Origin of the sequence: Paraburkholderia ribeironis (genome assembly GCF_900019265.1) — a bacterium.
GTDB lineage: Bacteria > Pseudomonadota > Gammaproteobacteria > Burkholderiales > Burkholderiaceae > Paraburkholderia > Paraburkholderia ribeironis.
The window spans coordinates 1-52,569 of the sequence record NZ_CYGX02000021.1 but is presented as its reverse complement, the minus strand read 5'-3'; the positions used below and the strand labels follow the sequence as shown (position 1 = coordinate 52,569).

Sequence of the window (52,569 nt, the reverse complement as noted above, 5' to 3'; positions counted from 1 at the left end):
GGAACGAAATGATCGCCGATCCGGAACAGAAGATCGGCCGTCCGCGTCAGCTGTTCATCGGCGACACGCCGCGTGAAGCGAAGCCGCTCGCGCAACGTTGATCGGGTTTGACTCTGGCTGGTTCGTCGCGGTCGGTTTGCGGCGAACGAACTCAGGGTCCAACTGAGTGAAAAACGCCCCAACGGGTTCACCGTTGGGGCGTTTGCTTTTTGGTGCCTGGCATCGTGCGTTTCGAACAAGCTCCGCACCAGCACCATTGCACGGCTGCCCTCATGCCGCGCGCTGAGCATGCGAGCGCGCAATGGCGCATGCGGCGCATCCCGTCGCCCCGGCACCCGCGCACTTGCCGGGTAACGTCGATACAGGTATCGGCACTACCACCCAACTCCATGTTTTTTATCGGTTTTTTCGCTGATTGAAAGACCCACGGCGGGGCGCTGCGTGGCATAATCGACCGACACAGTCAGCCCGCAGTCATTACTACCCCGCATACCATGGCACAGACTCTCTACGACAAATTGTGGAACACGCACGTGGTCCACACGGAAGAAGACGGCACGACGATTCTCTATATCGACCGTCACCTGCTGCACGAAGTGACCAGCCCGCAGGCGTTCGAAGGCCTGAAGCTGGCTGAGCGTCCGGTGTGGCGCATCAGCGCGAACCTGGCGGTGTCGGACCACAACGTCCCGACCACGGATCGCAGCCATGGCATCGCCGATCCGGTCTCCAGACTGCAGGTCGACACGCTCGATTCGAACTGCGACGCCTACGGCATCACGCAGTTCAAGATGAACGACCTGCGTCAGGGCATCGTGCACATCATCGGGCCGGAGCAGGGCGCCACGCTGCCGGGCATGACGATCGTCTGCGGCGACTCGCACACGTCCACGCATGGCGCGTTCGGCGCGCTGGCGCATGGCATCGGCACGTCGGAAGTGGAGCATGTGCTGGCCACGCAAACGCTCTTGCAGAAGAAGAGCAAGAACATGCTGGTGAAGGTCGAAGGCCAGCTGCCGCGCGGCTGCACCGCGAAAGACATCGTGCTCGCGATCATCGGCAAGATCGGCACGGCGGGCGGCACCGGTTATGCGATCGAATTCGGCGGCTCGACGATCCGCTCGCTGTCCATGGAAGGCCGCATGACGGTCTGCAACATGGCGATCGAAGCAGGCGCGCGTGCCGGCATGGTCGCGGTCGACGACACCACCCTCGACTACCTGAAGGGTCGTCCGTTCTCGCCGACAGGCGTCGAGTGGGATCACGCGGTCGATTACTGGAAGCAGTTCAAGTCGGACGACGGCGCGCAATTCGATCGCGTGGTCGAACTGAACGCCGCGGAAATCGTGCCGCAAGTCACGTGGGGCACGTCGCCGGAAATGGTCACGGCCGTGGACGGCCGCGTGCCAGATCCGGAACGCGAAAAGGACCCGGTCAAGCGCGACGCGATGGAACGCGCGCTGAAGTACATGGCGCTCGAGCCGAATGCGCCGATCGAGTCGATCAAGCCGGATAAGATCTTCATCGGGTCGTGCACCAATGCGCGTATTGAAGACATTCGCGCCGCGGCTTATGTCGTGAAGAAGCTGGGCCGCCGCATCGCGCCGAGCATCCGTTTGGCGATGGTCGTACCGGGTTCGGGGCTCGTGAAGGCGCAGGCGGAACGCGAAGGCCTCGACAAGGTCTTTACCGAAGCCGGTTTCGAATGGCGCGAGCCGGGATGCTCGATGTGTCTCGCGATGAACGCCGATCGGCTGGATCCGGGCGAGCGCTGCGCGTCCACGTCGAATCGTAATTTTGAAGGTCGTCAGGGCGCGGGTGGCCGTACCCACCTCGTGAGCCCCGCGATGGCTGCGGCTGCGGCCATCGAAGGGCATTTCGTCGACATTCGCAAGCTTGGGTAAATCGAATGATGAAGAACATGAATCGCACCACTCTATTGCGCCGCTTGGCACTCGGTACGCTGGCCGGCCTATTGCTCGGTTTGGCCGGCTGCAACACCGTGCACGGATTCGGCCAGGACATGTCGCACCTTGGCAATTCGATCAGCAATCACGCCGAGAAATAAGCGGTTTTTGATTTTTGCCGGCGATGCGGCGAACGGCTTTCCGGCCGTCAGCCGCGTCGTCCGGTCTTGAAACAGGCGCAAGCGTCATGGATAAATTCATCGTACACACCGGCGTCGTGGCGCCGCTCGATCGCGAGAACGTCGACACGGACGCGATCATTCCGAAGCAATTCCTGAAGTCGATCAAGCGCACGGGTTTCGGCCCGAACGCGTTCGACGAATGGCGTTACCTCGACCACGGCGAACCGGGTCAGGACAACTCGAAGCGTCCGCTGAATCCGGACTTCGTGCTGAACCAGCCGCGTTATCAGGGTGCTTCGGTGCTGCTGGCGCGTAAAAATTTCGGCTGCGGCAGCTCGCGTGAGCACGCACCGTGGGCGTTGCAGCAATACGGGTTTCGTGCGCTGATCGCGCCGAGCTTCGCCGACATTTTTTACAACAACTGCTTCAAGAACGGCCTGCTGCCGATCGTGCTCACCGAACAGCAGGTCGATCATCTGTTCAACGAAACGTACGCGTTCAACGGCTTCAAGCTGACCGTCGACCTGGAAGCGCAAGTCGTGCGCACGGCCGACGGCGGTGTCGAATATCCGTTCGACGTTGCGGCGTTCCGCAAGTACTGCCTGCTGAACGGTTTCGACGACATCGGACTCACGCTGCGTCACGCGGACAAGATTCGCCAGTTCGAAGCAGAGCGCATCGCGAAGCAGCCGTGGCTGAATCATCGCCTCGTCCGTTGAACGCTTGAGGGCCTGCGGCCCGCTCGCTGAGTCAAGCTCAACCGTCTCGCAGAAAAACATCAAGGAATTCGCATGAAGATCGCAGTGTTGCCGGGCGACGGCATCGGTCCCGAAATCGTCAAGGAGGCCGTCAAGGTCCTGAACGTACTCGGCGAAAAGTTCGAACTCGAAGAAGCGCCGGTCGGCGGCGCGGGCTATGAAGCGAAGGGCCATCCGCTGCCCGATTCGACGCTGGCGCTGGCGAAGAAAGCCGACGCGATCCTGTTCGGTGCCGTCGGCGACTGGAAATACGACAAGCTCGAACGCGCGCTGCGCCCTGAGCAGGCGATTCTGGGCCTGCGCAAGCATCTGCAGTTGTTCGCGAACTTCCGTCCGGCGATCTGCTATCCGCAGCTCACCGGCGCGTCGTCGTTGAAGGAAGAGATCGTGTCGGGGCTCGACATCCTGATCGTGCGCGAACTGAACGGCGACATCTACTTCGGCGCGCCGCGCGGCCTGCGTGAAGCGCCGGACGGCCCGTTTGCCGGCGCGAAGGAAGGTTTCGACACGATGCGTTATTCGGAACCCGAAGTGCGCCGCATTGCGCACGTTGCGTTTCAGGCGGCGCAAAAGCGCGGCAAGAAGCTGACTTCGGTGGACAAGGCCAATGTGCTCGAAACGTCGCAGTTCTGGAAAGACGTGATGATCGACGTGTCGAAGGAGTACGCGGACGTCGAGCTCTCGCATATGTACGTCGACAATGCCGCGATGCAGCTGGTGAAGGCGCCGAAGTCCTTCGACGTGATCGTCACCGGCAACATGTTCGGCGACATCCTGTCCGACGAGGCGGCCATGCTGACGGGTTCGATCGGCATGCTGCCGTCGGCGTCGCTCGACAAGAACAACAAGGGGCTGTACGAGCCGTCGCACGGTTCCGCACCGGACATCGCCGGCAAGGGCGTGGCCAATCCGCTCGCCACCATCCTGTCGGCTGCGATGATGCTGCGCTATTCGCTGAACAAGGCTGAGCAGGCGGATCGTATTGAAAGCGCGGTGAAGAAGGTGCTCGAGCAGGGCTATCGCACGGGCGATATTCTCACGCCGGGCTGCAAGCAGGTCGGCACGGTCGCGATGGGCGACGCCGTCGTCGCAGCGCTGTAAGGCGAGCGACGCTGGCAAGCGGTAACCAGGCCGTCAACGGCCATTAAATCGCGAATCGGCCTCGAAACAGGCCGATTCGCGCGCAATGCGGGCGATAGCGGCGACAGACGTCGCCGGATTTCGGTTTTCGTGTATATTGTGGCGATGGCGCAGATCTCTCAAATCTCCTCGATTTCCAAACTACACGGCACAACGGCCCGTGTGGTTGAGTTCGCCATCATCACCAAAACACTCATTAAAGCGATTACCCCGAAAACGATCACGAAACGCTGATCGTCCGTCGTGCCCGCTCATCTTCCCCGCGCGGTCACTGCGGGCAAAGATGCGGGGAAGTTTCCATTCGAAGGGTATGAAGTCATGAACGTAGGTCTCGTAGGTTGGCGCGGCATGGTCGGCAGCGTCCTGATGCAGCGCATGCAGCAGGAAGGCGATTTCGACTTGATCGAACCGGTGTTTTTCAGCACCAGCAACGCGGGCGGCAACGCGCCGTCGTTCGCCAAGAACGAGACCAAGCTCAAAGATGCGACAAGCATCGAAGACCTGAAGAAGTGCGAAGCAATCATCTCGTGTCAGGGCGGTGACTACACGAACGAAGTATTCCCGAAGCTGCGCGCGGCGGGCTGGAACGGCTACTGGATCGACGCGGCTTCGTCGCTGCGCATGAAGGACGACGCGGTCATCATTCTCGATCCGGTCAACCTCGACGTGATCAAGAACGCGCTGGTCAAGGGCCAGAAGAATTTCATCGGCGGCAATTGCACGGTCAGCCTCATGCTGATGGCGCTCGGTGGCCTGTTCCGCGAAAACCTCGTCGACTGGATGACGGCCATGACGTATCAGGCCGCGTCGGGCGCGGGCGCGCAGAACATGCGCGAACTGCTGTCGCAGATGGGCACGCTGCATGGCGCGGTGAAGGACGAACTCGCGAATCCGGCTTCGGCGATTCTCGACATCGACCGCCGCGTGCTGAACGCGATGAACAGCGACAGCATGCCGACCGACAACTTCGGCGTGCCGCTCGCCGGCTCGCTGATCCCGTGGATCGACAAGGATCTTGGCAACGGCATGTCGAAGGAAGAGTGGAAGGGCGGCGCCGAAACCAACAAGATTCTCGGCAAGCCGGCCACGGGCACGCCGGGTTCGATTCCGGTCGACGGCTTGTGCGTGCGGATCGGCGCGATGCGCTGCCACTCGCAGGCGCTGACCATCAAGCTGAACAAGGACGTGCCGCTGGACGAGGTGAACAGCATCCTCGCGTCGGGCAACGACTGGGTCAAGGTCGTGCCGAACGAACGCGAAGCGTCGATGCGCGATCTGTCCCCGGCGGTGGTCACGGGCACGTTGACGGTGCCGGTCGGCCGGGTGCGCAAGCTCGCGATGGGCGGCGAATATCTGTCGGCCTTCACGGTTGGCGACCAGCTGCTGTGGGGCGCTGCCGAACCGCTGCGTCGCATGCTTCGCATTGTGCTCGACAAGTAAAGTAAACTACGCGCTCACGACGCGTAGAAAACTCAAGAAGCGTCGCGCTTGCGCGGCGCTTTTTTCATTGTGTGCTCCGATTATCTTGTCTCTTTACAACCGCAAAAAAGGGCCGCGCGCTGACGCGCCAGGAGTCCCGATGAACCTTCGACTCTCATCCCTTCGGGCCATGTTCAATCACCAGCATCATGGCCGGCTGACGGCCGCGGCCGCTTTGGCCTTTGCGCTGGCAGGCGCAGGCGTGGGCAGCGCGGTGGCCGCGCCCGGCAATGGCGCGAGCGCGCCGGATGCGGCCTCGGTCTCGTACACGGCCGGTAGTCAATATACGGTGCGGGCCGGGCAGTCGCTGAACGACGTGGCGATTGCCGTCACTCAGTCGCACGACCGGGTGACGCTTGCACGTGCGACCCGCGCGTTGTTCGATACGAACCCGAGCGCCTTCATGAACCATGACCCGAGCCGGGTGCGCGTGGGAGCGGTATTGATTGTGCCGGCGCTGGACGCGTCCGGCGGTCTGGCGGCTTCGTCGGCGGGTGTTGCAGCGTCCGTCCAGGCGGCGGTGCCTGCTTCCGCGCCGGATTCGGCAGCGGCGCCGGCCGCGTCGGCGGTGTCCGGGACGGCCAGCGTGGTGACTGACGCCAATCCGGCGGCGTCCAGTGGCGCAGCCGTGGGCGGCGCGGGTTCGTCGGCGCCGGTGGCGGGCTCGCAAACGGCGGCGTCGCCGACGAGCGGTGCGCAGGAATGGGTCGGATCGGTTCAACCATCGGCGAGCGAGGCCGCCGCCGAAGGCGCTCCGGCGTCGGCGGCTGTGACTGGGGCCGCACGATCGGCCTCGCAACCGCGTGCGCAGGTGTCCAGCCTGCAGCAATTGCTCGCGCTGAAAAACCGGGTGCTGATGGAGTTGCAGAAACACGGGATTGGCGGTTCGCCGGCGGCGAGCAGCACGGTATCGACAGGCGCACCGCAGCCGGCGGCGGCTGCGTCGTCAGTGGCGAAGGCCGTGTCTGGTCAAGGGGTGTCGGCGGTTTCCGCGTCGAATAACGGTGGCTTCTCACAAACGGAACTGAGCGCCGCGGCGGCGGTTGGTGCGGCGCTGGTCGTGCTGCTGGCGGCTTTGCGCATGCGCCGGCGTAAGCGCGAGAGTGTTGACGCTGAGAAGGCCGCGTCGGCGCAGGCGAACGAGTCACAAGACGTCGTTGCGGCATCAGAGCAGGCTTCCGTGCACGAAGTATCGGGTGCGGACGACGGCGAAGCAGCGCGGCAGGCAGCCGCGGTCGCTGCGGCGCAAAGTGTGGAGGCTGAACGTGCGGCCGCCGAGCGCGTGGCGGCGGAACAGGCAGCGGCAGAGCGTGCGGCAGTGGATCGCGCTGAAGCGGAGCGTGCGGCCGTGGATCGCGCAGAAGCAGAGCGTGCGGCAGCGGAACGCGCAGAAGCAGAACGTGCGGCAGCGGAACGCGCAGAAGCAGAACGTGCGGCGGCGGAACGCGCAAAGGCAGAAACTGCAGAAGTAGAGCGTGCCACGGCAGAACGCGCAGCGGCGGAGCGCGTAGAAGTGGAACACGCAGCACCAGCGCGGGCAGCAGCAGAACACGCAGCCGAAGATCACGCTAGGGCAGAACCCACAGCAGCCAACCCCATTGAGGACCGAGCCACAGCAGAACTCTCCCACGTCGCGCCCTTGGAACCGGCGCAACCGAACGCGAACATTCTCCCGCCCACCGGCAGCGATTTCCCGGTCGAAGCACTGCCGGCAACCCATCGGGAAAACCTGGAAGGCGCGACCACGGCCGCGAGCCTTGCCGCCGCCGCGGAACTCGGCGCTGAAGCCTTGCCGCTTAAGCCGCTCGAGCCGGTCGATGAAACCTCGCAGCAAGATGAAACCGATCACCGTCTGCAATCGCCTGACGAACCCGCGCGAGTGGAGTCGGCAGCAGCGCTGGAAGCATCGGCCGAACTGCCACAGAACCATCCGAATGCACCACAGCCTGTGATCGATTTTCCGCAACAACACGTCGAACCGCACACGACATTGCCGTTCGGTCAGCCGCACGACGACATACCGACGCATCCGCTCTCCGGAGCGCCGGCGCAGCCGGTCGCGCCGACTGAATTCCCGCGCGACGCCGTCGATGCGTTCGGCAGCCTCGACATGCCGCTGCCGCCGCGCATCGAGTCCGCCGCCGACAGCGTGCGGCCTCCCGCATCGTTGACGACGCAGCCGGTTGCCTCGCCGGAAACGACCGCGCAGAAAGCCTTCGCGGCGCACGGAATCGAGGAACCCCCGCATATCGCCGACGAAATCGCCGCCGGCACGGCCGGCCACGCGGCCGTCGCAGGCCTCGGCGCGGCCGGCTTCGGTGCGCTGAAGCTCGACTTCGACCTCGAGTTGCCGCCGAGCCCGGCTCAGCCTTTGCCGGCATTCACGCAGACCGATCTCATTCGCATCGCCCGCAACAAACTCGATCTGGCTTCCGAATACATCGAACTGGGAGATCTGTCCGGCGCGCGCACGCTCATCAACGAAGTGATCGAGGCGAACGATCCGGCCACGCGCAACGAGGCCCGCGCGTTGCTTTCGACCCTCGCGCCGCTGTCGTGAGGCGGATTGCACTAGGCGTCCAGTACGACGGCGCGCCATTTTGCGGTTGGCAGGCGCAACCGCACGGCAATACCGTGCAGAACGAACTCGAACGGGCGCTGCGTGAATTCGCGCGCACGCCGCTGCACACCGTGGTGGCGGGCCGCACGGATACGGGTGTGCATGGACTCGGGCAAGTCGTGCATTTCGACACCGAACTCGAGCGAGCGGACATTTCCTGGGTGCGCGGCACCAATTCGTTCCTGCCGAAAACAATCGCCGTGCAATGGGCCAAGCCGATGCCCGACGACTTTCATGCGCGCTTTTCGGCGTTCGAGCGCACCTATTACTACGTCCTCTACATCAGCGCCGAGCGTTCGCCGATGATGAGGACACAGGCCGGCTGGGTGCACACGCCGCTCGACATCACCGCGATGCGGGCCGCCGCAGCGCATCTGATCGGCGAGCACGATTTCTCGGCGTTCCGCTCGTCGCAATGTCAGTCGAAGACGCCGATCAAGCATCTGTATCAGATCGACGTTCAACAGCAGGGTAACTTCGTCCATTTCCGCTTCCGGGCGAACGCGTTCCTGCATAACATGGTGCGCAATATGATGGGCTGCCTGGTCTCCATCGGCAGCGGCCGTCGCCCGGCCGAGTGGATGATCGATGTGCTCGCGAGCCGCAACCGTGACTGCGCCGCGCCGACCTTTATGCCGGACGGCTTGTATCTGGCGCAAGTGGGCTATCCTGAGCAATTCGCCGTGCCCGCGCCGCAGACGGGCGCCGTCCCATGGAGCACCTTATGGACCGAGCAACCGGAAACATGAAAGCAAGCGAAAATCTGCCGAGCCCCGCCGATGCCGCTGCGCAGCAGCAGCGCGTGCCGCATCGCACGCGTATCAAACTGTGCGGGCTGTCGAAACCGGAAGACGTCGCCCATGCAATCGAGCTCGGCGCCGACGCGATTGGCCTCGTGTTCTATCCGCCGAGCCCGCGCTCGGTGAGCGTTGCGCAAGCGGTCGAATTAGTGCATGACTTGCCGCCGTTCGTATCGGCGGTTGGCCTGTTCGTCAATGCGACGCAGGACTGGGTCCGCGAAGTCGTGAGCAGTGTCGGGCTCACGCTGCTGCAGTTTCACGGCGACGAAACCGCGGAGCAGTGCGAATCGCTCGCCGGCGTTGCGGGTTTGCCTTGGTTGCGCGCGTTGCGCGTTGCCGCGGATACTGAGCCGGCCGATTTGGTAGAATCAGCTCTCAACTATTCAGCAGCCAGTGGTCTTCTGTTCGACACGCATGTCGAAGGCTATGGCGGCGGCGGAAAGGCTTTCGATTGGTCACTTATTCCAGCAGAGCTCGCGCGTCGGGCCGTTTTGAGTGGTGGGTTGAACGCGCAAAACGTCAGTGATGCGATCCATCGCGTGCGCCCGTACGCGGTCGATGTCTCGAGCGGCATCGAAGTAGCGGGCGCCAAGGGCGTGAAAGATCATGCCCGGATGGCGGCGTTCGTACGCGCGGTACGCGCAGCGGATGCCGAATGAATTAAGGCCAGCGGCTTTTTCATGCGAAAGCCGCTAGCCATACTGCGAAGAGTGATCACTATGTATAACCTGCCTGACGAAAGGGGCCATTTCGGCCAATTTGGCGGCGTGTTCGTCGCTGAAACGCTGGTCCACGCACTCGACGAGTTGCGTGAAGCATACGAGAAATATCAGAAAGATCCGGACTTCGTCGCCGAATACGAGCGCGAGTTGAAGCACTTCGTCGGTCGTCCATCGCCGATTTATCATGCCCAGCGCTGGAGCGACATGCTCGGCGGCGCGCAGGTTTTCTTCAAACGCGAGGACCTGAATCATACTGGCGCCCACAAGGTCAACAACGTGATCGGCCAGGCGTTGCTCGCGAAGCGCATGGGCAAACCGCGCGTGATCGCAGAAACCGGCGCGGGTCAGCACGGCGTGGCCACGGCGACCATTGCGGCGCGTTTCGGGATGGAATGCGTCGTCTACATGGGTGCCGAAGATGTGCGCCGCCAGGCGGCCAACGTGTATCGCATGAAGCTGCTCGGCGCGACTGTTGTGCCGGTCGAGTCTGGCTCACGCACGCTGAAGGATGCGCTGAACGAGGCCATGCGGGATTGGGTCACCAATGTCGAAAATACGTTCTATATCATCGGCACGGTCGCCGGACCGCATCCGTATCCGATGATGGTGCGCGACTTCCAGCGGGTGATCGGCGACGAATGCAAAGTGCAGATGCCGGAAATGGTGGGTCGCCAGCCGGATGCCGTGATTGCGTGCGTGGGCGGCGGTTCGAACGCGATGGGGATCTTTTACCCGTACATTGACGACAGTTCGGTGCAGTTGATCGGCGTCGAAGCAGCCGGTGATGGCATCGAAACCGGCCGTCATGCGGCTTCGCTGATCGGCGGAAGCCCTGGTGTTCTGCATGGCAACCGCACGTATCTGTTGCAGGACGAAAATGGCCAGATCATCGAGACCCACTCGGTGTCGGCGGGCCTGGATTATCCGGGCGTCGGACCTGAGCACGCGTGGCTAAAAGAAAGCAATCGGGCGCAATATGTCGGCATCACCGACGAAGAAGCACTGAAGGCGTTCCACGATTGCTGCCGCATCGAAGGCATCATTCCGGCTCTGGAGTCCAGCCATGCGCTGGCCTATGCCGCGAAGCTCGCGCCGACGTTGGCCAGGGACAAGATCCTGCTGGTCAATCTGTCGGGCCGCGGCGACAAGGACATGCACACGGTCGCTGAGCGATCGGGCATCAAGTTCTGAGCGCCGCGACGATGCGCGACGAGTTCGACGAGCCGCAACCGGCGATTGAAACTCCGAATCCGGCCGCCGAGGTAGCGACGGCCGCGGCACTTGCACCATTACTGGCGCAGGTGCCGGCCGGCATCCAGCTGTTGAACCGCGATTTTCTGACCGATGTAGCGAACATTCCTGACGCGTCGATCGACCTGATCCTGTGCGATCCCCCGTACGGGCTCGGCAAGGATTATGGCAACGACTCCGACATGCGCGCAGGCGAGGAATTTCTCGTCTGGACGCGTGGCTGGCTCGAGCAGGCAATTCCGAAGCTCAAGCCGTCCGGTTCGCTCTACATATTCTGCACATGGCAGTACGCGCCGGAAATCTTCAGCTTCCTGAAGACAAAGCTCACGATGATCAATGAAATCATCTGGGACCGGCGTGTGCCCAGCATGGGCGGCACGGTGCGCCGATTCACCTCGGTGCACGACAACATCGGCTTTTTCGCGGTGTCGAAGGATTACTACTTCGATCTCGATCCCGTCCGTATCCCGTACGATGCAGTGACGAAGAAGGCGCGTTCGCGTAAGTTGTTCGAGGGCAGCAAGTGGTTGGAGCTTGGCTATAATCCGAAGGATGTCTGGTCGGTGTCGCGGCTGCATCGGCAGCACGCCGAGCGCGTCGCGCACCCGACTCAGAAACCGCTGGAAATCGTCGAGCGGATGGTGCTGGCCAGTTGTCCGAAAGGCGGCCGCGTGCTCGACCCGTTCATGGGCAGCGGCACGACCGCTGTCGCTTGCGCGCGTCAGCAGCGCGAATTCGTCGGCTATGAAATCAATGAAAGTTACTGCGCGATTGCGCGCGAGCGCGTCAGCGCCGCTGCCGCTTCGCCTGTGTCTCGTCGGGCCAAAACCAAGGCCCAACGCCAGGCCGAGGTGCAATAAGCAAAGTGCAATGAGCGAAGTCCGATCGGCGCAGTAGCCCAATCCGAGAATATTCCATGTCCCGTATCAAGAACACGTTTGCCGCCCTGTCCGCCCAAGGTAAGAAAGGCCTGATTCCGTTCATGACGGCTGGCGATCCGGACCCCGCCCGCACGGTCGAATTTATGCACGCGCTCGCCGCCGGCGGCGCGGATGTGATCGAACTCGGCGTGCCGTTTTCAGACCCGATGGCCGACGGGCCGGTGATCCAGCAATCGTCCGAGCGCGCGTTGGCGCAGGGTGTGTCGCTTCGTCATGTGCTCGCCGATGTCAAACGCTTCCGCGAAACCGACGACAAAACGCCGGTGGTGCTGATGGGCTATGCCAATCCGATCGAACGGATGGGTACTGAAGCTTTCGCGAAGGCCGCGCGGGAAGCCGGAGTCGACGGTGTGCTGGTTGTCGATTACCCGCCGGAAGAGTGTGCTAACTTCGCGCAACAGATGCGATCCGCCGGCATTGATCCGATTTTTCTGCTCGCACCCACGTCCACCGACGAGCGTATTGCGGAAGTCGGCAAGATTGCCAGCGGCTACGTCTACTATGTCTCGTTGAAAGGGGTGACTGGCGCGGCAAATCTGGACGTTTCCAGCATCGCGAGTAAAATCCCGGCCATCAAGTCGCGCGTACTCCTGCCGGTAGGCGTCGGTTTCGGTATCCGCGACGCGCAAACCGCGCGTGCGGTGGCCGAGGTGTCCGACGCCGTCGTAATCGGTAGCCGTATCGTCCAATTGCTCGAACAGGCAGCGCCTGATACCGCTGCCGAAACGCTCACGCGTTTCGTCGCTGAAGTCCGCGAGGCGCTCGATAGCATCGCGACTGCCCGATAACAGTTATTTTTGTCGCTGTAGTGCGAACGGCGGGCTTGGCCCGCCGTTCGCACAACTGTAGACCCCAGAAGGATTCAATATGAGCTGGCTCGATAAGCTGCTGCCGCCGAAAATCAAACAAACCGACCCGAAGAGCCGCAAGGGGATTCCGGAAGGCCTGTGGATCAAGTGTCCGTCGTGCGAAGCCGTGCTGTACCGCAACGACGTCGAGGCCAATCTGCATGTTTGCCCGAAGTGCGACCACCATATGCGCATCGGCGCGCGTGAGCGGCTCGACGGCCTGCTCGACCCGGAAGGCCGTTATGAAATCGGTCAGGAAATCGTGCCGGTCGACGCGCTTAAGTTCAAGGACAGCCGTAAGTATCCGGATCGCCTGAAGGAGGCGATGGACGACACCGACGAAACCGACGCAATGGTCGTGATGGGCGGCGCAATCCACACGCTGCCGGTGGTGGTCGCCTGTTTCGAGTTCTCGTTCATGGGCGGCTCGATGGGTTCGGTGGTCGGCGAGCGCTTCGCACGCGGCGCACAGAACGCACTCGAACAGAAAGTGCCGTTTATCTGCGTCACCGCTTCGGGCGGCGCACGCATGCAGGAAAGCCTGTTGTCGCTGATGCAAATGGCGAAAACCACAGCCATGCTGACCAAGCTTGCCGAAGCCAAGCTGCCGTTCATCTCCGTGCTGACGGATCCGACCATGGGTGGCGTGTCCGCGAGTTTTGCGTTTCTCGGCGACGTGGTGATCGCCGAGCCGAAGGCGCTGATCGGCTTTGCCGGCCCGCGCGTGATCGAACAAACCGTGCGCGAGAAGTTGCCGGAAGGCTTCCAGCGCGCCGAATTCCTGCTGACGAAGGGCGCGATCGACATGATCGTCGACCGTCGCAAGCTGCGCGAGGAACTCGCTCAATTGATGGCGCTGCTGAGCCATCAGCCGGCGGACGCGGTCGCGTAAGCGTCGGCAGGAAAGTCGTTGCCGCCGTGCCGTCGCGTAAAAGCGCGCGGCGACGGTCAGGCTAGCAGTCAAAAACAGGCAGTCGAAAAATAGCGCGCCGCTTGAGTCATCAAGCGGCGCGCTGTCATTTCCGCGATAATCACGTTCTCGCAACGCAGCGGCGGTTGCCCGAGCTGCTCCGCGCGGCTTTCTGCGCATAAAGTGCCCGGCGCGCTACGCTCTGACAGCCGCAGCCGCAGCCGCAGCCGCAGCCGCAGCCGCAGCCGCAGCCGCAGCCGCCCGGCGCGTGCATATTCGTCACACTGCCTAACCGATTCACTCGCGATTCACTCGATGACCACATTCCCCACCCTCGACGCGTGGCTCACGCACCTTGAATCCGCGCATCCGGTCGGCATCGACATGGGACTCGGGCGCATCTCCCAGGTACGCGACGCAATGCAACTGCCGTTTGCCTGCCCGGTGATTACGGTCGGCGGCACGAACGGCAAGGGCTCGACGTGTGCGATCCTCGAATCCATTCTGTTGCGCGCCGGGTTCACGGTGGGCTGCCACACGTCGCCGCACCTGCTGTCGTTCAACGAGCGCGCGAGGATCAACGGCGAAATGGCCAGTGACGCCGATCTGCTGTCGCACTTCGAAGTGGTCGAAGCCGCGCGGCTGAGCCTCGCCGAACCGGTCTCGCTGACTTACTTCGAATTCACGACGCTGGCGATCATGAGCCTGTTCGCGTCGCGTGGACTGGACGCGGTGATTTTCGAAGTGGGCCTGGGCGGCCGCCTCGACGCGGTCAACATCCTCGATACCGACTGCGCGATCATCACCAGCATCGATATCGATCACACGCATTATCTCGGCGACACGCGCGAGAAGATTGCCTTTGAAAAAGCCGGCATTTTCCGCCCGGGCAAGCCAGCGATCTGCGCGGACCCGGTGCCGCCGCAATCGTTGATCGAGCACGCGGAGAAGATCGGCGCCGAATTGTGGCTATTCGGCCGCGATTTCCGCTATGAAGGCCAGGCGGGCAGCGAGCGCCAGCAATGGAGTTACGTCGGTCCGACCATGCGGCGTTCGGCGCTCGCGTATCCCGCGTTGCGTGGGGCGAATCAGTTGATCAACACGTCGGCGGCGTTGGCCGCACTTGAAGCGCTGCGCGACCGGTTGCCGGTCTCGGCACAGGACATCCGGCTCGGTCTCGCCAACGTCGAGCTGCCGGGGCGTTTCCAGGTGCTGCCCGGCAAGCCGGCCATCGTGCTGGATGTCGGTCATAATCCGCATGCAGCCGCGGTGCTGACGCAAAACCTCGGCAACATGGGCTTTTTTCCCTACACCTACGCGGTGTTCGGTGCGATGCGCGACAAGGACATTGCCGGTCTTCTGACGCACCTGAAAGGCGAGATCGATCATTGGTGCGTGACCGATTTGCCGACCCCGCGGGCGGCGTCGGCGCAAGAACTTGAAACGGCATTGCGCGAGCAGGGCGTGATCGACAGTGCCGACAGCAGCGTGACGCGCTACGCGACGCCTGCAGAGGCTTTCCAAGACGCGCTAAAACGAGCGTCAGAGAATGATAGAATCGTCGTTTTCGGCAGCTTCTACACGGTAGCCGGCGTCATGGCCTACCGCAAATCGCAGCAACACTGAACGGGCGCCAGGCTCGAACCAAGCGATTCATGGGAATTTTCTCGTTCGGCAAGAAAGACGACGCGCCCACCCGGCGTGGCGCAAACACCAGTTCCAATCGAGCTGCCAGTGGCGAGCGCGTGGAGCGGCGGAGCCGCCGCACAGAGCGCACCGTCGATGCCGATGCGATGCTGCTCGACCCCACGCTGCCGGAAAAGCAGCGTGCGCGGCGCCGGCTGGTCGGCGCCATCGCGTTGGTCGTGGCGGCCGTGATCATCCTGCCGATGGTGTTGGACTCGCATCCCAAGCCCGTCACCGACGACATCTCCATCGACATTCCGAACCGTCCCGCGCCGCGGGTCGTCGCCAGGACCCACGAAGACACGCAGGCCGGCGTCGCGCCCGATAACCCGACGCCCGACGCAGGTCTCGCCGCTTCGGGCCTTGCGCCGGCAACGGCAGCCAAAGCCAGCGAGCCCGGCGCGACCAGGCAGACCACCGACAGCAACGCTGCGCCCGCTGCCAAGCCGGCGGCGAAGCCGCAAGCGCCGGCTGTCGCCAACACCGCACCCGCAGCGCCCACAACCCCTGCCAAGTCGGCCCGAACGCAGCCCACGCGCAGCGCCGAGAGCGCGCCGGCCCCAGGCGAGAGCGACACCAGTACCGCCGCCAGCGCGGACGCGAATTCCGGCACGCCAGCATCGCCGCCGGGCAGCCGTTTCGCGGTTCAGCTCGGCGCGTTCGCCAACGATGCCAACGCGCGTAACTGGGCAACCAAGTTGAAAGCGGCGGGCGTGCCCGCATATACCGAACATCGCAAGCAGGCAGACGGCTCGACGCTTACGCTGTTGCGCGCCGGCCCGTTCGCCGACCGTGCCGCGGCCAGCGCCGCAATCGCGAAGGTTCGCGAGGCCGGCTTGACGTCGGGCGCGCACAACGGCGCCGCACAGTAAGCGAGCGATGTTCACTGCCTTCGACTACGCTGTAATGGCGGTGATCGGTCTGTCGGCGTTGCGCGGCACGTGGCGTGGCTTTCTGTCGGAGATATTCGGGCTGATCGGCTGGATTGCGGCGTTTTTCATTGCCTGCGAATTTGTCGGTTACGTCGTGCCATATATCCCGTCCCATTGGCCGGGCGGAGCGTTGACCCAGTGGCTGCTGGCGTTCGCGCTGGTGGTGATCGGCGTGGTGCTGGTGGCGAGCGTGGTGAGTGCGCTGCTGAGCCGCATCGTGCAGGCAACCGGCCTGGGCGGCGTGGACCGCTCGCTTGGTTTGATGTTCGGCCTCGTCCGCGGGGTCATTCTGGTGCTGGTTCTGGTCGCCCTCGCAGGCTTGACCGAACTGCCCCAACAGGAATTCTGGCGCAACGCCTTGCTTCTGCCCTATGCGGTCGAGGGCGTGCACGTAATGAAACCGCTGCTTCCCGAGACGCTCGCTGCCTACGTCCACGTATGACGATCAGGCGAGCGGTCAGAGGAACCGAGCAGGACTCCGGCGCAAACCGGTTGCCTTTACACAACGCCGCGTACCGTCGCGGACGCTATCGCAGGCACCGGCCGCCACGACGAATTTTGTACCTTTGAAGGACATGCCATGTGCGGCATCGTAGGTGTAGTTTCCCATTCTCCGGTCAATCAGTTGCTCTATGACAGCCTGCTGCTCCTGCAGCACCGCGGTCAGGACGCCGCCGGCATCGCGACAGCGGACGGCAGCAACTTTCACATGCACAAGGCCAACGGTATGGTGCGCGACGTGTTCCGCACGCGCAACATGCGCAGCCTGCCCGGCACATCCGGTATCGGCCAGGTCCGTTACCCGACCGCCGGTTCCGCGTCGAGCGAAGAAGAAGCCCAGCCGTTCTACGTGAATGCGCCGTTCGGCATCATCCTCGCGCACAACGGCAATCTGACCAACTGGCAGCAGCTGAAAGATGAGATGTTCCGCGTCGATCGCCGCCACATCAACACCAACTCCGACACCGAGGTCATGCTCAACGTGCTCGCGCACGAATTGCAGCTGGCCAGCTCGGGCCTGCAACTCGATCCGGCCGCGCTGTTCAACGCCGTGTCGGGCGTGCATCGCCGGGTGCGCGGGTCGTACGCGATCGTGTCGCTGATCGCCGGTTATGGCCTGCTGGGCTTCCGCGACCCGTTTGGGATTCGTCCGCTGTGCATCGGCAAGCTGGAAACCGAAGAAGGCGTCGAGTGGATGTTGGCGTCGGAATCGGTGGCGATCGAAGGTATCGGCTTCGAATTCGTGCGTGACGTGGCGCCGGGCGAAGCGGTGTTCATCGACATCGACGGCAAGCTGCATTCGCAGCAGTGCGCGGTGAACCCGAGCCTGAACCCGTGCATTTTCGAACTCGTCTATCTCGCGCGTCCGGACTCGGTGCTCGACGGCGTGCCGGTGTATAACGTGCGGTTGCGCATGGGCGATTACCTCGCCGAGAAGATCAGGCGCGAACTGCCCGACGTCGCGATCGACGTCGTGATGCCGATTCCCGATTCGTCCCGTCCGGCCGCGATGCAGGTCGCGAAGAAGCTGGGCGTCGAGTACCGCGAAGGCTTCTTCAAGAACCGTTACGTGGGCCGTACGTTCATCATGCCGGGCCAGGCGGTGCGCAAGAAGTCGGTGCGCCAGAAGCTGAACGCGATGGGCATCGAGTTCAAGGGCAAGAACGTGCTGATCGTCGACGACTCGATCGTGCGCGGCACCACCTCGCATGAAATCGTGCAGATGGCCCGCGATGCGGGCGCGAACAAGGTGATCTTCGCGTCGGCGGCGCCGCCGGTGAAATTCCCGAACGTCTACGGCATCGACATGCCGACGCGCGGTGAACTGGTCGCCCACGGCCGCTCGGACGATGAAGTCGCGCGCATGATCGGCGCGGATCATCTCGTGTATCAGGACGTCGAGGCGCTGAAGCAGGCCGTGCGTGACATCAACCCGGCGCTGAAGAACTTCGAAGCCTCGTGCTTCGACGGCAACTACGTGACCGGCGATGTCACCACCGAGTACCTCGACCGCATCGAAACCGCGCGTCTCGCACCGTCGTCGCAATCGGACCGCGACGCCGCGAGCGAAGCGATCGACGGCGGCGGCCCGGCGCGTTCGCAATTGCACCTGCAACTGTCGGTAGGTTGAACGCGCGTTGAACGATCACGCTCGTGGCGTGGCACGCCGCGTCACGAGCGTGTTAGCATGACGACTTGCGTCGATTTGATCTCAGCTTGCGGACGCGGGGCAACCCGAAACAGCTAAAGCGAAGGGTGGAACAGCCGCAATCATCCACCTCCGCTCCAGCTTCCCCCGCACATGAAGCCCGCTTATGCCGACGCAAAAGCGGGCTTTTTTGTTGCTGCCGTCTGGCGTTGCGCTGTCTTCACGAGCGTGCCGCGCCCGACGCAGCCATCGAACATTGGATACCAGAACCAACATGGACGACTCCCTGAACTTCGATACGCTGGCAGTCCGCTCGGGCACGGTGCGCAGCGACTTTAACGAGCACTCCGAAGCGATTTTCCTGACTTCGAGCTTCGTGTTCAAGAGCGCCGCGGACGCCGCCGAGCGCTTCAAGAACGCCGAAGAGAACTACACCTACTCGCGTTTCACGAACCCGACCGTGACGATGTTCCAGGACCGTCTCGCCGCGCTCGAAGGCGGCGAGGCCTGCATGGCGACGGCGTCGGGAATGGCCGCGATCATGTCGGTGGTGATGTCCACGCTGCAGGCAGGCGATCACCTGGTGAGCTCGCAAGCGCTGTTCGGCTCGACGCTCGGCATGTTCTCGCAGATCTTCAGCAAGTTCGGCATCACGACCACGTTCGTCGATCCGACCGATCTCGACGCATGGAAAAACGCCGTGCGCCCCGAGACGAAGATGTTCTTCCTCGAAACGCCGTCGAATCCATTGACCGAAATTGCGGACATCGAAGCGATCAGCAAGATCGCCAAGGCGGCGAACGCGCTGTTCGTGGTCGACAACTGCTTCTGCAGCCCGGCGTTGCAACAGCCGCTGAAGCTCGGCGCGGACGTCGTGATGCATTCGGCCACCAAGTTCCTCGACGGCCAGGGCCGCGTACTCGGCGGCGCGCTGGTCGGCTCGAAGAAATTCATCATGGAAAAGGTGTTCCCGTTCGTGCGCAGCGCGGGACCCACGCTGTCCGCGTTCAACGCATGGGTGTTGCTCAAGGGCATGGAAACGTTGACGCTGCGGGTGGAAAAGCAGTCGGCCAATGCGCTCGAAATCGCCCGCTGGCTGGACTCGCATCCGGCCGTCAATCGCGTGTTCTACCCTGGGCTCGAATCGCATCCTCAGCATGCACTGGCCATGCGTCAGCAGAAATCAGGCGGTGCAATCGTGTCGTTCGAACTGAAGGGCGATACGCCTGAGCAGATGCGGGCGAACGCATGGCGCGTAATCGACAACACGAAGATCTGCTCGATTACCGGCAACCTCGGCGATACGCGCACGACCATCACGCATCCGGCCACGACCACGCACGGCCGCGTGACGCCGGAGGCGCGGGCGGCGGCGGGCATCAGCGAAGGCCTGATCCGGCTTGCCGTGGGTCTGGAAAACGCCGGCGATATCCGCAACGATCTGGCGCGCGGTCTGACGGGTTGAGTCGTGCCGCGTGTGGCAAAAGCGGTGCCGAAAGCGGTGTCAAAAGCGGTGGCGAAAGCGGTGCCGAAAGTGGGCCGCCGTGGCAGGCGGCTCGCGCGATGAAACTCAGTGGCGCAGCGCGCGCCACTGACCGGGCGCGAGCCCGAAACGCCGCGTGAACGCGTGCGTGTAAGCGCTCTGATCGCCGAAGCCGATCTCCAGCGCGATCTCGGTCAATGAGCGGCGCGGGTCAGCGAGCAGCGTGATCGACGTATCGAGCCGCAGCCGCTGCAAATAGCGATGCGGCGTTTCGCCGAACGCTTCGATGAAAAGCTGATGGAAGCGCCGCATGCCGAAGCCGCAATGCGCGGCGAGGTCCGCGATACGCAATGGCTCGGACAGATGCGCGCGCAGCCAGCGGTCGATGCGCGCGAAGTCGAGACCGGCGCCGGCTGCCTGCGCACCGGCCGCCGTGCCGGCGTCGGCCACCAGCGCCGCGCCAAGACGGGCCGCCGCATCCCAATGGAAACGCCGGCTGGCCAGATCGTCGCCCTGAGCACCGGCAATCGTGTGCGCCGCGATCCGATGCACGAGTTGCACGAGCGACGCGTCGACCGTCACGGCCCGCGCCCGGTCGAACAGACGCTCCGGCACGGCCAGCGAGGTGGCCGGCAAATCCAGCACCAGCTGCCGGTTCTCGCCGATGCCCGCGTAATCGTGCCGTGCGCCCGCCGGGACCAGCCAGGCGGACCCGGCGTCGATCTGTTGCGCGACACCGTTGACCGCCATCACCATCGCGCCGTCGAGTCCGAGCACGACCTGGTGAAAGTCGTGCACGTCCGACGCTTCGATTGCGCCAAAGCGGCGCAACGAAACGCTAGGCGCGGTGACGGCGGTATGACTCATGGGCGTAACCCGGCGGCAATGCGTGATGACAAAAACCGCGAACGCTCAGACTTCGAGCAATTCGACTTCGAACACGAGCGTCGCATTCGGCGGAATCACGCCGCCTGCGCCGCGCACGCCGTAGCCGAGTTGCGGCGGAATGGTCAGCTTGCGCTTGCCGCCGACCTTCATGCCCTGCACGCCTTCGTCCCAACCCTTGATGACCATGCCGCCGCCCAGTACGAAGGCGAACGGGTCGTTGCGGTCCTTGCTCGAGTCGAACTTCTGGCCATCGGTCAGCCAGCCCGTGTAGTGCACGGTGACGGTCTTGCCGGCCACTGCCTCGGCGCCGCTGCCTTCCACGATGTCTTCGTACTTCAGGCCGGATTCGGTAGTCACGGTCGACATAGATTGCTCCTCGGTGAAAAACGTAAAACCGACATTGTAGGCGGGTTGACGCGACATCGCGCAGGATTGCCGGTTGGCACACCGATTGCGTGGGGATTCGCGGTCCGGCCACGCGCGCTGGTTGAGCCGGACAGCATGCCTATAATGGGGCGTCTTTCAATCGTCAGGCATCGCCAGAGAGGGCTCGATCGTGACAACGTCTTCAGCCGGAACTGCCGGCGCATCGCCAGCTTCTTCCGGCTTTGTCGTATCCGAACGCACCGCGCGTCTGCGTGCGGAAACCGCGCTGTTCATGCGCGATCACGTGCTGTCGTTGGTGTCGCACGATCTGCGTGGTCCGTTGAATGCGATTCATAGCTGGGCCTACGTGCTCGAGCGCAAGCTCGATGCGAACGATCCCAACACGCAGCGCGCCATCACTGGCATTCGCAGCGGCGTGGATCAGCAGGTCAAGCTGCTCGAGACGATCGTCGACGCGACGCGCGCCGAAACCAAATCGCTCGCGCTCGCCTATGCGCCGTTTCCGCTGCATCCGCTGCTCGATGAAACCGTCGACGAAGTCCGCACGGGCCTCGCTCGCACGCGGGGGGTGGAAGTCACGATCGACTCGCAACTCGCGACCGAGCAACTCAACGGCGACCGCGAGCGTCTCGCCGCGGCCTTATGGCTGATGCTCACGTTCGCCGTCGAAGCGAGCGCTGAAGGTGCTATGGTCAGGTTGACCGCGCACGCGGACACGGGCGCGTGGCATGCCGTCGTCACGTACGCTCCCCGCGCAGCCGCGTTGAACGACCCCGCGTTGCCTCACGTGCTGGAGGCGTTTGCGCGCAAGCAGGCGGGCGAGCCGCGCGAGGCGAAGCGCATCGCGTGGGTATTCGCGCTGTGCAAGCGCGTCGCGGAAGCGCACGGCGGCAGCTTCGAGCAAGGCGAAGCAACCGATGGCGAAGCTGCCACGCTCGCGCTGCGTGTACCACTAAGCGCGGCGTCGCCGAGGTGAGCGCTGGATTGCGGCGTGTCGTGCGCGATTAACTTTTCAACGAGCTTTCACCCTCTATACTGACAACTTTTGTTGCCGGAGCCCTCTGCTTTGATCCAGGTTGCCGCCCTTATCGGTGCGTTGTTTCTCGTTGCTCTCAACGGTTTTTTTGTGGCCGCCGAATTCGGTCTGGTCAAACTGCGGCAGACGCGGGTACAAAGCCTCGCCACCCAGCACGGCATGCGCGGACGGTTGCTCGCCAAGGTGCATGGGCGCCTCGACGCCTATCTGTCCGCCTGTCAGCTCGGCATCACGCTCGCGTCGCTCGGGCTCGGCTGGATTGGCGAGCCCGCCTTTGCGCAACTGCTTATGCCGCTCTTCAGCCTGATCGGTGTCGAGTCGGCGCAGCTGATCCACGGCATTTCGCTGTTTTTTGCGTTCTCGTGCATTTCGTTCCTGCACATCGTGGTGGGCGAACTGGCGCCCAAGTCGCTCGCGATTCGCGAGGCGGAGAAGGTGTCGCTGTGGGCCGCGATGCCGCTGTACGGGTTCTATTGGGCCATGTATCCGGCGATCTGGGTGCTCAATTCGAGCGCCAACGCGGTGCTGAGACTCGCGGGACTCGACGCCGGCCACAGCCACGACTCGCACTACTCAACCGACGAACTCAAGCTGATCCTGCGCGGGCGTCGCGCACGCGTCGCCTCCGAGCTGGGATCGCCGGACGACGCCTACAGCCAGGACGAATGGAACACGATCGCGCACTCGCTGGACTTCTCCCGTATGACCGTCTCGGACCTGATGCGGCCGGCTCATGAAATGGTCGGCTTGCGGCGCGATCTGCCGTTGCGCGAAAACATGCAGCGGGTCGCGCAGCACCGCTTCAGCCGCTACCCGCTGTTCGAGGACGCGTCCGGCGAGCGCGTGGCCGGCATGATCCATTTGAAGGACTTGCTGCTGGCGCGCCAGGCGGGCAGCACGCTCGACGATCTTTCCCGTTACGCGCGGCCCGTGCAGTTCGTGAAGCCGGAGATGCCGGCGCTCGAACTATTCCGCCGCTTTCGCAAGGGCGCACCGCACTTCGCGCTGGTCGGCCACAAGCATGCGAAGCCAATCGGTTTCCTGACGCTCGACAATCTGCTTGGCGCGCTGGTCGGGCAGATTCACGACGAATTCCGTCAAGGCGACGCCGATTGGACCCGCATGGACGACGGCACGCTGATGGGCAGGGGCAGCTTGCCGGTGGTGTCGCTGGAACGCGCGTTGGGGATCGATATCGACGAGGGCCAGGCCGAATCGGTCGGCGGACTGGTGATCCAGGCGTTGAACGATCTGCCCAACGAAGGACAGCGCGTGGAATTCGAGCGCTTCGACGTCGTGGTCAAAAAGATGAAAGGCCCGCGCATCGTGCTGGTGCGCGTGTATCCGAAGATCTTCGACGACGAAGGCGGTTGAGCCGCGCCCAAGCAGCCGTCAACTACGCGGCACGCCATCCTCCACCAACACCGCAATCGGCATCGCCGCGAGGGCATCGCGCAGATACAGCAGACCGTTCTCGTCGACCTTCGGCGCCGCCGGACTGAGCCAGTCGAACAATGCGCGGGCGGATAGATCGGCCGGCATTTCGATTGCCGTATCCGCCCACTTCGCCGGATCGACCATCGGCAGATCGCTGTCGTCGCCGAGCAGGCCGGCAGCGAGCCGGCTCGCCACCACCACGGCCCATGCATTGCCGTCACGCCGCGCAAACGCAATCACATTCGCAGCGTGCTCGCCGCGCAGCGCGAGCGGCAGATACGCGCTTTGACTCAGCAATTCCGGCAAGTGCGCACGCAACGCCAGCACGCGTTGCACCACGGCGAGCTTCACGCGTCCATCGCGCCAGCCCGGCAGGAATTCCGATGGCGGTGTCTCAGCCAGCCATGCCGCACGTCGGTCGAAATCGACCGGCCGGCGATTGTCCGGATCGACCAGACTGAAGTCCCACAACTCGGTGCCCTGGTAAAGATCAGGAATCCCAGGCGATGCCAGGCGCAACACCGTCTGCTGCAAACTGTTGAGCGCACCGGCGCGGCCAATCCGCGCGACGAACCCGGACAGCTCCTTCAGGAACCCGTCGCGCCGCTGCGGCGCCAGGATGTCGAACAGGAACTCACGGCAACCCGCTTCGTAGGCCTCGTCCGGCGCGAACCAACTGGTTTGCAGCTTCGCTTCGCGCAGCGCCTTCAATTGCCATCGCGCGACGCGCTCGGCCAGCTCCTTGACGCCCGCCGCGTCGTCCGGTTGCAGCGCTGGTGGCCAGCAGCCCACCAGCGTCTGATACAGCATCGCTTCTGCGGCGGGGCCGGGCGCCCACGCGTCGCTCTTGTGCTGGCTCACGCTGCTGATCGGTTTGCCGTCGTGCGCACGCCGATGCGGCGCATTCAACGTGGACCACGCGCGCAACGTCGCGCCCCAGTCCTGGGCGATCTCGCTCAACACCGCGAGGCGCGCACGCACATCTTCGCCGCGTTTGTGATCATGCGTGGCCGTGGCGAGCAGCGCATGGGGAAAGCGCTGCGAACGCTCCAGATTGCCCTCGTGGAACTGCTCGACCGACAACGCGAACTCGCCCGGGTCCGAGCCGACTTCGTTGCGCGACAGCAGCCGGCCGTAGCGATAGCACGCGGTATCCTCGATCGCCTTTGCGGAAACCGGCGCGGTCAGTTGCGAGAACAGTGTCTGCGCGGTGCGTCGCGATGGCCCCGCGTGGCTCGGTGGCGCACCGTTTTGCGCGCTCTGCTGCGGCGCGCCGCCACGGGTGCCGGGCGCGTCTTCGGCACTGCCGCCGAGCCATGCGCTCACGCGTTCCAGCGTCGCATGGTCCGCACGCGCCAGCGCCGCTCGCGCGCTGGCTAGCGCCTGTTCGAAGTAGACGTCGTCGGCGGCGCTACGCAAGCCGTTCTGCGGATAGATCCGATACACCGGAAAATGCACCACCAGTTCAGCCAGCACGCGGCGCAGCGTCGTGAACGTGAAGTCGCGCGTCACCAGCGAGTCGCGGGCAATCCGGTGCAATGCGCGTGCGGCGCGGTCCAGTTCCGCCGAGAGATTTTCCGCGAGGATCTTGCGGCGCGCGGCCAGCGCTTCGTCGGCAAAACGCGGGCTGCGGCCGGTGAGTTCGGCCCATGTTTGCGCAAGCGGTTCGGCGCCGGCAGGATCGTGCAGCAGCGCGCCCACGTCGCTCATGAAATCGTAGCCGGTCGTGCCGTCCACGGGCCAGTCGTCGCGCAGCGGTTCGCCGCACCCGAGAATTTTTTCGACCACCACATACGGCGCGGTGTCGCGCAATTCCGTGAGCCGTTGCCGCAACCGTTGGCAGTACTCACGAGGCTCGGCGAGACCGTCGACGTGATCGATCCGCAAGCCGTCCACCACACCCTCCTGATACAGACGGAAGACCAGCGCATGCACGGCGTCGAACACTTCGGGCCGTTCCACGCGCACGCCGGCCAATGTCGAGATGTCGAAGAAGCGCCGCCAGTTCACTTCATCGGAAGCGGTGCGCCACCATGCAAGGCGAAAGTGCTGCCGCTCGATCAGCCGATGCAAACGGTCGCGCGGCACCGGATCTTCGGGTACATAGGCCTGCAACGCGAACTCGATCGCCGCGTCGCCGTTTTGCGCGACGAACTCGCGCAGCTCGTCGCGCCCTTCGACGGCGCGTGACTGATCATTGGGCTGCGTCGTCAGTCCCTGGAAGCGCTCGGCGAGCGCACCGAGATCGGGACGGTCGGCGCTTTGCAGGATCGACGCGTATTCGACCGGGCACACCGGAAAGACGTGCGGGCCGTAGCCGATATAGAAGCGTCCGCTGTCGGCCGCGAAATGCAGCGCGATGCGGCCCGCCGCGAGTTCCTCGCCGTAGGGCGCGCCGAGCGTCGGCAGCAGCACCTTGCCCCGCAACGCTGGATCGGGTGAATGCCAATCGACGTCGAAATGGCGTGCGTACGCGCTGTGGCGGCCCCATTCGAGGATGTCGAGCCACCACGCGTTGCCAGAACCGCCGATGCCCATATGGTTTGGCACCATGTCGACGATCAACCCCATCCGGTGCGCGCGCAGCTTGTCGACGAGGCGCTTGAGGCCGGCCTCTCCGCCGCATTCGGCGCTGACCTGGGTGTAATCGACGGTATCGTAGCCGTGCGTGGAGCCCGGCTCGGCGGTCGTGATCGGCGAAGCGTACAGGTGGCTGATGCCGAGCGCAGCGAAGTAGTCGACGTGCTGCGCGGCATCGTCGAAGGTGAAGCCTCGATGGAACTGGAGGCGCAGCGTGGAGCGAGGGACGGTCATGGCGTGTCAGGCTCCGAAGAAGCGTTGGAAGAAGGAGCGCGAGCCGCGGCGCGACGCGCGCGATCGACCGCCAGCAGGCGATCGTTGAAGCTGTCGTCCTCGAACAGCTCGCTGACCGGCAACGCGAGGCGACGTCGCCAGTTCGGATGCTCGTCGATCGAACCAGGCAAGTTCGGCTGATCGACCAGCGCGAGCAGATCTTCGAGCGGAAAGGTGACGAGGGGCCCAGGGGTGGCCGCGACGAACGCGAGCGCTTCGTCGACGGGCGGGCTGTCGAGCGGCGGCGGGCCGACGTCCTGCGCGGCCACGCCGGCCTGCTGGAACGCGCGCCACAAGCCGGCGCGGTCTTGCGCGCGTTCCTCCTGAGCGGCCTCTTCAGGGTCGCGGCCATCGGCGCGCGCCATCGTCTGGCCGATCCGGTTGCGCCACGTGATGTCGCTGCCGCGCCACCAGCCGGCCACGGTCGGCAGATCGTGCGTGGTGGTGGTGCCGACCGCATTGCGGTCCCACTTGCGCGGCGGCTTGAAACCGTGGCCGTCGTGCGCGCACTCGAACCACAGTACGCGAATCCCGGCGATGCCGTGTTCGTCGAGCCGCTCGCGAAAGCCCGGCGGCACGGTGCCGAGATCCTCGCCGATCACGATCGCGCGGTGTCGCCACGATTCGAGCGCGATCAGGCGCAGCAGGTCTTCGAGCGGATAGCGCAGATACGCGCCGTTGCGCGCGCTGTCCCCTTCGGGCACGAGCCACAGACGCCGCAGGCCGAGAATGTGATCGATGCGGACACCGCCAGCATGCGTAAACGCCGCACGCAGCATATCGATGAACGCGGAGAAGCCCTGCGTGCGCATCGCGCGTGGCGAGAATGTGGTGAGTCCCCAAGCCTGGCCGGCCTGGTTGTACAGGTCCGGTGGCGCGCCGACCGACACGCCTTGCAGCATGTCGTCGCAATACGACCATGCGTGGCTGCCGGCGCTATCGCACCCGACCGCGAGGTCGGCGATCAAGCCGACCGCCATGCCGGCCTCGTGCGCCGCATGCTGCGCGTGCGAAAGACCCTTCGCGGCGAGCCATTGCAGGAACAGATGGAAGGTGACTTCGTGGCGATTGGCTTCGGCGAACGCTTCGACCTCCGCGCTGCGCGGGTCGCGCAACGGCTCGGGCCAGTTGCGCCAATGGCCATCGCCGCCTTGTGCGAGTTGCGCGGCGTGCAGCGCTTCGAAACGCGCGTGATCTTCGAGCGCGCGGCCGGCGCGCTCGCAGAAGCCGTGGAATTCCAGTGCGCGCGGTGTGTCCCGCGCACGCTCGTTCGCGCAGAATTGCTCGTAGAGCGCGCGCAGCACCTTCAGCTTCAGCGGCATCGCGTTGGGCCAGTCGATCAGCGGCAGATCTTCGAGTGCCGACCATCTGTCGGTGGCCTGCGTGGCTTCGAGCGCGGCGCGCGCCGCGTTCGCGCCGAACACCGCGGCGGGATCGATATGCGCGACGTTCAACCACAGGCGCGACGACGGCGAATACGGGCTGAAGCGCTCCGGCTGTGCGCTGAACATCGCGTGCGTCGGACTGATGGCGAGCGCGTGCGCGCCACGCTGCGCGCTTTCGACAGCGGTCCGCGCGAGCGCCGAATAGTCGCCGATGCCGCCGTCACCGATACGCCGCAAGCCGTACAGTTGTGCGGCGACGCCCCACAGCGGCGGCGTGGGCGCGGCGCGCTCGCGTTCGCGCTCGTACTCGGTGCCGTGTTGCAGCGTGCGCCACGCGTCGTCGACGGTGTAGCAGCGCGACGGCGCGACGGCCAACGTCACGCGCTGCTCGTTGATGACGAAGGTGTGATAGCCGGGTTCGTCGATTGGCGCGAGCAAGGCCTCCTCGCCTTTGGGCGCCGTGAAGCGGCCATCGATGATCGAGCCGCTTTCGAGTTCGATCCGATAGTGGCTGCCCGATTTGATTGCGGCGGCGGGCAGCGCGATGCCGCGCCCGACCTCCGCGGTCATCAGCGGCGGCATCTTGCGGCCCGATAGTTCGGCCTCCAAAGCAGCGGCGCTATGGCGGATTTGCGTGGCATTGCCGCAAGGCAGCCCCATTCGTTCGAGCAGCACCGCGAGCGTATGCTCGGGTACCTGCTGGGTCGCATGGTACGCGTCCTGCCACTGCACCTCGAAGCCGGCGTGGGTGGCGAGCGTGGCGATCGTGTCGCCGGAGCGTCGGGTAGTCACGCGCGGCGCTCCGGTTGGCTCGCGATGCGGGCATCGTGGCCGATCGCATACTCGCTGATCTCGCCGGTCAACCACGCGACGAACGTGTTCGGCGGCAACACGCCGACGTCGATCTGCTCGCGCACGCGCGGCGGCGTTTCGAAGATCACTTTGCCGGCCGGCACGTTGTCGAACGCGACGCGGTCCTTCGACAGATTCAGCGCGATCGACAACGTTTCGCCGTCACCCAGTTTCCAGCGAGCGATCAACGCATTGGCATCGCCGCCGTCGGCGACGCTCAGCACGCTCGCGCCGAGCGCCTTGCTGTGTTTCAGGCGCGGCGTGATCAGTTTGGCGCGCACGGCGAGTGCCGACTTGTAGAAGTGCATCCAGTCGAGCCGGTCCGGCACGTCGCCATCGCGTGGCGCGCACGCGTCCTCAGGTGCGGGCGGCGACGACGCGGCGAACGTACTGGCGTCGTTCGGATCCGGAATTTGCGCACGGCGCTTCTCGTCGCTGAACGACGAAAAGCGCGCGAATTCGCGGCGCCGTCCTTCACGCACGGCGTCGGCGAGTTCGCCGGTGTGGTCGGTGAAGAACAGGAACGGCTGGGTCGAGCCGTATTCCTCGTCCATGAACAGCAGCGGGATTTGCGGCGACAACAGCAGCAGGCCGGTGGCGGCGCGCAAGGCAGCGTCCGAGGTCAGCTTGCGCAGCCGCTCGCCGAATGCACGGTTGCCGATCTGATCGTGATTCTGCAGGAACATCACGAACGACGTCGGCGGCAGATGCCGGCTCGATTCGCCGCGCGGCGCGCCACCGTGAATCGGCGACGGGTCGCCCTGATACGCGAAGCCTTCCGACAGCACCCGCGCGAGGCGGCGGATCGGCTGGTGCTCATACGCGTGGTAGTAGCCTTCCGTTTCGCCGGTCAGCAGAACGTGCAGCGTGTTGTGCGCGTCGTCGTTCCATTGCGCATCGAAATGCGTGCCCAGCAGGCTCGCCGTGTTGTGCTCGTTTTCGAGTACCAGATGCACGTACCGGCCATGCTGCACACTCGCGCGGATATGCTCGGACAGCACGCGCAGCCACGCGTGATTGTCGATTGCGTGCACCGCGTCGAAACGCAGTCCGTCGATCCGGTATTCGTTAATCCAGTACACTGCGTTATCCGTGAAGAAATCACTCACTTCACTACGGTCGAAATCGATCGCCGGACCCCACGGCGTATGTGTGCCTGCACGGAAAAACGGGCGGGCATACGTGTCCAGATAGTTGCCGTCGGGGCCGAAGTGGTTGTAGACCACGTCGAGAAAAACCATCAGGCCGAGACCGTGCGCGGCGTCGATCAGCGCTTTCAGTTCATCGGGGCGGCCATAGGCGGAATCGGGTGCATACGGCAGCACGCCGTCATAGCCCCAGTTGTGCTTGCCGGGGAAGTCGTTCAGCGGCATCAGCTCGATCGCGGTGACGCCGAGCGCGGCGAGCGCCGGCAAGCGTTGCATCACGCCCGCATAGCCGCCCATCGCACCCACGTGCAACTCGTACAGCACCGTTTCCTCCCACGGCCGGCCGTGCCAGCTCGTGTGCTCCCAATGGTATGCGCGCGGGTCGATGACTTCGCTCGGTCCATGCACGTCCTGCGGCTGAAAGCGCGAAGCCGGGTCGGGCACCGTCTGCCCGCCGTCGAGCCGCAAGCGATACAGCGTGCCCGCGCCGCACTCCACGGTGGCTTCGAACCAGCCGTTGCCGCTGGGCGTCATGTCGTGCGCGCCTTGTGCCGGGCCGTTTTCGACGACGACCTGCACGGTCTTGCACGAAGGCGCCCAGAAGCGAAATCGCGTGCGCGGTCTGGTGCCCGCGGCGCCCAGCAATTGTGCGCTGAACGGCAGGCAATGCGCGTGATGATGTGCGTGAGGATCAATCGGACTTTCGGACATGATTCTTCACCATTCGAATGGGCCGTCGAGCCGCGTGTCACGTGTGGATCGCGTTTGCGATTTCGCACGTGCGATGGCGCGGCCGCCTGCCTGCTGTTCGTGCCACGATGTCGTTGGTGTTGTCATCGTGTGGTTACTCAACTGCCCGGCGACGCATCGCTGCTGGACGCATGCGCACCCGGACCGGGCGGTAGCGCCGTCAGGAGCCGCGGCCCGTGCTGCGCGCCGGCCTTCCAGCCGGCCTGCCAGTCCGCTTCGCCCACCGGCTGCGCGGCCAGAATCACGAGGCCATGCGCGGCGACTTCGACCTCCGGCACCGCCAGCCGATGCGGCGCGCTGTCCGGTTCCGCGGTGTCCAACAGCACATGCCATTCCAGGTGCGGGGCGGGCGGTGTGAAACGCAGCATGTCCTCGTTTGCGTTGAGCATCATCAACAATACTTCTGTTTCGCCATTCAAGCCTGGACCGGCGCGGCGCAACGTGAACGCGCGGCCTTCCGGGTCCTGCCATGCTTCGATCGTCAGCGGGTCGCCGTGTTCGTCGAACCAGCCGACATCGAACAGGCCCGGCAACACTTCACGGTCGCCGAACAGGAAGCGCGTTTCGCGCAAGAGCGGATGGTGCTTGCGCAGCGCCATCACCCGCGCGACAAAGTCGGTCATCTGGCGGCTGTCGGGTGAGGCCGCGCTCGTCCAGTCGAGCCACGATGTTTCGTTGTCCTGGCAGTACGCATTGTTGTTGCCGTTCTGGGTGCGCAGCGCTTCGTCGCCGGCCAGCATCATCGGCGTGCCGAGCGCGATCAGCAGCGTGGCGATCAGCGAACGGGCCACGCGCTGGCGCGTGGCGAGAATCGCGGGATCGTCGGTCGCGCCTTCGACGCCCCAGTTGCGGCTGCAATTCTCGTTGTGGCCGTCGTTGTTGTCTTCGAGGTTGGCTTCGTTGTGCTTACGTTCGTAAGCCGCGACGTCGGCCAGCGTGAAGCCGTCGTGCGATGTGATGAAATTGATCGATGCCCACGGCTTGCGGAAACGCCGGTTGAACAGATCGGCAGAGCCGGTCAGACGCGCGGCGAGATCGGGCCGCAAGCCGGCGTCGCCGCGCCAGAAGCGGCGTACGGTGTCGCGAAAGCGGTCGTTCCATTCGCTGAAGCCCGGTGGATGGTTGCCGAGCTGATAGCCGCCGGGGCCGATGTCCCATGGCTCGGAGATCAGCTTGCGTTGCGACAGGATCGGGTCCTGGCGCAACGCGTCGAAGAAGCCGGAGCCGGGGTCGAAGCCATGTTGCTCGCGGCCGAGCGTCACGCCGAGATCGAAGCGGAAGCCGTCGATATTGAACGCCGTCGACCAGTAGCGCAGCGAATCCATCACCATCTGCAGCACGCGCGGATGCGCCAGGTTCACCGTGTCGCCGCAGCCGGTGTCGTTGATGTGGTGGCGCTCGTCGCCGGGGATCAGGCGATAGTAGCTGGCGTTGTCGAGGCCGCGCCACGAGACGGTCGGGCCCATTTCGTTGGCCTCGCAGGTGTGGTTGTAGACCACATCGAGAATTACTTCGATGCCGGCCGCGTGCAACTGGCGCACGGCGATGCGCATTTCGTCGAGCCGATGCGTGCTCAGATAGGATGGTTCGGGCGCGAAGAACGCGGCGCTGTTGTAACCCCAGTAGTTGCGCAGGCCGCGCTCCACCAGGAAGCGGTCGTTGAGAAACGCGTGGACGGGCAGCAATTCGACCGCGGTCACGCCGAGCTTCAGCAGATGCTCGATGAACTCTGGCGAGGCCAGCGCGGCGAACGTGCCGCGTTCGTGCTGTCGCAAATCGGCGCGCAACATCGATACGCCGCGCACATGGGTTTCGTAGATGATGGTCTCGCCCCACGGCACATTCGGGCGCGTGTCGTGCGACCAGTCGAACGCTTCGTCGACCACGACGCACTTCGGCATGGCCGGCGCCGAATCGCGGCGGTCGATCGAAAGATCGGCGCGATTCGAGTGCACGCGATAGCCGAACAGCGCATCCGACCAGCGAAACTGCCCGACCAGTTTGCGCGCATACGGATCGAGCAACAACTTGTGCGGATTGAAGCGATGTCCCTGGTACGGCTGATACGGACCGTGCGCGCGAAAGCCGTAAGCGGTGCCTGGGTGCGCGTTCGGCAGGTAGCCGTGCCAGATTTCGTCGGTGCATTCGGGCAGCGCGAATCGGCGGATTTCCTTGCGGCCGGTGGGATCGAACAGGCATAGCTCGATTTGCTGCGCGTTCGCCGAGAACACCGCGAAGTTGACGCCGAGGCCATCCCAGCTCGCACCGAGCGGATACGGCGAACCGGGCAGAAGCCGGTCGGGCATGGCATGCGACATGATCCCCTTTCCTGTTCTGATTTATTGAACGCTATCGTGGGTCCTCATGCGACGAGCGCGCGGCCAGCAGTCACCGCGCGCTCGCGTGACCACGCGTCAGATCACTCGGCGCGCAGCACGATCGTCGCCAGCGGCGGCAATACCAGCGAAGCGGAGTGCGGCCAGCCGTGGCTCGAGATCGCGTCGGTATGAATCACGCCGCCGTTGCCCATGTTGGAGCCGCCGTACACGCTGGCATCCGTATTCAGCACTTCCTCCCAACGTCCGCCGCGCGGCATGCCGAGGCGATACCCGCCGCGCGGCACGGGCGTCATGTTGCAGACCACCACGAGTTCCCGGCCGGCGCCGTCGGTGCGGCGATAGGCGAACACACTGTTGGAGGCGTCGTCGCCGATCAGCCATTCGAAGCCGCCCGGCTCGCTGTCGAGCCGATACAGCGCGGGCTCCTTGCCATACAGACGGTTCAGGTCGCGCACCAGCTTCTGCACGCCGTGATGATTCGCATCGTCGAGCAGATGCCAATGCGGCGACCCGTCGTGATCGAACTCCGCCATCTGGCCGAATTCGCCGCCCATGAACAGCAGCTTCTTGCCGGGATGCGTCCACATGAAGCCGAAGTACGCGCGCAGGTTGGCGAAGCGCTGCCACGCGTCGCCGGGCATCTTGCCGAGCAGCGAGCCTTTGCCGTGCACCACCTCGTCGTGCGAGAGCGGCAGCACGAAGCGCTCCGAGTACGCGTAGACCATGCCGAATGCCATGTTGTGGTGATGGTATCGCCGATAGACGGCGTCCTCGTGCATGTAATGCAGCGTGTCGTGCATCCAGCCCATGTTCCACTTGAACTGGAACCCGAGGCCGCCATCTTCGAGCCGCGCCGTCACGCCCGGCCACGCGGTCGATTCCTCGGCGATCGTGATCGCGCCCGGCGCGCCCGGCACATAGCCGACTTCATGATTGAGCCGCTTCAGGAACGCAATCGATTCGAGGTTTTCGCGGCCGCCGTAAATGTTCGGCACCCACTCGCCGGCGGCGCGCGAATAGTCGCGATACAGCATCGACGCGACCGCATCCACGCGCAAGCCGTCGACGTGATAGCGCTTGAGCCACGCCAGACCCGACGCGATCAGGTACGCGCTCACCTCGTGGCGGCCGAGGTTGTAGATCATCGTGTTCCAGTCCTGGTGATAGCCCTCGCGCGGGTCGGCGTGCTCGTAGAGCGGCGTGCCGTCGAAGTCGATCAGACCGTGCGCGTCGTTCGGAAAATGCGCGGGCACCCAGTCGAGGAACACGCCGAGTCCGGCTTCGTGCGCACGGTTGACGAACCGCGCGAACTGCTCGGGTTTGCCGAAGCGCGCGGACGGCGCGAACTGCCCGAGCGGCTGATAGCCCCACGATCCGCCGAACGGATGCTCCGCGATCGGCAGGAACTCGATATGCGTGAAGCCCATGCCCTTCGCGTACGGAATCAGGCGCTCGGCAAGCTCGTCCCAGTCGAGGCCGCGCTGACCTTCTTCGGCGATGCGCAGCCACGATTCGGCGTGCACTTCGTAGATCGAGATCGGCGCGTGCGCGGTCTGCTTGTCGGCGCGCGACTGGAGCCAGTCGTGATCGGTCCACGCAAACTGTTCGATCTCGTCGACATGCGCAACCACCGATGCCGTGCCCGGCGGCCGTTCCGATTGCATCGCGCACGGATCGGCTTTCAGCGGCAGCGGATGGCCGTCGCGCGCCAGCAGCTCGTATTTGTAGCGCGTGCCCGCGCCGATACGCGGCACGAACAATTCCCACACGCCGGCCTGATGGCGCAGGCGCATCGGATGACGGCGACCGTCCCACGCGTTGAAGTCGCCCACCACCGACACGCGCCGCGCGTTCGGCGCCCACACGGCGAAGCGCACGCCGGGCACGCCGTCCACTTCCATCGGGCGCGCGCCAAGGCATTCGAGCACCGCGTACGGATCGCCGCCGGCGAGGCGCCCCAACGGTTCGTCGCCGAGCACGGGACCAAATGAATAGGTGTCCTCGATTTCCTGCACCACGCCGTGCCAGTCGACCCGCAAGCGGTACGGCGCCGCGGACGTGACGCGGCCGGCGAACAGCCCCGGCCGCAACTGTTCGAGTTCGCCGAGCGTGGCGCCGTCGGCGCGCGCAATCACGGTGACGTGCGTGGCATTGGGCAACAATGCGCGCACCACCGCACCCGCGTTGGTCCGGTGCAGTCCGAGTTGCGAGAACGGATCGGGGTGGCGTGCTTCGACGAGCGCGTCGACATCAAGTGGGTGGAGGCCTGCGGCCGGATCATGCTCACTCATAGTCGCCCTCGGCCGGGTTAGGCGGGGTGGCGGCGCGTGGCGCCGCGGTTGATGGTTCATGCTGCACCGGTGCGCCGGTATCGCCAAGCAGACGGCTCGTGAGCGCGGCGAGGCCACGCACCGGCAAGCTGAGCCACGTCGGACGGTTGGCCGCTTCATAGCGGATTTCGTACGCGGCCTTTTCGATCAGGAACAGATCGAGCAGTGCCTGTTCGGCTTCCGGGGCCACCAGCGGGGTCGGCGCATCGGCAATGGCGGCCCGGTACGCGGCGTGGAACGTCGAGGTCGCATGCGCACGGAACCGGTCGAACAACGCCCGCTTGCGATCGGCGGTCTGTTGCGGCGCGCTTTCCATGGTGGACTGTGCGGCCGCGCTCGCATACGACAACGAACGTATCAGGCCGGCCACGTCGCGCAGCGGACTCGACTTCTGCCGGCGCTCTTCGAGCGAACGCGCCGGCTCGCCCTCGAAGTCGATCAGATAGGCGTCGCCCTGCGCGACCAGCACCTGGCCGAGGTGGAAGTCGCCGTGAATGCGGATACGCAATGCGCTCGCGTCGGCCGGCACCAGCTCGTCGACGGCCGCGACGAGCGCAGCGCGCCGGTCGATCAGGCTTTGCGCGAGCGCCTGGGTCTCAGGATCGCTCATCTGTTCGATGCGCGGCGCGAGCAGATCGAGCGCGCTCGCGAGCATCGCCTGCGTGCCGTGGAGCCACGCCTTCACATGCGCGGCGTTGGCCGGCTCCGGCGCAAATGCCGGGTCGTCAGTCGGTGAGGCGAGCGCCACGTGCAGCTCGCCAAGACGCTTGCCGATGATGCCGGCCAACTCGCTGTAGCCTTCCATCAGAATCGCTTCGTTGCTGCGGTCGGGGGCCGCCTGCGTTTCCGTATCGACGGCAATCGCGAGCTCATCCACCGAGCGGCGCAGATAGTCCAGCGACCAGTTCCACGCATCGCCCTGGTTGTCGATATAGCCTTGCAGGATCGCGAGCGTATGCGGCACGCCTTCGGGATCGAAGCGCACCACTTCGCCATACAGCGGCGGGGTGTTCGCGTAGCCGAGCTGGGTCAGGTAGCGGCTGATTTCCGCTTCCGGATGAATGCCGCTGACGAGCCGGCGCACCAGCTTCAGCACCGCGGCATCGGCAACGATCAGCGAGCTGTTGCTCTGCTCGGCCGCAAGCCAGCGAATCTCCGGCCGCTCGCCGAGGTTCTCGAGGTCGGCGAAACGCTCGGTCGGCAGGAACCTGATCTCGCTCTTCTGCACGGTCGGCACCACCGCGCGTTCGCGCAGCTTGCGCAACACGCCGTGAGCGAAGATCGGCAGCGAGAACGCATCGGTCAGAAGGCCGACGTTGCGGCCGCGCCGCACGCGCGCCAGCGCCAGTTGCATGAAGAGCGGCGTGGTGGTCTCACCGCCCCACGTGATCGCGATCGGCACCACGTAGCGCTCGGTGTGCTTGCCCACATCCGCTTCGATTTCGGTGAACGCGAAGCCGCCGTTCGGAATCGTGGTCAACGCGGCGAGCCGCACCGCGTGCATCTTCTGATCCTTCGACGCGAACCAGCGGCGCCGGCTCAGCCACGAAGGCAACACTTCGGATTCGAGCAGGCGCACGTTTTCCGGCGTCGCGCCGGTTTGCCCTTCGCGGATCACGATTGTGACGAATTCCGGCAGCGGTTCCGAATGCGCCTGTGCCCACGTCGGACGCTGACCGCCCTCGCACAGCATGAACCACAGGAAGCCGTACGGCGGGAACGTCAGCAGATAAGTCAGCTGGCCGATCGCGGGGAACACCGAATCGGCGGTCATTTCGATCGGCATGGCGCCATTGAACTCGGACAGATCCAGCTCGACCGCTTGCGGCGCACGCGACAGATTGGCCACGCAGAGGATCGGCGGCTGGTCCGGCATTTCACGCAGATACGCGAGAATCTTGCGGTTCTCCGGCTTCAGGAAGCGAATCGTGCCGCGCCCGAAGGTCTGCTTCGCGCGCCGTGTGGCGAGCATGCGCCGGGTCCAGTTCAGCAGCGAATGCGGATCGCGGCTTTGCGCCTCGACGTTGACGGCGTCGAAGCCGTATAGCGAACCCATCACCGGCGGCAGCACGAGTTGTTCCGGATCGGCTCGCGAGAAGCCGCCGTTGCGATCCGACGACCACTGCATCGGCGTGCGTACGCCGTCGCGGTCGCCGAGGTGGATGTTGTCGCCCATGCCGAGTTCGTCGCCGTAGTAGATCACGGGCGTACCGGGCATCGACAGCAGCAGCGAATTGATCAACTCGATGCGGCGGCGGTCGCGTTCCATCAGCGGCGCGAGGCGGCGCCGAATGCCGAGATTCAGCCGTGCGCGCCGATCGCTCGCATAGGTATTCCACAGATAGTCGCGCTCCGAATCCGTGACCATTTCGAGCGTCAGTTCATCGTGATTGCGCAGGAAAATCGCCCACTGGTTCGACGCGGCGAGGTCCGGCGTTTGCCGCATGATGTCGGTGATCGGAAAGCGGTCCTCGCTCGCGATCGACATGTAGATGCGCGGCATCAGCGGGAAGTGGAATGCCATATGGCATTCGTCCTCTTCGCCGAAATATTCCTTCACGTCTTCCGGCCACTGGTTCGCTTCGGCGAGCAGCATCCGGTTCGGATACTCCGCGTCTATGGTCGCGCGGATCTTCTTGAGCACCGCGTGCGTTTCCGGCAGGTTCTCGTTGTTGGTGCCTTCACGTTCGACCAGATACGGCACCGCGTCCAGACGCAGCCCGTCGATACCGAGATCGAGCCAGAAGCGCATCACCTGCAGCACTTCTCTGAGCACCGCCGGATTGTCGAAGTTCAGATCGGGCTGATGCGAGTAGAAGCGGTGCCAATAGTAGGCGCCCGCCACCGGATCGTGGGTCCAGTTCGACGGCTCCGAATCGATGAAGATGATCCGCGTTTCCGGGTACTTCTGATCGGTATCGGACCACACGTAGTAGTTGCGGTGATTGGAGCCCGGCTTCGCGCGGCGCGCGCGCTGAAACCACGGGTGCTGGTCCGACGTGTGGTTGATCACCAGCTCGCTGATCACGCGAATGCCGCGGGCGTGCGCTTCCTGGATGAAGCGTTTGACGTCCGCGATCTGGCCGTAGTCGGGGTGCACGCTGCGATAGTCGGCGATGTCGTAGCCATCGTCGCGGCGTGGCGACGGATAGAACGGCAGCAGCCAGATCGCGTTCACGCCGAGTTCGGCGATGTAATCGAGCTTCGCGATCAGGCCGGGGAAATCGCCGACGCCGTCGTTGTTGCCATCGAAGAACGATTTGATGTGCACCTGATAGATGATCGCGTCCTTGTACCAGAGCGGATCGTCGCTCAGCGTCGCCGGTTTGCCGCGCCGACGCGAGCGTGCCTTGACCGTACTACTGACGGCTGCGTCCGTTTCCACTGTCGACGCGCTGTGGGCTGGATCGTCGCGCTTCATGTCGCATCTTCCATATAGGGTGGTTCAGCGTCCGCGTGATCGGCGCTGCGGGAGTCGGCGTCGACTTCCTCCGGCCGTTCGGCGGGCAGGCCGCCGAGCGGCGCGATGCGCCAGATCGAGAATGGCTGGCCCGAGCCGAGTCGCACATGCTGCCAGCGGCCATGCCATTCGAAACGCGCGCCGGTCATCTGATCGGTCACTTCGAGTGCGTCGTGATCATGAAGATGCCAGTGCTGGAACGTCTCCCATGACAGTTCGATATCCGCGCCCTGTTCGTTGAACGGGTCGAGATTGATCGCGACGACGATCACATTGTCGCGCGCTTCGGTCGCTTTTTCGAACAGCAGGATGCTGTCGTTGTGCGCGGCGAGGAACGTCAGGCCGAGATGCGTTTGCAGCGCCGGGTTCACGCGGCGAATCCGGTTCAACGCACTGATTTCGCCGACGATATTGCCAGGCCGGTGCCAGTCCCACGCGCGCAGCTGATACTTCTCGGAGTCGAGATATTCCTCGCTGTTGGGCAGCGCGGCGGCCTCGCACAGTTCGAAGCCGCTATACGCGCCCCACGAGCCGGCCAGCGTCGAGGCCAGCGCGGCGCGAATCAGAAAGCCCGAGCGGCCCTGCGATTGCAGATGGCGCGGGTTGATATCCGGCGTATTGACGAAGAAATTCGGCCGGTAGAAATCACGCGCATCCGTTTGCGTGAGTTCGGTCATGTACTCGATGAAATCGCGCTTCGACTCGCGCCACGTGAAATAGGTGTAGGACTGCGCAAAGCCGATCTTGCCCAGCCGGTTCATCATGCGCGGACGCGTGAACGCTTCGGCGAGGAAGATCGTGTCGGGATAGCGCGCCCGCACGTCACCGATCATCCATTCCCAGAACGGCAGCGGCTTGGTGTGCGGATTATCGACGCGGAAAATGCGCACGCCCGCTTCGATCCAGAACACGATCACGTCGCGCAGCGCGAGCCACAGGTCGGGTTTGGCGTCGTGCGCGTAGAAGTCGGGATTGACGATGTCCTGATACTTTTTCGGCGGATTTTCCGCATAGCGCAAGGTGCCGTCCGGGCGCCACGCGAACCATGTCGGATGGTCCTTGAGCCATGGATGGTCCGGCGAGCACTGGATCGCGAAATCGAGCGCGATTTCGAGGCCATGCGCGTGCGCGTCGGCGAGCATCGCCTTGAAGTCGTCGAGCGTGCCGAGTTGCGGATGCACGGCGCTGTGGCCACCTTCGGCCGCGCCGATCGCATACGGACTGCCGACATCACCCGGCTGCGCGTTCAGCGTGTTGTTGCGGCCTTTGCGATTGGCCAGACCGATCGGATGGATCGGCGGGAAATACAGCACGTCGAAACCCATGTCGCGGATGCGCGGCAGTTTCGACGTGACATCGGCAAACGTGCCGTGGCGCGATTCGTCGTCGCTCATCGAACGCGGGAAGATCTCGTACCAGCTCGCGAAGCGCGCCGCGGCGCGATCCGCGTCGATCCTGTAGGTCACCGGATCGCGGCTCAGGAATGGCCGGTGGCGCGCGGCGGTCATCGCGGTCGCGGTGGCAGGCGCGAGAATCAGCGCGAGCCTGGTTTCGGCGTCGGCCTTCGTGAACAGCTTGACGATATGTTCGAGCGGCTCGGTGACCGCGCCGTCCGCTGTTTCGACTTCCGCGAGCACCAGCGCGAACAGATGCGCGGCTTCTTCGAGTTCGATCTCGACGGTTTGCCCCGCCTTCAGCTTCTTCTGGACGTGCTCGACCAGCGACGCGAAGTCGTCGCGCCACGCGATCACGGTGAACTCGTGACTGCCCAGCCGTTCGAGCGGAATGCGCGCTTTCCAGAGGTCGAGGCCGGCGGGTTGCGCGGGGGTCATCAGCACTTCGTGCCAGGCGGTTTCGTCGGCGGCGCGCCAGATCACGGCGGCGGCGATCTTGTCATGCCCGTCGGCGAAAATCGCGGCGCTGATTTCGGCGCGCTCGCCCACCACGCGCTTGGCCGCAAAGCGGCCATGGTCGACCGACGGCATGACGTTCTCGATCGCCACGCGCGGCGCGTTGAGCGCCTCGAGCACGGTCTTGTGGCCGCTGCGCTTGCTGTTTGGCTTGTCGACGGGCGGCGCGAGACAGATCGGCTTTTCCGTTACCGCGCGGAACAGGCGCACGGCGCCCGGCGCAAGCGTGAACGGCATCAACCCGGCAGGCTCGTCGCGCTCAGGCGCATCCAGCGGCACGAAACGCGTGAAGTTGCCCGGCACGCCCGCGAGGAAGCGCGCGGGATCGACGCGCACCGGTGCGCCCAGCTCGGGATTGATCGCGATCAGGATCGCTTCGGCGGCGTCGCGCAGGTCGGGCTGGTCGGCGCGCAGCAGTACCGCGACCGGTGCGCCGGGCCCGCTCAGCGGGCGCAATTCACCGTTGGCGTGCAGTGTGTTCGAGCGGCGCGCGAGCGCGTTCACATGCGCGACCTGTTTCGTGAGGTCGAACTTTTTCGCCTGGGCAGCGAGCGCGAACTGCGAGGCGTCGCCGCGCGTTTGCGACATCGGCTCGGTGATGCCGTATTCGAAGCCCATCGGCATCATCCAGCCGGTGCCGAACGCGGCCGATGTGAACAGCGCGCGCTGATAGGCCCGCTCGACGATGGCGGCGTCGTGGGCGTCGCTCAGCTCGGCGGCGAGTCGCGTGTCGTAAGGCGCTTCGGGGAAGGTGATCGGCGTGCCGATGCGCGCGAGCGCGGCGTGCTCCTCGACCATCCAGCTGGCGCGGAAATCCCACCAGCGCACCGACGAGAACACGCTATCGAAGCCCGCGCCTTCGAGGTCCGGCAGATCGTCACGCGCGAGTCCGGGCGTCGCGGCGAGCCAACGCAGGTCGGGATGCCGCTCTCGCACCGCGTCGCCAAGTTGCCGCCAGATGGCGGCCGGCACGCGATGCGGCGAATCGAACCGGAAGCCGCCGACGCCGGCGTCGGCGAGCGCCAGCAACTGTTGCGTCCACCAGATGAGCAGCGCGGCGCCGCTGGCCGGATCGTGGAAGTTCGCATACGCGACGTTATCCTCGCGATGCAGATGGCGCGGGTCGAGCCGCGCCTCTTCGGACTCGAATGGGTGGAACCAGCTGGCATGTTCGGCGTACAGCGCGCCATCGGCCGCCATCCGGTCGATCACCAGATCGACCAGCAAGCTCAAGCCATTCTGGCGGGCGGCGTTCGCGAGGGTGCGGATGGCTGCGGCGGCGGGCTGCCCGGCCTCGAACACCGGATGCAGCCGCGCGTGGTTGCCGACCAGCTGTCCGTGGCCCGCCCCACCTGGCTCGAACAGATTGCCGACCAGCGCATGATCGAAGCCCAGCGCGGCCGCGTGAGCGAACTGTGCAGGCCATGCATCGAGCGGCCCAACGAGGAGTGAATGAAAAAAGTAAATCCGCGGCGCGTACCCGTTTGGCGATTCCATCGGTCGTTTCCAGATTCGTCCTGCTGCGGTGTGGATGCAATTGGCATGCGATCACAGCGCTCATTGGGCTTCCAGAGAGGAATACCGCGCGATGCGTAAGCGAGGGCGCGTACTGGTCAATGTAGTGCAAAGATCGTCACGCCGCTGGCCAGTCGACGGTGCTTAGACGCCAGACGTCGTTTGCATCGGGCTGCTCAGCACATTGCGAAGCTAGAGCAAAGGGCGTGCCATGGGTGGTGATCCCGCATCGACCGGAGGGCCGGACGTGCGTTCTGAAGGGACCCGCGCGAGGGGGCGCCAGAAGCACCTCGCGCGATGACGCGCGCCCGGCGTGTAAAACTGGCGGGCGTCGTGCGGGTTTTACACGGCGCGTATCGCCGATGGTGTGATTGTCGCAACAAGCGAAGTTGCGGCGGAATCGTTTGCGTCAGCGGTGTCAGGATCCCAGCAACCCCGCCGCGATATTCACGCACAACCCCAGCACCGCAACATTGAAGTAGAACGACAGAATGGATTGCGCGAGCGCCGCGCGGCGAATCACACGCGAGCGCAGCACCACGTCGGAAGTCTGCGACGCCACCGCGATCGTGAACGAGAAATACAGAAAGTCCCAGTAGTTCGGTTCGAGCTTGTGATCGGGAAAGAGCAGGGCGGTCTCGTGGGCGTCGGCGTCGTAATGAAGCCGTGCGTAGTGCAGCGTGAAGATGGTCGGAATCAGAAACCATGCGCCAATCAGCGTGAGGCCGGTCAGCAGGTAATGCCATGCGGTCGATGCTCCAGCGGTCCCTTTTGCCGATGCCAGCTCCAGTACGATCGCGGCGATGCTGGCGACGGTCGCAAGACAGATTACGAATAGCACGACGCCGGCGTTTTCATCGTCGCGCACGGCGTATTCGCGGACCCGCTGCGCGTCGGCGGCGGCCATGTGCAGCCAGATCATCAACAGGTAGCTCCAGATGGCCGCGTCCCAGCCGATCAGCGCGCGTGCGATGGCACTCGTGTGCATGGGTAGCAGCAGCGCGACCGCGATGCCGATGACGAGGCCGATTACCGTGCGTGGCCGATTGCGCAGAACCTGTGGATAGTATTTGATAAGCATGTCATCAGGGTTGGAGGTCGTCGGTGTCGCGGATTCTACTCGCGCTTCTACTCGCGCTTTTACTTGCGCTTCGCACGCCATTTGTCGAATCGATGGGTCACAAGCTATAGTCTTTCGCAGTGGCCTTGCGTGCCGCTTTCAGTTGAAAGGCGATTGGCAGGCTGACTGTGCACCATGCAGGTACTCATGTGGGTATACAAGACCGCCAAAGCGGCGTCAGGAGGTTTGGGGAAGCGCAATCGAAGCGGCACTTGGGCGGCGTCACGCTGCCGCTGCGTAGTACATCGAAATGACTCACGATCGATTCACCGTCTGGAGTCCCCATGACAGATGTTCCTGAGAACAGCGATGCGCATCACGTCGTGACATATTCGGCCGCGCGCAGGGCATGGGTGCTCGGCGCATGCGCTGCCGCGGCGGCGCTCGCGTTTGGCGGTGCGGGCCGCGCGCCGTCCTGGATCGTCCCGGCGTTCGCTGATGCGCCAGCGGGCGGCGGCCTCGACGCTTTCCTCGCGCTCTCGCAGCGCCTCACCGGCCGCACCGGTTTCGACGCCGTACTCGGCAAACGCGTCTACGACAGCCTCGCCAAATCCGACAGCCAGTTCACGCAGCATGTCGCCGCGCTCAACACGTGGCTGCAAGGTCACGGCGGCGTGCCATCCGACACTGTCACGCAGGCTTTGCAGGTCGAGCAGCCGGTGCTCGCGAAAGCGGTGAGCGCGATCATGCGCGCGTGGTATCTCGGCCTGGTCGGCGATATGCCGCATGTGAATGTGGTCGCGTATGAGAAAGCGTTGATGTTCGATCCCGTCAAGGATGTGTTGACTATTCCGTCTTATTGCCGCGACGTGCCGTTCTATTGGGCGCAAAAGCCGTTGGGCGCGTGAACGTGTTCCTCTCATGCGTTTCGCATCATAGGGGTGAGTGGTTCGACGATGTGCCGGCACGCGATTCAGCAAGCGGCGATAGGCCTGTAGAAGAGGGTAACAATGGCGAACTCAAATTCGGCGGATATCGTCGTAGTCGGCTCGGGCGTCGCCGGCGGGTTGGTCGCGCATCAGATGGCGCTGGCCGGCGCGTCGGTGATTCTGCTCGAAGCCGGACCGCGCATTCCGCGCTGGCAAATCGTGGAGAACTTCCGCAACTCGCCGGCCAAGCTGGACTTCGCGACGCCATATCCGTCGACGCCTTACGCACCGCATCCCGAGTACGCGCCCGCCAATAATTATCTGATCCAGAAGGGCGATTATCCGTACGACTCGCAATATCTGCGGTTGGTCGGCGGCACGACCTGGCACTGGGCGGCCGCCACGTGGCGGCTGTTGCCGTCGGACTTCCAGTTGCACAAACTGTACGGCGTGGGGCGCGACTGGCCGTATCCGTATGAGACGCTGGAACCGTGGTATTCAGCGGCCGAACTGCAACTGGGTGTGTCCGGCCCGGATAGCTCGGTCGATCTCGGTTCGCCGCGCTCGAAGCCTTACCCGATGCGCCAGCTGCCGCTGTCATACATGGATCAGCGTTTCAGCGACGTGCTCAACGCGCGGGGCTTCAAGGTCGTGCCGGAGCCGGTGGCGCGCAACAGCCGTCCTTACGATGCGCGGCCAACCTGCTGCGGCAACAACAATTGCATGCCGATCTGCCCGATCGCCGCGATGTACAACGGCGTCGTGCACGCGGAAAAGGCCGAGCAGGCCGGCGCGAAGCTGATTCCCGAAGCGGTGGTGTATCGCGTCGAAGCGGACGACAAGGGGCTCATCACCGCGGTCCACTACAAGGACCCGCGCGGCAACAGCACGCGCGTCAGCGGCAAGCTGTTCGTGCTCGCCGCCAATGGCATCGAAACGCCGAAGCTGATGCTGATGTCGACCTCCGATAAATTCCCGCACGGCATCGGCAACAGTTCCGATCAGGTGGGCCGCAACCTGATGGATCACCCCGGCACGGGCGTCACGTTCCTCGCCAACGAACCGCTATGGCCCGGTCGCGGGCCGATGGAGATGACGTCGATCGTCAACTTCCGCGACGGCGCGTTCCGCTCGGATTACGCGGCGAAGAAGCTGCATCTGTCGAACGGCGTGCCGACCATGGCCGTGACCGCCGTTCTGCTGAAAAAAGGCCTGACCGGCGCGGAGCTCGACCGGCAGATCCGCGATCGCGCGGCGCGCACGCTGAGCATCAACAGCTTCCACGAACATTTGCCCGAGCCGCAGAACCGCGTGGTGCCGTCGGCGGATCACAGGGACGCGCTCGGCATCCCGCAGCCCGAGATCTACTATTCGATCAACGACTACGTGAAGAAGAGCGCCGCCAACACGCATGAACTGTATGCGCAGATCGCCGTGCTGTTCGGCGGCACCGAGGTGTCGTTCGACGACAACTTCGCGCCCAACAATCACATCATGGGCACCACGATCATGGGCCGCGATCCGGCGGATTCGGTGGTGGATGCGGACTGCCGCACGCACGATCACGCGAATCTGTTCATCGCCAGCAGCGGGGTGATGCCGAGCGCCGCGTCGGTGAATTGCACGCTGACGATTGCGGCCTTGTCGCTGAAACTGGCCGACAAGCTCAAGCGCGAAATCTGAGCCGTGACCGGAGAGCCACCATGACGAAGAACACTTCTCGCGTGCTACCCGATCATGCGCTCGTTCACCCCACGCGCCGCCGCCGTTGCACGATCACGGCACTGGCCGCGGCCTTCTCGCTGGTCGCGTTGTACGCCGCCTGGTACGAGGCGCACGGATCGAGCACGCCGCCTGACGATGAACTGCCGATTCCCCAGGCCCGCGCCGACGCCGCCACGCAACCGGCCAACGGCGAGGCGCTGTCGGCCACCGTGGCCGGCAGCGAGCTGATCAAGCGCGGTGAATACCTCACGCGCGCCGGCGATTGCGCGGCCTGCCACACGGCTGACAAGACGCGGCCGTTCGCGGGTGGCCTGCCGATCGACACGCCGTTCGGCACCATCGTGACGCCGAACATCACCCCCGATCCGACAACGGGCATCGGTCAATGGAGCGACGCCGATTTTCTGCGTGCGATGCATGAAGGCATCGGCAAGAGCGGCGAGCGGCTGTACCCGGCGTTTCCTTATGTCGAATACACCCAGGTCGCCGATCGGGACGTGCTCGCAATCCGTGCGTACCTGAACACGCTGACGCCGATCCACTACTCGCCGCCGCGCAACAGCCTGACATTCCCGTTCAATCAGCGCTGGCTGATGGCGTTCTGGAATCTGTTCAACTTCACCGAAGGCCGCTTCGTCCCCGATCCGAAGCAAAGCGCCGAATGGAATCGCGGCGCCTATCTGGTGCAAGGTCTCGCGCATTGTGAGGAGTGCCACACGCCGCGCAATTTCATGCAGGGTCTGAAGTCGAGTTCGCGCTTTGCGGGCGCGGTGCAGGCCGGCTGGCATGCGTTCAACATCACGCCGGACAAAGTGAGCGGCGTGGGCGACTGGCGCGATGACGAACTGATCGCGTATCTGTCGACCGGCGCGGCGCCGGGCCGTGCGAATGCAGCAGGTCCAATGGGCGAAGTGGTGGCCAACAGCACGCAGTATCTGACGCCGGTCGACCACCGTTCGATCGTGACGTATTTGCGCTCGGTGCCGCCGATCAGCGGCGGCGAATCACGCCCGCGCGACCAGTGGGGCCACCCGGCCGGCGACGTGACCGCCTTGCGCGGCACCACGATCACCGGGGTCAACGGCGCGCAGCTATTCGTGGCCAACTGCGCGACGTGTCATAGCTGGACCGGCCAAGGTATTGGCGCGAGCGAGCCGGGGGCCTATCCGTCGCTGATTCACAACTCGACGGTCGGCGCGAGCACTGCGAACAATCTCGCGATGGTGATCCTGCATGGCGTCAGTCGCACGACGACACACGCGGACGTGTTGATGCCCGCGTTCGGCAACCAGCTCAACGACAATCAGGTGGCCGCAATCACCAACTATGTGACCAGACAATTCGGCAATCCCCAATCGACCGTGACGGCGGACCAGATCGCCAAGCTCCGCGCGCAGCAATAGCGGCCGCCAAAACCATGGATTTCCGGTAAGGCCTGCCGGAAATGCACCGTTTTGGCGTCGTTTTGAGTCATCTTTGCTCATCTGCGCGGCAGGATACGAGAGGCACCGCGCATACGCTTTGGCGGGTGCCGCATTATCATGAGTGAATGGAAACTGTACTCGTCAACCCCGTCCAGCATCATTCAGCCAATGCGAACGGCCGCGACTTCGTGGTCGGTGATCTGCATGGCTGTGTCGATGCGTTGCGCTATCTGCTGAGCGTGATCGCGTTCGATCCGTCACGCGACCGGCTTTTTTCGGTCGGCGACCTGGTCGATCGCGGCGAGCATTCCGAGCAGGCTCTGGCGCTGCTCGACAAGCCGTGGTTTTTTGCCGTGCTCGGCAATCACGAAGACACGTTGTGCGGCGTCGCCGATGGACGTATGCGACGTGAATGGTGGTATGGAATCGGCGGTACGTGGGCGATGGGTTTGTCCGATGAACGCTTGCAGGAGTACGCGGAACCTTTGCGTACGCTGCCGCTCGTGCGTGTGGTTGGCAGCGGCAAGGAGCGCTTCAATATTCTGCACGCCGAATTTTTTGGCACGGACGCCGAACTCGACGCGGGCAATTTTTCCGTCGAAACCCGCGCACGGTTGTTGTGGGGACGCGAACTCGCGCTAGGCAACGGCGATCCGGCGCGGCAACGCGGACTCTCGCTGACCTATTGCGGCCATACGCCGATGCGCGACATCAAGCAGATCGGTTCTCAGGTGTACATCGACACCGGCGCATTCAGCCCCGACGGCAAGCTGACGATCGTGCAGCCTCAGGCGTTGCTCCGCTGGTCGATTTCGGTCGAGGAAGCGCGCGCCGAAGGTGCAGCGGCGCTGGCGCTGCCCTGAACCTGCGGACCGCGCGCCCGCTCGCGTAGTGTCCGACTTTTGCTCCGCGCCCCGCGATCAACCTACCTGGCTGAGTTCGAACACGATATCCACGCTCGCGCCGTTCCAGTTGTATTCCAGATACGCCGCGTGATGGCAGTCGCGCAGCAATGTGGTGCGGAACGCGGCGAGACACTCGCCTGCGTCATCGCGCACCGACGGATACACGATGCCCGGCGCGCCCGCCTCGCGCACGGCCCGGCCGAGCGCTTGTCCCGCCACATAATCGTTCGGCGACAAGACAGCGAGATCGAGTGAGGCGTCGTTACGCAGGTCGACCACCTCGCCTTGCGCCGCCACCGTGTAGAGACGCATCTGCTGGCGCATCGGCGGCTCGGCGGTCGCCTCCAGAAACTTTCCCGTGTGATAACGCGTTTCGGCGATCGCCGTGGCGCGCGAGCGGGCGCAATAGAACACGCCGTAGGTGCCGTCGGAGAAGCGGCTGCCGAGCGGATTCAGATGCGTCAACGCGGCCATGATCGGCCCATAGCCCGGTCCGAAGCGCCGCTCGTCGCGCGGCACCAGGTCGAGCTCGCCGATTTCGGTGCGCAGCCGGTCGTTGGTCATGGCTTCGAGCGCGTACAGCGCGTCGAAATCTTCCGGCGAGGCGACCCGGTCGAACAGATTGACGGCCGGAAAGCGCGTCGGGATCACGCGATACGCGGGCGACCAGTCGAGCGGCGCGGTGAGCCAGCGGTCCTGCCAATGCGGTTGTGTCACGCCCAGCCGCCTCGCATCGCGTCGAGATACTGGCGCACCGCAACGAGGTCGCTGATGTTGCCGGCCAGCATGCGGTCCAGCGCGCGGCGTCCGCCGAACGGCGGCGCGCTGTTGGGGCGTTTGATCCAGGTGTCGGCGGCGCTCGGTTGAGGCAGCAGGATTTGCAACGATTTGTAGATGCCAAGCAGCAGCGACAGGCGCTCGAGCGTATCGCGCCCGAGACGGGCCGTTTCTGGCGTCTGCTTCCATTTGAAGAAGGTGGAGCGGCCCGGCTTGCCGAGCAACACGATCTGCTCGTCGGCGTTCAGGTCCCAGTCGCTCGCGATACGGAAGAACGTGCGCAGGCCCGCCGCGGACATCTCCGTGAGCGAGGGGGCCGAAACGGGGCGGCGAATCGGCGCTTCGGGCGGGTCGAGGCGGGCAGCGTGAGCCATGGCTGGGTAAGTCCCTATATGTACTTGACGTTGATATTAGTCTAAATATGGATTTTTGCAAGGGAAAAGGGAATATAATGTCGGCTCGTCATACAGTCAAAAATCAGGAGAAGCAGCAGATGTGGGTTAGAACAGTAGCAACGGCGGTTGCTGTGTGGTGTGCGTCGGGCGCGGCGATGGCGGCCGGTTATGCGGAAGTCTGGAATCCGCCCGAGTCGACCGGGCATGTCGCGAAGCCGGCGAAGAAGCAGCCAGGCGCGGCTCGGAGCAAGTCGGGCGCGAGTTCGAAGGCCGCTTCGAAAGCGAACTCCAAGGCCGCTTCAAAGCATGTGGTGAGCGCGCGGCACGCGGCGCCGCGAATCGCGTCGTCAGCGCCGGTGGCGCACGGCGGTGGTGTGAAGAAGGTCGCGTCGAAGAACATCGAACAAAACTGCACCCAAATTCCGGCCGCGAGCATCAGCAAACGACACGCCGCCGTGATGGCGCAGGCCGGCAAGCCGCATGCGCAGCCCATCCGGGCGAAGCCGGATCAGGGCAAGGTCATGCGCGCCAGTCTGATCCAGGACCATGCGGCTCGTCCGCAGGCGCTCAAGGTCGTGGCGAAAACCGGCGCCACGAAGCCGCCTGCCGCCCCACTGAATGCGTCGGCCGCGTCCGCAAACGTTAGCGCCGGTCCGGTGACCCCCGCCATCAATCCGGCCACCGCCAGCAGCGGTTCGCTGCCGCCGATCATCCACTGAGCCTGACCGGCGCGGCGCGTTTGCGGTGGGGCTTGCCGCCCCGCCTCGCGACGCCAACGCCGGACGGCCAGGCGACCCACTTTATTCACGCTGGCGGGCGCCGGGTGATTTCATCATTGCGTTGCCAGTCCATTCGCAACCAATCGCAACGTTTCCACCGACCGCGCATCGCGCACCCGCGAATGCAGCGTCACGCGCGATTCCGGCAGCGCCGGCAAGCCCAGCCGCGCGCCGACGTCGAGCAGACCGCGCGGCGCCACCCTGCGCGCCAGCGGCGACACGGCCAGACCCGCGGCCACCGCAGCGCCGACAGCCGTCACGCCGCCGCCAACGAACACCTCCTGCCACGCGATGCCCGCCTGCGTCAGCGCGCGCAGCGCGAGCTCGCGTACGCCGCACGGCGGACTCAGCAGTGCAAGCGCCAGCGGCTCGCCGACCCTCGGCAGCCACGCCGGCGTGGCGAGCCAGCCGAGCGGTTCGCTAAATAGCACTTGTCCGTCGTCGCGTGGCGGTTCGTCGGCGTCGTAGCGGACGATTACCGCGTCGAGCCGACGCTCGTCGAATTGCGCGAGCAGCGCCGCGGACGTCCCCATATGCAATTCGATCACCAGACCCGGATCGTGGGCGTTGAGCTTGCCGAGCAGCAACGGCAGATCAGGCCCGGCGACATGCTCGCTGAGTCCCAACACGAGCCGACGGCGTGCCACCGATAGCGAACCCAGCGCCCGCTCATGCGCGTTCAACAATTCGCGCGCCGCGCCGAGAAACGCGTTGCCGTCGGCGGAAAGACGCACGACACGCGGCGTGCGCTCCAGCAACTGCTTGCCCAGATGCGCTTCCAGCCGCTTGAGCTTCAGGCTGCCGGCCGATTGCGTGGTGTCGAGCGCGTTGGCGGCGCGCGTGAAACTGCGCAGATCGGCGACCAGAACGAACGCGCGCACCGCGTCGAGATCGAGAACTTTCATTTCAAACGAACATAGATGAAATATCAGATGATGTCTGTCAATTATGACTGAGCGCGCCTAAGCTGTGTTTCACCATCACTGCAACCACAGAGGTTCATCATGCCGCTCACACGAATCGCATTGCGCGCCGGCAAGCCGGCCGAATACCGGAAGGCACTGGCCGATGGCATCCAGCGCTCGCTGGTGGATACCTTCAACGTGCCGAAGGACGACATGTTCATGCTGATCACCGAGCACGAGCCCGGCAATCTGATCTATGACCGGCATTACCTGAACATCGAACGCAGCGACGATTTCGTCGTGATTCAGCTGACGGTCAGCAACACACGCACGCTCGAGCAAAAGAAGGCGCTGTATCGGCGGATCGTCGATGAACTGGCGGAGTCGCCGGGGTTGCGACGGGAAGATGTGTTCATCAACCTCGTCGAGGTGGAGAAGGAGAACTGGTCGTTTGGCAATGGACTTTGCCAGTACTCGCGTTCCTCAGTGTGATCATGCAGTGGTCGGCCGTAGACGACCCCAATGTGGACGGTCGGTGATTGGAAAAGCGGACACTCAACGTGCGGGCTAAGGCCGCGGCCCGTCAGGGACGTCGGCCTTCAACGAGTGGTTAGGCGTCCGTGTGTCCTTGGCGCCGTAGGACGACATGCGTGGCCTTCTCCGACGCTACGAATTCAACGCATTCGTATCCCAGAGCCCGCAAGTCAACCCCTTCGAACAGCGATTCTCCCCGGCCGAGCAGGACGGGCGCGATAGCAATCTGCAGTTCATCAATGAGGCCCTCACGAAGATACTGCTTGATTGTGTCCGGCCCACCGCCGATCCGCACGTCCATTCCGGCAGCGGCCTCGCGTGCACGGTCGAGCGCCTCGCGAATGCCTTCTGTAATGAAGTGGAACGTCGTGCCGCCTTCCATCTCGATGGGGGGACGAGCATGGTGGGTCAAGATAAACACTGGAACGTGATACGGCGGATTGTCTCCCCACCAGCCCTTCCAGTTTGTGTCCGGCCAGTCCCCACGAATCGGTCCGAACATGTTCCTCCCCAGAATCCAGGACCCAACATTCTGAAAGCCACGGGCGGCGAAATCATCGTCAACCCCGGTCGTACCGCCGTCCTTGCCGAACAACGCTCGCTGGAACGTGCGTGTTGGAAATAACCACTGGTGCAGATCCGTCCCGCCAATGCCAAGCGGATTGTTGATGTCTTGATTCGGGCCTGCACCGTATCCGTCGAGCGAGATGGTGAAGCCCTCAACGCGAACTCGTGTCATCGCTTGCCTCCGTTTAGACGCCTAAGCTAATGTGGACAGCAAATCTGCATGGTTTGCCGGAATTATGCGAAATATTCTGGCAGCGGATTTTGATTTTGAATCGATCGATCTTGGCCAGCTGGAACCGTGCCTGTGGTAACGCATCGCTGCGCGTTGCGGATTTGGGTCGGAAGAAACCATGCGACGCACGTTCGTACGCGTTCAGCAAGTCAGCCCCAGCGATTATCGGGAACGGTTCGGACATGTTTCGTGAGGCAGCACTGGCATTGCGACTGTCATAGTGCGTTTAGGTTTATTCG

Annotated in this window: 39 protein-coding genes and 1 pseudogene; 26 read left to right on the top strand and 14 right to left on the bottom strand. The window is 64.3% G+C overall.

The window, feature by feature from the left end:
• The first annotated feature begins 494 nt into the window (after window positions 1-494).
• The 17 genes from leuC (at window position 495) to BN2475_RS10735 (ending at window position 19,790) form a co-directional block, all read left to right on the top strand.
• Complete coding sequence (gene leuC, locus BN2475_RS10815; protein ID WP_094779528.1) at window positions 495-1,904, top strand: 3-isopropylmalate dehydratase large subunit; 1,410 nt, start codon at window positions 495-497, stop codon at window positions 1,902-1,904.
• Window positions 1,905-1,909: 5 nt separating this feature from the next.
• The gene (locus tag BN2475_RS10810; RefSeq protein ID WP_094779527.1) at window positions 1,910-2,068 is read left to right on the top strand and encodes an entericidin A/B family lipoprotein; all 159 of its coding nucleotides are present in this window, start codon (window positions 1,910-1,912) and stop codon (window positions 2,066-2,068) included.
• An 86-nt stretch (window positions 2,069-2,154) separates the two neighbouring features.
• Complete coding sequence (gene leuD, locus BN2475_RS10805) at window positions 2,155-2,808, top strand: 3-isopropylmalate dehydratase small subunit (RefSeq protein WP_094779526.1); 654 nt, start codon at window positions 2,155-2,157, stop codon at window positions 2,806-2,808.
• 72 nt (window positions 2,809-2,880) lie between these two features.
• Window positions 2,881-3,948, top strand: coding sequence for a 3-isopropylmalate dehydrogenase (gene leuB / locus BN2475_RS10800; RefSeq protein WP_094779525.1), 1,068 nt, complete (start codon window positions 2,881-2,883; stop codon window positions 3,946-3,948).
• A gap of 357 nt (window positions 3,949-4,305) precedes the next feature.
• On the top strand, window positions 4,306-5,427 hold the full coding sequence (asd, locus tag BN2475_RS10795; RefSeq protein WP_094779524.1) for an aspartate-semialdehyde dehydrogenase: 1,122 nt from the start codon (window positions 4,306-4,308) through the stop codon (window positions 5,425-5,427).
• A gap of 139 nt (window positions 5,428-5,566) precedes the next feature.
• The gene (locus tag BN2475_RS10790) at window positions 5,567-8,026 is read left to right on the top strand and encodes a FimV C-terminal domain-containing protein (protein WP_094779523.1); all 2,460 of its coding nucleotides are present in this window, start codon (window positions 5,567-5,569) and stop codon (window positions 8,024-8,026) included.
• Entirely contained in the window at window positions 8,023-8,835 is an 813-nt protein-coding gene (gene truA / locus BN2475_RS10785; RefSeq protein WP_094779522.1) for a tRNA pseudouridine(38-40) synthase TruA, read from the top strand. Before BN2475_RS10790 ends, truA begins: the two co-directional genes overlap by 4 nt.
• Entirely contained in the window at window positions 8,832-9,545 is a 714-nt protein-coding gene (locus BN2475_RS10780) for a phosphoribosylanthranilate isomerase (protein WP_094779521.1), read from the top strand. The genes truA and BN2475_RS10780 overlap by 4 nt, the downstream gene beginning before the upstream one ends.
• Before the next feature lie 60 nt (window positions 9,546-9,605).
• Window positions 9,606-10,799, top strand: coding sequence for a tryptophan synthase subunit beta (gene trpB, locus BN2475_RS10775; RefSeq protein WP_094779520.1), 1,194 nt, complete (start codon window positions 9,606-9,608; stop codon window positions 10,797-10,799).
• Between the two features lie 11 nt (window positions 10,800-10,810).
• Entirely contained in the window at window positions 10,811-11,719 is a 909-nt protein-coding gene (locus BN2475_RS10770) for a DNA-methyltransferase (RefSeq protein WP_094779519.1), read from the top strand.
• Between the two features lie 56 nt (window positions 11,720-11,775).
• Window positions 11,776-12,588, top strand: coding sequence for a tryptophan synthase subunit alpha (gene trpA / locus BN2475_RS10765; RefSeq protein WP_094779518.1), 813 nt, complete (start codon window positions 11,776-11,778; stop codon window positions 12,586-12,588).
• Between the two features lie 79 nt (window positions 12,589-12,667).
• Entirely contained in the window at window positions 12,668-13,540 is an 873-nt protein-coding gene (accD, locus tag BN2475_RS10760; protein WP_094779517.1) for an acetyl-CoA carboxylase, carboxyltransferase subunit beta, read from the top strand.
• Between the two features lie 333 nt (window positions 13,541-13,873).
• Window positions 13,874-15,184 carry a bifunctional tetrahydrofolate synthase/dihydrofolate synthase gene (folC, locus tag BN2475_RS10755; protein WP_094779516.1) on the top strand — a complete coding sequence of 437 codons (1,311 nt, stop codon included), beginning with the start codon at window positions 13,874-13,876 and terminating at the stop codon, window positions 15,182-15,184.
• A 29-nt stretch (window positions 15,185-15,213) separates the two neighbouring features.
• On the top strand, window positions 15,214-16,116 hold the full coding sequence (locus tag BN2475_RS10750) for an SPOR domain-containing protein (RefSeq protein WP_094779515.1): 903 nt from the start codon (window positions 15,214-15,216) through the stop codon (window positions 16,114-16,116).
• Between the two features lie 7 nt (window positions 16,117-16,123).
• Entirely contained in the window at window positions 16,124-16,618 is a 495-nt protein-coding gene (locus tag BN2475_RS10745; RefSeq protein ID WP_094779514.1) for a CvpA family protein, read from the top strand.
• A gap of 138 nt (window positions 16,619-16,756) precedes the next feature.
• A complete protein-coding gene (gene purF / locus BN2475_RS10740; RefSeq protein ID WP_094779513.1) occupies window positions 16,757-18,307 on the top strand; it encodes an amidophosphoribosyltransferase in 1,551 nt (516 codons plus the stop codon).
• Window positions 18,308-18,599: 292 nt separating this feature from the next.
• Window positions 18,600-19,790 carry an O-succinylhomoserine sulfhydrylase gene (locus tag BN2475_RS10735; protein ID WP_094779512.1) on the top strand — a complete coding sequence of 397 codons (1,191 nt, stop codon included), beginning with the start codon at window positions 18,600-18,602 and terminating at the stop codon, window positions 19,788-19,790.
• Window positions 19,791-19,895: 105 nt separating this feature from the next.
• On the opposite strand, the gene BN2475_RS10730 is transcribed toward BN2475_RS10735, so the two are convergent.
• Together BN2475_RS10730 and BN2475_RS10725 are read right to left on the bottom strand one after the other, a co-directional pair.
• Complete coding sequence (locus BN2475_RS10730) at window positions 19,896-20,675, bottom strand: AraC family transcriptional regulator (RefSeq protein ID WP_094779511.1); 780 nt, start codon at window positions 20,673-20,675, stop codon at window positions 19,896-19,898.
• A 45-nt stretch (window positions 20,676-20,720) separates the two neighbouring features.
• Entirely contained in the window at window positions 20,721-21,062 is a 342-nt protein-coding gene (locus BN2475_RS10725; protein ID WP_094779530.1) for an FKBP-type peptidyl-prolyl cis-trans isomerase, read from the bottom strand.
• Window positions 21,063-21,252: 190 nt separating this feature from the next.
• On the opposite strand from BN2475_RS10725, the gene BN2475_RS10720 reads away from it, so the two are divergent.
• Both BN2475_RS10720 and BN2475_RS10715 read left to right on the top strand, forming a co-directional pair.
• A complete protein-coding gene (locus BN2475_RS10720) occupies window positions 21,253-22,059 on the top strand; it encodes a sensor histidine kinase (RefSeq protein WP_094779510.1) in 807 nt (268 codons plus the stop codon).
• 90 nt (window positions 22,060-22,149) lie between these two features.
• The gene (locus tag BN2475_RS10715) at window positions 22,150-23,493 is read left to right on the top strand and encodes a hemolysin family protein (RefSeq protein WP_094779509.1); all 1,344 of its coding nucleotides are present in this window, start codon (window positions 22,150-22,152) and stop codon (window positions 23,491-23,493) included.
• An 18-nt stretch (window positions 23,494-23,511) separates the two neighbouring features.
• Here BN2475_RS10715 and treY read toward each other — a convergent pair whose 3' ends face one another.
• The 8 genes from treY to BN2475_RS10675 all read right to left on the bottom strand — a co-directional run bounded on the left by treY (window position 23,512) and on the right by BN2475_RS10675 (window position 43,179).
• Window positions 23,512-26,370 (bottom strand): malto-oligosyltrehalose synthase, encoded by a 2,859-nt coding sequence (gene treY, locus BN2475_RS10710; protein ID WP_094779508.1) that lies wholly within the window; start codon window positions 26,368-26,370, stop codon window positions 23,512-23,514.
• Entirely contained in the window at window positions 26,367-28,586 is a 2,220-nt protein-coding gene (malQ, locus tag BN2475_RS10705; protein WP_094779507.1) for a 4-alpha-glucanotransferase, read from the bottom strand. The genes treY and malQ overlap by 4 nt, the downstream gene beginning before the upstream one ends.
• Window positions 28,583-30,505, bottom strand: coding sequence for a malto-oligosyltrehalose trehalohydrolase (gene treZ / locus BN2475_RS10700; RefSeq protein ID WP_094779506.1), 1,923 nt, complete (start codon window positions 30,503-30,505; stop codon window positions 28,583-28,585). The genes malQ and treZ overlap by 4 nt, the downstream gene beginning before the upstream one ends.
• Window positions 30,506-30,642: 137 nt before the next feature.
• The gene (glgX, locus tag BN2475_RS10695; protein WP_094779505.1) at window positions 30,643-32,862 is read right to left on the bottom strand and encodes a glycogen debranching protein GlgX; all 2,220 of its coding nucleotides are present in this window, start codon (window positions 32,860-32,862) and stop codon (window positions 30,643-30,645) included.
• A gap of 101 nt (window positions 32,863-32,963) precedes the next feature.
• Window positions 32,964-35,174: a 1,4-alpha-glucan branching protein GlgB gene (glgB, locus tag BN2475_RS10690; RefSeq protein WP_094779504.1), complete on the bottom strand. Its 2,211-nt coding sequence runs from the start codon at window positions 35,172-35,174 to the stop codon at window positions 32,964-32,966.
• The gene (gene treS / locus BN2475_RS10685) at window positions 35,167-38,634 is read right to left on the bottom strand and encodes a maltose alpha-D-glucosyltransferase (RefSeq protein WP_094779503.1); all 3,468 of its coding nucleotides are present in this window, start codon (window positions 38,632-38,634) and stop codon (window positions 35,167-35,169) included. Before treS ends, glgB begins: the two co-directional genes overlap by 8 nt.
• Entirely contained in the window at window positions 38,631-42,080 is a 3,450-nt protein-coding gene (locus BN2475_RS10680; protein ID WP_094779502.1) for a maltotransferase domain-containing protein, read from the bottom strand. Before BN2475_RS10680 ends, treS begins: the two co-directional genes overlap by 4 nt.
• 436 nt (window positions 42,081-42,516) lie before the next feature.
• Window positions 42,517-43,179: a DUF1345 domain-containing protein gene (locus BN2475_RS10675; RefSeq protein ID WP_094779501.1), complete on the bottom strand. Its 663-nt coding sequence runs from the start codon at window positions 43,177-43,179 to the stop codon at window positions 42,517-42,519.
• 323 nt (window positions 43,180-43,502) lie between these two features.
• Between BN2475_RS10675 and BN2475_RS10670 the strand changes: the two genes are divergently transcribed.
• The 4 genes from BN2475_RS10670 to BN2475_RS10655 all read left to right on the top strand — a co-directional run bounded on the left by BN2475_RS10670 (window position 43,503) and on the right by BN2475_RS10655 (window position 48,099).
• Window positions 43,503-44,066 (top strand): sugar dehydrogenase complex small subunit, encoded by a 564-nt coding sequence (locus BN2475_RS10670; RefSeq protein ID WP_094779500.1) that lies wholly within the window; start codon window positions 43,503-43,505, stop codon window positions 44,064-44,066.
• A 102-nt stretch (window positions 44,067-44,168) separates the two neighbouring features.
• On the top strand, window positions 44,169-45,770 hold the full coding sequence (locus BN2475_RS10665) for a GMC family oxidoreductase (protein WP_094779499.1): 1,602 nt from the start codon (window positions 44,169-44,171) through the stop codon (window positions 45,768-45,770).
• 20 nt (window positions 45,771-45,790) lie between these two features.
• Window positions 45,791-47,215 carry a c-type cytochrome gene (locus BN2475_RS10660; protein ID WP_094779498.1) on the top strand — a complete coding sequence of 475 codons (1,425 nt, stop codon included), beginning with the start codon at window positions 45,791-45,793 and terminating at the stop codon, window positions 47,213-47,215.
• A gap of 146 nt (window positions 47,216-47,361) precedes the next feature.
• The gene (locus tag BN2475_RS10655; RefSeq protein ID WP_094779497.1) at window positions 47,362-48,099 is read left to right on the top strand and encodes a metallophosphoesterase; all 738 of its coding nucleotides are present in this window, start codon (window positions 47,362-47,364) and stop codon (window positions 48,097-48,099) included.
• 57 nt (window positions 48,100-48,156) lie between these two features.
• On the opposite strand, the gene BN2475_RS10650 is transcribed toward BN2475_RS10655, so the two are convergent.
• Both BN2475_RS10650 and BN2475_RS10645 read right to left on the bottom strand, forming a co-directional pair.
• On the bottom strand, window positions 48,157-48,858 hold the full coding sequence (locus BN2475_RS10650; protein ID WP_094779496.1) for an RES family NAD+ phosphorylase: 702 nt from the start codon (window positions 48,856-48,858) through the stop codon (window positions 48,157-48,159).
• Entirely contained in the window at window positions 48,855-49,292 is a 438-nt protein-coding gene (locus tag BN2475_RS10645; RefSeq protein ID WP_094779495.1) for an MbcA/ParS/Xre antitoxin family protein, read from the bottom strand. Before BN2475_RS10645 ends, BN2475_RS10650 begins: the two co-directional genes overlap by 4 nt.
• A gap of 119 nt (window positions 49,293-49,411) precedes the next feature.
• Here BN2475_RS10645 and BN2475_RS10640 point away from each other — a divergent pair, with 119 nt between their 5' ends.
• Window positions 49,412-50,032 carry a hypothetical protein gene (locus BN2475_RS10640; RefSeq protein ID WP_094779529.1) on the top strand — a complete coding sequence of 207 codons (621 nt, stop codon included), beginning with the start codon at window positions 49,412-49,414 and terminating at the stop codon, window positions 50,030-50,032.
• A gap of 113 nt (window positions 50,033-50,145) precedes the next feature.
• Here the strand turns inward: BN2475_RS10640 and BN2475_RS10635 are convergent, their stop codons facing one another.
• A complete protein-coding gene (locus tag BN2475_RS10635; protein WP_094779494.1) occupies window positions 50,146-50,997 on the bottom strand; it encodes a LysR family transcriptional regulator in 852 nt (283 codons plus the stop codon).
• 99 nt (window positions 50,998-51,096) lie between these two features.
• Between BN2475_RS10635 and BN2475_RS10630 the strand changes: the two genes are divergently transcribed.
• Entirely contained in the window at window positions 51,097-51,489 is a 393-nt protein-coding gene (locus tag BN2475_RS10630) for a tautomerase family protein (protein WP_094779493.1), read from the top strand.
• A gap of 118 nt (window positions 51,490-51,607) precedes the next feature.
• On the opposite strand, the gene BN2475_RS10625 is transcribed toward BN2475_RS10630, so the two are convergent.
• Window positions 51,608-52,270, bottom strand: a complete 663-nt coding sequence (locus tag BN2475_RS10625) for a dihydrofolate reductase family protein (RefSeq protein ID WP_094779492.1) — start codon at window positions 52,268-52,270, stop codon at window positions 51,608-51,610.
• Between the two features lie 139 nt (window positions 52,271-52,409).
• Between BN2475_RS10625 and BN2475_RS35450 the strand changes: the two are divergent.
• Window positions 52,410-52,523, top strand: a pseudogene (locus tag BN2475_RS35450) (GlxA family transcriptional regulator); the annotation flags it as partial.
• Window positions 52,524-52,569 lie beyond the last annotated feature (46 nt).

What these genes read in the sequence shown, in the direction of transcription:
- folC (WP_094779516.1), top strand. Translation starts at nt 13,874, where the DNA reads ATGACCACATTCCCCACCCTCGACGCGTGGCTCACGCACCTTGAATCC.
- treS (WP_094779503.1), bottom strand. Translation starts at nt 38,634, where the DNA reads ATGAAGCGCGACGATCCAGCCCACAGCGCGTCGACAGTGGAAACGGAC.
- glgX (WP_094779505.1), bottom strand. Translation starts at nt 32,862, where the DNA reads ATGTCGCATGCCATGCCCGACCGGCTTCTGCCCGGTTCGCCGTATCCG.
- BN2475_RS10660 (WP_094779498.1), top strand. Translation starts at nt 45,791, where the DNA reads ATGACGAAGAACACTTCTCGCGTGCTACCCGATCATGCGCTCGTTCAC.
- BN2475_RS10770 (WP_094779519.1), top strand. Translation starts at nt 10,811, where the DNA reads ATGCGCGACGAGTTCGACGAGCCGCAACCGGCGATTGAAACTCCGAAT.
- asd (WP_094779524.1), top strand. Translation starts at nt 4,306, where the DNA reads ATGAACGTAGGTCTCGTAGGTTGGCGCGGCATGGTCGGCAGCGTCCTG.
- glgB (WP_094779504.1), bottom strand. Translation starts at nt 35,174, where the DNA reads ATGAGTGAGCATGATCCGGCCGCAGGCCTCCACCCACTTGATGTCGAC.
- BN2475_RS10790 (WP_094779523.1), top strand. Translation starts at nt 5,567, where the DNA reads ATGAACCTTCGACTCTCATCCCTTCGGGCCATGTTCAATCACCAGCAT.
- BN2475_RS10750 (WP_094779515.1), top strand. Translation starts at nt 15,214, where the DNA reads ATGGGAATTTTCTCGTTCGGCAAGAAAGACGACGCGCCCACCCGGCGT.
- BN2475_RS10675 (WP_094779501.1), bottom strand. Translation starts at nt 43,179, where the DNA reads ATGCTTATCAAATACTATCCACAGGTTCTGCGCAATCGGCCACGCACG.
- leuD (WP_094779526.1), top strand. Translation starts at nt 2,155, where the DNA reads ATGGATAAATTCATCGTACACACCGGCGTCGTGGCGCCGCTCGATCGC.
- BN2475_RS10810 (WP_094779527.1), top strand. Translation starts at nt 1,910, where the DNA reads ATGATGAAGAACATGAATCGCACCACTCTATTGCGCCGCTTGGCACTC.
- BN2475_RS10630 (WP_094779493.1), top strand. Translation starts at nt 51,097, where the DNA reads ATGCCGCTCACACGAATCGCATTGCGCGCCGGCAAGCCGGCCGAATAC.
- BN2475_RS10625 (WP_094779492.1), bottom strand. Translation starts at nt 52,270, where the DNA reads ATGACACGAGTTCGCGTTGAGGGCTTCACCATCTCGCTCGACGGATAC.
- leuB (WP_094779525.1), top strand. Translation starts at nt 2,881, where the DNA reads ATGAAGATCGCAGTGTTGCCGGGCGACGGCATCGGTCCCGAAATCGTC.
- BN2475_RS10665 (WP_094779499.1), top strand. Translation starts at nt 44,169, where the DNA reads ATGGCGAACTCAAATTCGGCGGATATCGTCGTAGTCGGCTCGGGCGTC.
- accD (WP_094779517.1), top strand. Translation starts at nt 12,668, where the DNA reads ATGAGCTGGCTCGATAAGCTGCTGCCGCCGAAAATCAAACAAACCGAC.
- trpA (WP_094779518.1), top strand. Translation starts at nt 11,776, where the DNA reads ATGTCCCGTATCAAGAACACGTTTGCCGCCCTGTCCGCCCAAGGTAAG.
- BN2475_RS10640 (WP_094779529.1), top strand. Translation starts at nt 49,412, where the DNA reads ATGTGGGTTAGAACAGTAGCAACGGCGGTTGCTGTGTGGTGTGCGTCG.
- leuC (WP_094779528.1), top strand. Translation starts at nt 495, where the DNA reads ATGGCACAGACTCTCTACGACAAATTGTGGAACACGCACGTGGTCCAC.
- BN2475_RS10745 (WP_094779514.1), top strand. Translation starts at nt 16,124, where the DNA reads ATGTTCACTGCCTTCGACTACGCTGTAATGGCGGTGATCGGTCTGTCG.
- BN2475_RS10655 (WP_094779497.1), top strand. Translation starts at nt 47,362, where the DNA reads ATGGAAACTGTACTCGTCAACCCCGTCCAGCATCATTCAGCCAATGCG.
- BN2475_RS10730 (WP_094779511.1), bottom strand. Translation starts at nt 20,675, where the DNA reads ATGAGTCATACCGCCGTCACCGCGCCTAGCGTTTCGTTGCGCCGCTTT.
- BN2475_RS10670 (WP_094779500.1), top strand. Translation starts at nt 43,503, where the DNA reads ATGACAGATGTTCCTGAGAACAGCGATGCGCATCACGTCGTGACATAT.
- treZ (WP_094779506.1), bottom strand. Translation starts at nt 30,505, where the DNA reads ATGTCCGAAAGTCCGATTGATCCTCACGCACATCATCACGCGCATTGC.
- BN2475_RS10635 (WP_094779494.1), bottom strand. Translation starts at nt 50,997, where the DNA reads ATGAAAGTTCTCGATCTCGACGCGGTGCGCGCGTTCGTTCTGGTCGCC.
- BN2475_RS10780 (WP_094779521.1), top strand. Translation starts at nt 8,832, where the DNA reads ATGAAAGCAAGCGAAAATCTGCCGAGCCCCGCCGATGCCGCTGCGCAG.
- treY (WP_094779508.1), bottom strand. Translation starts at nt 26,370, where the DNA reads ATGACCGTCCCTCGCTCCACGCTGCGCCTCCAGTTCCATCGAGGCTTC.
- BN2475_RS10645 (WP_094779495.1), bottom strand. Translation starts at nt 49,292, where the DNA reads ATGGCTCACGCTGCCCGCCTCGACCCGCCCGAAGCGCCGATTCGCCGC.
- BN2475_RS10735 (WP_094779512.1), top strand. Translation starts at nt 18,600, where the DNA reads ATGGACGACTCCCTGAACTTCGATACGCTGGCAGTCCGCTCGGGCACG.
- purF (WP_094779513.1), top strand. Translation starts at nt 16,757, where the DNA reads ATGTGCGGCATCGTAGGTGTAGTTTCCCATTCTCCGGTCAATCAGTTG.
- BN2475_RS10725 (WP_094779530.1), bottom strand. Translation starts at nt 21,062, where the DNA reads ATGTCGACCGTGACTACCGAATCCGGCCTGAAGTACGAAGACATCGTG.
- BN2475_RS10680 (WP_094779502.1), bottom strand. Translation starts at nt 42,080, where the DNA reads ATGGAATCGCCAAACGGGTACGCGCCGCGGATTTACTTTTTTCATTCA.
- trpB (WP_094779520.1), top strand. Translation starts at nt 9,606, where the DNA reads ATGTATAACCTGCCTGACGAAAGGGGCCATTTCGGCCAATTTGGCGGC.